Origin of the sequence: Sphaerospermopsis kisseleviana CS-549, from assembly GCF_028329225.1 — a bacterium.
Lineage (GTDB): Bacteria > Cyanobacteriota > Cyanobacteriia > Cyanobacteriales > Nostocaceae > Sphaerospermopsis > Sphaerospermopsis kisseleviana.
Window position 1 is genome coordinate 1 of the sequence record NZ_JAQMTI010000255.1, and the last position, 46,883, is coordinate 46,883.

The 46,883-nt window shown below is 36.8% G+C and carries 52 protein-coding genes and 3 pseudogenes; 28 read left to right on the forward strand and 27 right to left on the reverse strand.

Annotated elements, in window-relative coordinates; genetic code table 11:
- Positions 1 to 109 precede the first annotated feature (109 nt).
- The 3 genes from PN497_RS19650 to PN497_RS19660 all read left to right on the forward strand — a co-directional run bounded on the left by PN497_RS19650 (position 110) and on the right by PN497_RS19660 (position 1,725).
- On the forward strand, positions 110 to 463 hold the full coding sequence (locus PN497_RS19650) for a Rieske (2Fe-2S) protein (RefSeq protein WP_096572705.1): 354 nt from the start codon (positions 110 to 112) through the stop codon (positions 461 to 463).
- Positions 464 to 787: 324 nt separating this feature from the next.
- Positions 788 to 1,201 (forward strand): thiol-disulfide oxidoreductase DCC family protein, encoded by a 414-nt coding sequence (locus PN497_RS19655; protein WP_096568648.1) that lies wholly within the window; start codon positions 788 to 790, stop codon positions 1,199 to 1,201.
- A gap of 176 nt (positions 1,202 to 1,377) precedes the next feature.
- Positions 1,378 to 1,725 carry a hypothetical protein gene (locus PN497_RS19660; protein ID WP_096568646.1) on the forward strand — a complete coding sequence of 116 codons (348 nt, stop codon included), beginning with the start codon at positions 1,378 to 1,380 and terminating at the stop codon, positions 1,723 to 1,725.
- A gap of 445 nt (positions 1,726 to 2,170) precedes the next feature.
- On the opposite strand, the gene PN497_RS19665 is transcribed toward PN497_RS19660, so the two are convergent.
- From PN497_RS19665 to cysE, 9 genes are all read right to left on the reverse strand, one after another.
- Positions 2,171 to 2,770: a hypothetical protein gene (locus PN497_RS19665; RefSeq protein WP_096568643.1), complete on the reverse strand. Its 600-nt coding sequence runs from the start codon at positions 2,768 to 2,770 to the stop codon at positions 2,171 to 2,173.
- A 47-nt stretch (positions 2,771 to 2,817) separates the two neighbouring features.
- Positions 2,818 to 3,975: a hypothetical protein gene (locus tag PN497_RS19670; protein WP_272110775.1), complete on the reverse strand. Its 1,158-nt coding sequence runs from the start codon at positions 3,973 to 3,975 to the stop codon at positions 2,818 to 2,820.
- Between the two features lie 901 nt (positions 3,976 to 4,876).
- Positions 4,877 to 5,416, reverse strand: coding sequence for a (2Fe-2S) ferredoxin domain-containing protein (locus PN497_RS19675; protein WP_096572704.1), 540 nt, complete (start codon positions 5,414 to 5,416; stop codon positions 4,877 to 4,879).
- Between the two features lie 225 nt (positions 5,417 to 5,641).
- A complete protein-coding gene (gene nifT / locus PN497_RS19680; protein WP_096568637.1) occupies positions 5,642 to 5,845 on the reverse strand; it encodes a putative nitrogen fixation protein NifT in 204 nt (67 codons plus the stop codon).
- Entirely contained in the window at positions 5,820 to 6,110 is a 291-nt protein-coding gene (locus PN497_RS19685; RefSeq protein WP_096568634.1) for a nitrogen fixation protein NifZ, read from the reverse strand. The genes nifT and PN497_RS19685 overlap by 26 nt, the downstream gene beginning before the upstream one ends.
- Positions 6,097 to 7,230: a homocitrate synthase gene (gene nifV / locus PN497_RS19690; RefSeq protein ID WP_096572703.1), complete on the reverse strand. Its 1,134-nt coding sequence runs from the start codon at positions 7,228 to 7,230 to the stop codon at positions 6,097 to 6,099. The genes PN497_RS19685 and nifV overlap by 14 nt, the downstream gene beginning before the upstream one ends.
- 541 nt (positions 7,231 to 7,771) lie before the next feature.
- On the reverse strand, positions 7,772 to 7,969 hold the full coding sequence (locus PN497_RS19695; protein ID WP_096568631.1) for a DUF2949 domain-containing protein: 198 nt from the start codon (positions 7,967 to 7,969) through the stop codon (positions 7,772 to 7,774).
- A gap of 286 nt (positions 7,970 to 8,255) precedes the next feature.
- Complete coding sequence (locus tag PN497_RS19700) at positions 8,256 to 8,513, reverse strand: Asr1405/Asl0597 family protein (RefSeq protein WP_096568628.1); 258 nt, start codon at positions 8,511 to 8,513, stop codon at positions 8,256 to 8,258.
- Between the two features lie 126 nt (positions 8,514 to 8,639).
- Entirely contained in the window at positions 8,640 to 9,368 is a 729-nt protein-coding gene (gene cysE / locus PN497_RS19705) for a serine O-acetyltransferase (protein WP_096568625.1), read from the reverse strand.
- A gap of 678 nt (positions 9,369 to 10,046) precedes the next feature.
- On the opposite strand from cysE, the gene PN497_RS19710 reads away from it, so the two are divergent.
- The 3 genes from PN497_RS19710 to PN497_RS19720 all read left to right on the forward strand — a co-directional run bounded on the left by PN497_RS19710 (position 10,047) and on the right by PN497_RS19720 (position 11,223).
- A complete protein-coding gene (locus PN497_RS19710) occupies positions 10,047 to 10,583 on the forward strand; it encodes a Uma2 family endonuclease (RefSeq protein ID WP_096568622.1) in 537 nt (178 codons plus the stop codon).
- A gap of 63 nt (positions 10,584 to 10,646) precedes the next feature.
- Positions 10,647 to 10,910, forward strand: a complete 264-nt coding sequence (locus tag PN497_RS19715) for a hypothetical protein (protein WP_096572702.1) — start codon at positions 10,647 to 10,649, stop codon at positions 10,908 to 10,910.
- Positions 10,894 to 11,223 carry a type II toxin-antitoxin system RelE/ParE family toxin gene (locus tag PN497_RS19720; RefSeq protein WP_096568620.1) on the forward strand — a complete coding sequence of 110 codons (330 nt, stop codon included), beginning with the start codon at positions 10,894 to 10,896 and terminating at the stop codon, positions 11,221 to 11,223. Before PN497_RS19715 ends, PN497_RS19720 begins: the two co-directional genes overlap by 17 nt.
- A gap of 23 nt (positions 11,224 to 11,246) precedes the next feature.
- Here PN497_RS19720 and PN497_RS19725 read toward each other — a convergent pair whose 3' ends face one another.
- The gene (locus tag PN497_RS19725) at positions 11,247 to 11,750 is read right to left on the reverse strand and encodes a hypothetical protein (RefSeq protein WP_096568618.1); all 504 of its coding nucleotides are present in this window, start codon (positions 11,748 to 11,750) and stop codon (positions 11,247 to 11,249) included.
- Positions 11,751 to 12,041: 291 nt separating this feature from the next.
- On the opposite strand from PN497_RS19725, the gene PN497_RS19730 reads away from it, so the two are divergent.
- The 5 genes from PN497_RS19730 to PN497_RS19750 all read left to right on the forward strand — a co-directional run bounded on the left by PN497_RS19730 (position 12,042) and on the right by PN497_RS19750 (position 14,886).
- The gene (locus tag PN497_RS19730) at positions 12,042 to 12,881 is read left to right on the forward strand and encodes a DEAD/DEAH box helicase (RefSeq protein WP_272110776.1); all 840 of its coding nucleotides are present in this window, start codon (positions 12,042 to 12,044) and stop codon (positions 12,879 to 12,881) included.
- The gene (locus tag PN497_RS19735) at positions 12,790 to 13,455 is read left to right on the forward strand and encodes an ATP-binding domain-containing protein (RefSeq protein ID WP_272110777.1); all 666 of its coding nucleotides are present in this window, start codon (positions 12,790 to 12,792) and stop codon (positions 13,453 to 13,455) included. Before PN497_RS19730 ends, PN497_RS19735 begins: the two co-directional genes overlap by 92 nt.
- 210 nt (positions 13,456 to 13,665) lie before the next feature.
- Positions 13,666 to 14,091 carry a hypothetical protein gene (locus PN497_RS19740; RefSeq protein ID WP_272110778.1) on the forward strand — a complete coding sequence of 142 codons (426 nt, stop codon included), beginning with the start codon at positions 13,666 to 13,668 and terminating at the stop codon, positions 14,089 to 14,091.
- 152 nt (positions 14,092 to 14,243) lie between these two features.
- Positions 14,244 to 14,567 carry a DUF433 domain-containing protein gene (locus PN497_RS19745; protein ID WP_096568612.1) on the forward strand — a complete coding sequence of 108 codons (324 nt, stop codon included), beginning with the start codon at positions 14,244 to 14,246 and terminating at the stop codon, positions 14,565 to 14,567.
- Positions 14,551 to 14,886: a DUF5615 family PIN-like protein gene (locus PN497_RS19750; protein WP_096568609.1), complete on the forward strand. Its 336-nt coding sequence runs from the start codon at positions 14,551 to 14,553 to the stop codon at positions 14,884 to 14,886. The genes PN497_RS19745 and PN497_RS19750 overlap by 17 nt, the downstream gene beginning before the upstream one ends.
- Before the next feature lie 3 nt (positions 14,887 to 14,889).
- Here PN497_RS19750 and PN497_RS19755 read toward each other — a convergent pair whose 3' ends face one another.
- From PN497_RS19755 to PN497_RS19775, 5 genes are all read right to left on the reverse strand, one after another.
- Entirely contained in the window at positions 14,890 to 15,210 is a 321-nt protein-coding gene (locus PN497_RS19755) for a transcriptional regulator (protein ID WP_096568606.1), read from the reverse strand.
- Positions 15,211 to 15,214: 4 nt separating this feature from the next.
- Complete coding sequence (locus PN497_RS19760; RefSeq protein WP_096568603.1) at positions 15,215 to 15,589, reverse strand: type II toxin-antitoxin system RelE/ParE family toxin; 375 nt, start codon at positions 15,587 to 15,589, stop codon at positions 15,215 to 15,217.
- A gap of 163 nt (positions 15,590 to 15,752) precedes the next feature.
- Positions 15,753 to 16,157, reverse strand: coding sequence for a type II toxin-antitoxin system VapC family toxin (locus PN497_RS19765; protein WP_096568600.1), 405 nt, complete (start codon positions 16,155 to 16,157; stop codon positions 15,753 to 15,755).
- Positions 16,154 to 16,399 (reverse strand): type II toxin-antitoxin system Phd/YefM family antitoxin, encoded by a 246-nt coding sequence (locus PN497_RS19770; protein ID WP_096568597.1) that lies wholly within the window; start codon positions 16,397 to 16,399, stop codon positions 16,154 to 16,156. Before PN497_RS19770 ends, PN497_RS19765 begins: the two co-directional genes overlap by 4 nt.
- Positions 16,400 to 16,506: 107 nt before the next feature.
- Entirely contained in the window at positions 16,507 to 17,451 is a 945-nt protein-coding gene (locus PN497_RS19775; RefSeq protein ID WP_096572701.1) for an NAD(P)-dependent alcohol dehydrogenase, read from the reverse strand.
- Positions 17,452 to 18,935: 1,484 nt separating this feature from the next.
- Between PN497_RS19775 and nifB the strand changes: the two genes are divergently transcribed.
- From nifB to PN497_RS19810, 7 genes and pseudogenes are all read left to right on the forward strand, one after another.
- A complete protein-coding gene (gene nifB / locus PN497_RS19780) occupies positions 18,936 to 20,369 on the forward strand; it encodes a nitrogenase cofactor biosynthesis protein NifB (protein WP_096568594.1) in 1,434 nt (477 codons plus the stop codon).
- Between the two features lie 164 nt (positions 20,370 to 20,533).
- Complete coding sequence (locus PN497_RS19785; RefSeq protein ID WP_096568592.1) at positions 20,534 to 20,872, forward strand: 4Fe-4S binding protein; 339 nt, start codon at positions 20,534 to 20,536, stop codon at positions 20,870 to 20,872.
- Between the two features lie 139 nt (positions 20,873 to 21,011).
- Positions 21,012 to 22,223: a cysteine desulfurase NifS gene (gene nifS, locus PN497_RS19790; RefSeq protein ID WP_096572700.1), complete on the forward strand. Its 1,212-nt coding sequence runs from the start codon at positions 21,012 to 21,014 to the stop codon at positions 22,221 to 22,223.
- Positions 22,224 to 22,361: 138 nt separating this feature from the next.
- Positions 22,362 to 23,264: a Fe-S cluster assembly protein NifU gene (gene nifU, locus PN497_RS19795; RefSeq protein WP_096572699.1), complete on the forward strand. Its 903-nt coding sequence runs from the start codon at positions 22,362 to 22,364 to the stop codon at positions 23,262 to 23,264.
- A gap of 218 nt (positions 23,265 to 23,482) precedes the next feature.
- A pseudogene (locus tag PN497_RS19800) lies at positions 23,483 to 23,920 on the forward strand (AAA family ATPase); the annotation flags it as partial.
- Positions 23,921 to 24,298: 378 nt separating this feature from the next.
- Positions 24,299 to 27,160, forward strand: a complete 2,862-nt coding sequence (locus PN497_RS19805; protein WP_096572698.1) for a class I SAM-dependent DNA methyltransferase — start codon at positions 24,299 to 24,301, stop codon at positions 27,158 to 27,160.
- Positions 27,161 to 27,282: 122 nt separating this feature from the next.
- Entirely contained in the window at positions 27,283 to 29,025 is a 1,743-nt protein-coding gene (locus PN497_RS19810; RefSeq protein ID WP_096568589.1) for an Eco57I restriction-modification methylase domain-containing protein, read from the forward strand.
- On the opposite strand, the gene PN497_RS19815 is transcribed toward PN497_RS19810, so the two are convergent.
- Together PN497_RS19815 and PN497_RS19820 are read right to left on the reverse strand one after the other, a co-directional pair.
- Positions 28,999 to 30,054: a hypothetical protein gene (locus tag PN497_RS19815; RefSeq protein WP_272110779.1), complete on the reverse strand. Its 1,056-nt coding sequence runs from the start codon at positions 30,052 to 30,054 to the stop codon at positions 28,999 to 29,001. The two genes, PN497_RS19810 and PN497_RS19815, sit on opposite strands and share 27 nt — an antisense overlap.
- A gap of 134 nt (positions 30,055 to 30,188) precedes the next feature.
- Positions 30,189 to 30,362, reverse strand: a complete 174-nt coding sequence (locus PN497_RS19820; protein ID WP_272110780.1) for a hypothetical protein — start codon at positions 30,360 to 30,362, stop codon at positions 30,189 to 30,191.
- Between the two features lie 23 nt (positions 30,363 to 30,385).
- Here PN497_RS19820 and PN497_RS25960 point away from each other — a divergent pair.
- Both PN497_RS25960 and PN497_RS25965 read left to right on the forward strand, forming a co-directional pair.
- Positions 30,386 to 31,375, forward strand: a pseudogene (locus PN497_RS25960) (DNA-methyltransferase); the annotation flags it as partial.
- A gap of 1,152 nt (positions 31,376 to 32,527) precedes the next feature.
- A complete protein-coding gene (locus PN497_RS25965; RefSeq protein ID WP_228051702.1) occupies positions 32,528 to 33,001 on the forward strand; it encodes a restriction endonuclease in 474 nt (157 codons plus the stop codon).
- A gap of 143 nt (positions 33,002 to 33,144) precedes the next feature.
- Here PN497_RS25965 and PN497_RS19835 read toward each other — a convergent pair whose 3' ends face one another.
- Positions 33,145 to 33,750 carry a hypothetical protein gene (locus tag PN497_RS19835; protein ID WP_096572696.1) on the reverse strand — a complete coding sequence of 202 codons (606 nt, stop codon included), beginning with the start codon at positions 33,748 to 33,750 and terminating at the stop codon, positions 33,145 to 33,147.
- Between the two features lie 68 nt (positions 33,751 to 33,818).
- The gene (locus PN497_RS19840; protein ID WP_096568583.1) at positions 33,819 to 35,246 is read right to left on the reverse strand and encodes an integrase; all 1,428 of its coding nucleotides are present in this window, start codon (positions 35,244 to 35,246) and stop codon (positions 33,819 to 33,821) included.
- Between the two features lie 110 nt (positions 35,247 to 35,356).
- Between PN497_RS19840 and nifH the strand changes: the two are divergent.
- Together nifH and nifD are read left to right on the forward strand one after the other, a co-directional pair.
- A pseudogene (gene nifH / locus PN497_RS19845) lies at positions 35,357 to 35,818 on the forward strand (nitrogenase reductase); the annotation flags it as partial.
- 131 nt (positions 35,819 to 35,949) lie between these two features.
- The gene (nifD, locus tag PN497_RS19850; RefSeq protein WP_096568580.1) at positions 35,950 to 37,332 is read left to right on the forward strand and encodes a nitrogenase molybdenum-iron protein alpha chain; all 1,383 of its coding nucleotides are present in this window, start codon (positions 35,950 to 35,952) and stop codon (positions 37,330 to 37,332) included.
- 424 nt (positions 37,333 to 37,756) lie between these two features.
- Here nifD and PN497_RS19855 read toward each other — a convergent pair whose 3' ends face one another.
- Both PN497_RS19855 and PN497_RS19860 read right to left on the reverse strand, forming a co-directional pair.
- Complete coding sequence (locus PN497_RS19855; protein WP_096568577.1) at positions 37,757 to 38,383, reverse strand: hypothetical protein; 627 nt, start codon at positions 38,381 to 38,383, stop codon at positions 37,757 to 37,759.
- 403 nt (positions 38,384 to 38,786) lie between these two features.
- Complete coding sequence (locus PN497_RS19860; protein ID WP_268932455.1) at positions 38,787 to 38,918, reverse strand: hypothetical protein; 132 nt, start codon at positions 38,916 to 38,918, stop codon at positions 38,787 to 38,789.
- Positions 38,919 to 39,393: 475 nt separating this feature from the next.
- Between PN497_RS19860 and PN497_RS19865 the strand changes: the two genes are divergently transcribed.
- Positions 39,394 to 39,969 carry a Uma2 family endonuclease gene (locus PN497_RS19865; protein WP_096568573.1) on the forward strand — a complete coding sequence of 192 codons (576 nt, stop codon included), beginning with the start codon at positions 39,394 to 39,396 and terminating at the stop codon, positions 39,967 to 39,969.
- 227 nt (positions 39,970 to 40,196) lie between these two features.
- On the opposite strand, the gene PN497_RS19870 is transcribed toward PN497_RS19865, so the two are convergent.
- The 3 genes from PN497_RS19870 to PN497_RS19880 form a co-directional block, all read right to left on the reverse strand.
- Positions 40,197 to 40,775: a hypothetical protein gene (locus PN497_RS19870; RefSeq protein WP_096568570.1), complete on the reverse strand. Its 579-nt coding sequence runs from the start codon at positions 40,773 to 40,775 to the stop codon at positions 40,197 to 40,199.
- A 42-nt stretch (positions 40,776 to 40,817) separates the two neighbouring features.
- Positions 40,818 to 41,402 (reverse strand): Uma2 family endonuclease, encoded by a 585-nt coding sequence (locus tag PN497_RS19875; protein WP_096568567.1) that lies wholly within the window; start codon positions 41,400 to 41,402, stop codon positions 40,818 to 40,820.
- A 976-nt stretch (positions 41,403 to 42,378) separates the two neighbouring features.
- Positions 42,379 to 42,981, reverse strand: coding sequence for a hypothetical protein (locus tag PN497_RS19880; RefSeq protein ID WP_272110781.1), 603 nt, complete (start codon positions 42,979 to 42,981; stop codon positions 42,379 to 42,381).
- Between the two features lie 413 nt (positions 42,982 to 43,394).
- Between PN497_RS19880 and PN497_RS19885 the strand changes: the two genes are divergently transcribed.
- The 5 genes from PN497_RS19885 to PN497_RS19905 all read left to right on the forward strand — a co-directional run bounded on the left by PN497_RS19885 (position 43,395) and on the right by PN497_RS19905 (position 45,406).
- A complete protein-coding gene (locus PN497_RS19885) occupies positions 43,395 to 43,685 on the forward strand; it encodes a hypothetical protein (protein ID WP_096568564.1) in 291 nt (96 codons plus the stop codon).
- Positions 43,686 to 43,758: 73 nt separating this feature from the next.
- On the forward strand, positions 43,759 to 44,034 hold the full coding sequence (locus PN497_RS19890; protein WP_096568561.1) for a bluetail domain-containing putative surface protein: 276 nt from the start codon (positions 43,759 to 43,761) through the stop codon (positions 44,032 to 44,034).
- A gap of 425 nt (positions 44,035 to 44,459) precedes the next feature.
- A complete protein-coding gene (locus PN497_RS19895; protein ID WP_027404290.1) occupies positions 44,460 to 44,684 on the forward strand; it encodes a DUF433 domain-containing protein in 225 nt (74 codons plus the stop codon).
- Positions 44,681 to 45,022 carry a DUF5615 family PIN-like protein gene (locus tag PN497_RS19900; protein WP_190648120.1) on the forward strand — a complete coding sequence of 114 codons (342 nt, stop codon included), beginning with the start codon at positions 44,681 to 44,683 and terminating at the stop codon, positions 45,020 to 45,022. Before PN497_RS19895 ends, PN497_RS19900 begins: the two co-directional genes overlap by 4 nt.
- Before the next feature lie 39 nt (positions 45,023 to 45,061).
- Positions 45,062 to 45,406 carry a toxin-antitoxin system TumE family protein gene (locus PN497_RS19905; protein ID WP_096568558.1) on the forward strand — a complete coding sequence of 115 codons (345 nt, stop codon included), beginning with the start codon at positions 45,062 to 45,064 and terminating at the stop codon, positions 45,404 to 45,406.
- Between the two features lie 17 nt (positions 45,407 to 45,423).
- Here PN497_RS19905 and PN497_RS19910 read toward each other — a convergent pair whose 3' ends face one another.
- From PN497_RS19910 to PN497_RS19920, 3 genes are all read right to left on the reverse strand, one after another.
- A complete protein-coding gene (locus PN497_RS19910; RefSeq protein WP_096572694.1) occupies positions 45,424 to 45,639 on the reverse strand; it encodes a hypothetical protein in 216 nt (71 codons plus the stop codon).
- Positions 45,640 to 45,798: 159 nt separating this feature from the next.
- Positions 45,799 to 46,251, reverse strand: coding sequence for an HNH endonuclease (locus PN497_RS19915; protein WP_096568553.1), 453 nt, complete (start codon positions 46,249 to 46,251; stop codon positions 45,799 to 45,801).
- The gene (locus PN497_RS19920; RefSeq protein ID WP_096568550.1) at positions 46,238 to 46,486 is read right to left on the reverse strand and encodes a hypothetical protein; all 249 of its coding nucleotides are present in this window, start codon (positions 46,484 to 46,486) and stop codon (positions 46,238 to 46,240) included. The genes PN497_RS19915 and PN497_RS19920 overlap by 14 nt, the downstream gene beginning before the upstream one ends.
- Positions 46,487 to 46,883: the final 397 nt, after the last annotated feature.

Genomic DNA, 46,883 nt, shown 5'->3' on the forward strand with positions numbered 1-46,883 from the left:
CCCCAGTCCCCAGTCCCCAGTCACCAGTCCCCTATGATGGCGATCGCAAATGGCACAATTGCGAGAAACTAAAAACAGCTATCGAAAAAGAAAAAAAACGGAGAACACAATGGCCTGGACAAAAATTCTCGAAGTTAACGCCCTATCCCCTGGGGCGCGAGAAGTGGTAAAAGTAGGAAACAGAAATATTTTAGTGTTAAACCACGAAAATCAGCTTTATGCCGTGGAAAATAGCTGTCCTCACCTCAAATTACCTATGAAATCCGGTAAAATTCAAGACGGAGCTATTGTTTGTTCTTTCCATCGTAGTGCCTTTGACCTAAATACTGGAGAAGTAAAAACTTGGTGTCCTTGGCCACCCGGAGTTGGTAAATTACTATCAATGGTATCCGCAGCCAAAACCCTGCCAGTATTTCCTCTCCGTGTGGAAGATGGCAATATTTTGATTGACTTACCAGAATAAAATCGTAGGGGCGAAGCATTCGGGCAACAAATTATCAATTTTATGAATAGTCTATTTTCCTGTAAGGGCGAAGCATTCGGGCAACTAATTATCAATTTTTATCACAGGTTATTTTCCGAATGCTTCGCCCCTACTTCGCCCGTACAGGAGTCAGGAGTCAGAATTAATTTTTCTCCCTATCTCCCCACCTCCTGACCTCCCCAGTTGTAGGGGCGAAGCTTATGGGCGATAATTTGACGGAAAAATCAGACATCTAGATATCCCATAAGCTTCGACCAGCCCCCATAAATAAGTTCCATAATTTCTTTTCTGGACAAGTCTAATATGAATTACTACGTGATTTATGATGGCAATTGCAATCTCTGTGTTACTTTAGTGCAATTATTAGAAAATCTAGACCAAGGAAAGCTGTTTCGCTACATCCCCATGCAAGATGAAAAGGTATTATCCCAATGGGGAATTACTGCCCAAGATTGTGAACAGGGTATGATTTTAATAGATGCTCAAAGTCCATCAAAACGTTGGCAAGGTAGCAATGCAGCGGAAGAAATTGGGCGACTATTACCGCTAGGTAGTGTATTTGTGGAAGCTTATCGCGCCTTACCGGGTATGAAATGGGCAGGAGATAGATTTTATGAACAAATCAGAGATAATCGCTATACCGTGTTTGGTAAACGTGCGAATACTTATCAATCAGCGTATTGCATAGATGATGATTGCAGAATAGGTAATGGGTAATTAGACCTAGCAGTGAAAATTATCGTAGGGACAATTCATGAATTGTCCCTACATTAAACAACTGCCTCCTGGGGCAACCACGGGGGGTTTGCCCCTACCCCTTAGCCCTGAGATTTTGATAACTGGCAACTTAAATTATTATAAGATGGACAGATTGTTACCAAAATGGGGCTATTATGGCTCGCTATACCTGTTCTTTTCTTGTTTCTGTTGCCAGCGACTATCTACAACCATTGCTGATAGAGCTACTACAGTATTGTGATTTGGAAATTCAATACTACACACCAGATTACATTATGGCTCGTGAAATTCCCGGAAATGTATCATTTTCCAGGTTAGTGACAGTGGAAGTATTGATTGATAAATCCACTGCTACGGACGAGGAAACCCGCATGAATATTGTGATCAAAAATGAGGAACTACCACTTAAATTGGACAATCATTGCCGACAAGTCTTTGATTTTGTCCGACAGCAGATTGAACATAGTCGCAATTGGCACTTAATAGAAAGTATATCTGGTTAACCGTCTCCCGACTGTAAAAACAAGCAATAGCGAAATTTTTATTAAAAGTCGGGAGATATTTATATTGTAAATATGCCATAATTTTATGAATTAATTAGGCTTTGCTGAAAAAGTTATCTGTGAAAGCTAGGTGACAGGTGACAGGTGACAGGTCAGCAAACCCTAATTACAGCAGTTTCCGTTATTATGAGGTACAGATATTAATGATAAACTCCTTAATCTTCACGAAAGGACTTTTTCAGCAAGCCCTAAATAGACATCTCCGGTCATATATATAGAGACGTTGCTTGCAACGTCTCTACAAGGGTGATGCACAACTTATATTGAGGAGTTCTAGGAGTCAAGAGTTCAATGAGTCAGGAGATCATTATTGCCAGCTTTCTATGACAATCTTTTAGATTTTGATTGTGTAGATACTGGGTTTCATTTCTGACTAATTGCTTCTTTAATTTAAAGAGCCTCTAAGGGTTTCGAGAGCATTACGAATTTCTCTGAAATTTGGATCTTGTGATAATGCTTGGAGATCATTTGGAGCAGTACCCAGGACAAGATTATTGTAGGCTGTAATAGCTGTCTCTAAATTATTGATATCTACACTGATGACCGCACCACTTGAATCTCGAACAATGAGATTATTCACGGCAGAGATTAATGCAGAGGCCAATGGTGCAGGAACTCCGGAAACATTAACAGTAGGTAGATTATCAGTAGTGACACCTGAGAATAAGCTAACAATAGCTTGAGACTCAGGTGTGGTGCTTGTAGAGATTACTGCAGCGGCAGCAGCAATCAAGTTATTCTGAATTTGGGGGTCATTAATAATAATGACATTACCACCATCAGCAGAAGTAACAGAAATACCTGTTATTGTTGGTGTTCCTCCTTGCAAAATTTGAAGAACTGCCTGAGTATCCCCAATCAGAGCGGGTATATCATTTCCTGGAGGTGGTGCCTGCCCAGCTAATGCTGGTTTGGAGGAAGCAGCCAAAGCACCTAATAGTATAGAGATTAAACCCAAGGTGAGGGTCAATTTTTGTTTAATCATGGTTTTGCCCTTTTTAGGTGAAATTGCCGTAGTGGAAAAAACAAATTTTAGAACTGAAGACTATAACCTGCACTTAAACTAAATCCAGAACTATTAAGGTTGTCAGTGACATCGGTAAAGATAGCATTGATCACCATAGGACTTTGTTTGAAGGGAACAAAAGAAGCACCTAAGTTAAGACCACTTCCAGTCCAACTACTAACGAGGGATGCTTGTGGTGTGACTCTATAACCTATGCTGGCAAATAAGTTAGGATCATTCTCACCGGCATTTCTAGCACCTTTGGATCTGAAGCTGCCACTACCAACACCCAAAGAAACAGAGAGTGCGTCAAATCTCTGGCTAACTACACCATAAATAGTCTCTTGGGGAATATCTGCTTCTCCCCATTTAATGGCATTTGACCAACCAACGGCTACGGCTGTATCCCTGGACAGGATTCTGTGTAGTTTTAAGCCTACGGTGCCACTATCAGCAAAGTCTCCAAAGAAGTTATTTTGACCACCGAGACTGATAATATTGAAGGCGACTTCTAGACCTGCTGATTTGACTGGGTTTCCTAAACCAAAACCGACAGACATAGAACCATCTACTTTGCCATCAAAAGGAAAGAATAGTCCACCACCAATAAAAGCTTGTCCCCAACCTGCACCATAGGCAGTGGGTGTACCGGCACTGGAACCAGGAGCAGCTTTGAGGGGTTCAGCGATTTGGATAATGGGATCAATCAGTAGTTCCTGGCGTAGTCTATTTGCTTCTGAAAAAGTATCACCTACAGTTGTACCAGCAGAGGGATCTACTTGAGCGATGGTTTGAGGTGGTTTGGGCTGAAGAGAAGACTTTTTAACAGAAGAGTTTTGATTTGCTGGTTGAAAGGTATCACCGAGGCTGGTAGAGAAATCTAGCTGTGAGATAGTTTCGGGTGCTGGGGAAAACTTCAGCGGTTGATTGTTTTCAATAACTGTATCTTGAGATTTTGTATCTTGAGATTTTGTATCTTGAGATTCTTGGCTGAAATTTTGGCTGGATACTTTTTCTAGCTGGGTTTCTAGTTCGTTGCTGACAGTAGCAGGAACTGAGTTATCAACCGCAGACGCGGGTTTTATGCCGGCAGATGTAGATAGTAAAAGGCATCCTAATAGATTGATGCTTAAAAACTGCATCCATTTGGCTGAGATGATGTTGGCGAATTTGCGTGTAGTCAAAGTTGTACTCCTCACACTTTTATACATTTGTTTCGTGTCACTGTTATAGCATTTTTTTGCTAAAAACCAAACTTTTACCAGTGCTGATATTTTTAAATTTACTCAGGCTGAGTGAGGATCAATATTTTTAACAAGTTAATTACTATTTTGTTTATAGTGCTATTTTGGTAAGATAATAGTCAGGATTTACGAGATATCTTTTTTATCAAAGATTTATTGGGATAAAATACATATTTTTTGCTTGTAAATCTGCTATTTTGTTATATTTACTTTGTTTATCAGTTTTTTTTTAGGTTTTCTGTCAACTGCCTGAAGATTAAAAACTCTTAACTTTTGAACAGAAAAATGTAATTAAAAGTTACAATATTAACAAGGATTAATAAGAATTAATACGTTGTTAGGAAATTTGTTAATTTATCATTAGATAAGCTGTTACACAGCTAAATTGTCAGGACTTACGCAAAAGGGAACGAAAGTAGGGGTAATTCATGAATTACCCCTACGCAAGAATAAGGTTTTTAGTCACATCTTGCGTAAGTCCTAATTGTATAATTCTAATATTCTGAACTCTTGTTTAACAGGCAAGATGCCTGTTCCACTTATACAAATTAAATGCACAACAGCTTATCTCACATATCTCCGAAAATTAAATAAGCATAACCTGAAACCTTTGGTAGGGACAATTCATGAATTGTCCCTACATTCATTACCACCAGATGCCTATTAGACATCTCCAGAAAAGAAATTATGGAACTTATTTATGGGGGCAGGTCTAAGCTTATGGGATATCTAGATGTCTGATTTTTCCGTTAAATTATCGCCCATAAGCTTCGCCCCTACAACTTATGACAACTTATGACAAATTATGACAAATTAATACATTCTATTTTGGAGAGGTCTATTAAGTTAAATGATTTTCTAGCAAAGATGCGATCGCCTCTGGATGAATTTTATTATATTGTTTTTTACCCAACATTAAAACACAATTAGGGGCGCTACTACAACGTTTTTGACAGTCGGTGTGTTCAATTTTGACTTTATGCAGTAAACCGCGATCGCACAAAGTTTTTTCTAATTCTGACAATAAACCTTTACCACCTCGTTTCACACAGCCTGATTTTTGACAAACCATAATTTTAGCTGTATTTTCTGATAGTTGATGATGAATAGGACAAAAACCAACTTGTTGAACTCGATAAGCAATAAGTTTAAGTTTACTGGTACGTGGATTTAATTTACTAATAGCATGAATGATAACTTGTTCACCAGGTACTAAATTAGCAACCAAGGAACAAAGTAAATCTTGGGGAATTTTAATTTTTAAAGTTCCCCCAGGAATAGCTAAACGCAAATGTTTATATTTTTCGGGTTTGTTACCAACAAAACCTAAAAACTGTCCTTCCAGATTCATTTCAGATAATGTGAGATATTTTTCACCCATATTGATAACCATGACGAGAGAAAATGACAGAAAATAATATTAGCTATCAACATTCAGCGAAGAACAGCAATAGGGAAAATTCAGAAGTATGAATTGTGAGAAAATTACATATTCTTCTTCATTAATTCTGATTCTTTGTGTTTCAGCTTTTAAGTATTAGCTGATAACTGAATGCTGATAGCTAAATTCTGAGATAAAATCCTGAGATAAAATCCTGAGATAACTTTAGGACAGACGTTTAGCTTCTAAAGTTTGAGGTAAACTTTCTTGAGTAGGAATTTCACTAAATTCTAATTCCCAACCATTAGCTAAAGTGAGAACTTTACCTGCATCACTGTCTGTTTGTTTCACAACTTCTTCTTCTAAGTCTTTCTTAGCGACATAGACAACCAAAGTTCCAGCATCATTCGTCCGTAGCATGACTTTCATGTGATTTTTCCTCAGCAGATTCTAGTTCTCTTTTGCGACAACCGATGATGTACCCTGTATCTAAAAAATGTACTGCATAAATATAGTAAGCTTGTAAAAAAGTTCCTATACTTGCCACATAACCAACATCTCCAATTTTGGCTAAAACTTCCCCAATTTCTCGCCCTGGAAAAGTACCATCATTTTTGATGAGTTTCTTAACTCGGACTTTTTCACCAATTTCAAACACTGGTGGATCATTTAGTTCTATCTCATCTCGCTGCATGAAAATACCTCTGTTCTTGTACTAAATTCAACAATTCTTCTGGAGAAAGATTGCGTTTTTTGATGGTTGATTCATGGCGGACTGCATTTAAAACAGCTTGGGTTTCTTCGTCATTCAAAAATATCCCATGCTGTGCTAATAAGTTAGATAATAAATGCCTTCCAGAATGTTTACCGATGACTAAACGACGTTCCCAACCTACTGCTTCTGGTGCAAATGGTTCATAGGTTTCTGGGTTTTTGATGACACCATCAGCATGAATTCCTGACTCGTGAGCAAAGGTATTTTCACCGACAATTGCTTTCCAAGGTGGCACGTTTGCACCGGCAGCATTAGCAACTAATTGAGATAGTTTTAAGAAATTTTTTGTATCAATTCCCAAGTCAACATTGTAGATATGTTTTAAAGCCATAACAACTTCTTCTAAAGCTGCATTTCCTGCTCTTTCTCCTAAACCATTCACGGTGGTATTGACAGAAAGTGCGCCGGCTCTAATTCCCGCAATAGCATTAGCAGTTGCTAAACCAAAATCATTATGGGTGTGAATTTCTACGGGAATTGATAAAGTAGATACTAATCGTTTAACTTTGAGGTGAGTTTTAAAAGGTTCAAGGATTCCCACTGTATCACAAAAACGAAATCTAGATGCACCCCATTCTTGAGCATATAAAGCTACATCTTCGAGAAAATTTTCATCTGCTCTGGAAGAATCTTCTCCCCCTACTGCTACCCATAAATCATGATCTAGAGCAAAGTTAATACAGTCTTTTAGTCTTTGTAAACTAACTCGCCATTGACCATGAAATTTGGCGGCAATTTGAATACCAGAAACGGGAATAGCAATATGTATTCTTTTGATTCCACAGGCAATAGAGGCTTTTATATCTGAGATAACTGCACGATTCCAAGCTAGTAATTTAGTATCTAAATTTAACTCAGAAATTGCTTTGATAGCAAGAATTTCTTCCTCTCCCATTGCGGGTATACCTACTTCTAATTCTGGTACACCAATGGCATCGAGAAATTTGGCGATCGCTACTTTTTCTTCTAAGTTAAAAGCAACTCCTGCCGCTTGTTCCCCGTCACGTAACGTAGTATCATTAATACTAATTTGACTCATCTCAAACATTCCTCTAGCCAAGTTTTTACTGTAAACGTTCAGCTATTAGTGGTCAGATTTTTGACGTTTACGCCATAAAAAACTATTTGATCATCTAAGTATTGATCAAATATTCTGACTCCTGAATCCTGAATTCTTAGTTTTTACTAATGTCCTTTAATGCTACAATGGCCATTCCACATAGATATAAAGCAAATATTAATTTTTGTAGATAACTGCTAAAAATAACAGGAGTTATTCCAAACAGTTGATAATATTTAATTATTGCTCAATAACTCACACCACATCTGTATGTTAGGAAACTAAATTTCGGTATCATTTAGGAAGATTTATTTTGCTCATGTTTGGGATGTTCTACAAATAGCCAGTAGCTAATATAGCTATTAGTAAGTCCTGTCAGTAACAAAATACTCAGTCCAGCAATTAAACTCGTAATCATAATATTTACCTCATAATTAAGAAGTCAGGAGTCAGGAGTCAGAATATATATTTCTGGAAGATCCTGATATTGTTTAATTGTCAATTGTCAATTTTCAATTGTTTAACCTTGTTCGACTAACCAATCAAAAATCTTTTCTAACTGTTGTAAATCTATCAAACCATATTGCCAAAGCAGCATGGGAATGGGACCTTGATCAAATTCACGATGTCGCAAAGCAACAGCAATATCAGCTTTTGAAAGTGACAGTTCGCTATGTAGAAATTGCAATAATTTCTTATCGCTGTTACGGTTTACCATAAGTTGACGTTCAAAATATCAAAATAGACACAGATTTACCTGCTAATTTCACTCCATTACAGAAGAAAATATGTCAGAGAAATTGGAGATTTAGCAGATGGGAAAAAATAAGTGAAACCTAAGCTTAGGTTAATTGTCTTGATTATGCAAGCGAAATTGTGAGTGAACAATAACTTTGACTATGACAGAAGATAAATTAGAGTTGCATCTTGAATTTACTTCTGATATTGTGGTGATTAAACCTAAGATAAGTCGTGAATTGTATCACTCACATCGGTTTTGAGAATTAGCCATTATAACCGCAGTACCAACAACTTTCTAACCATTCCACTAATTCCTCACGAGAAGCTAAAAATTGCATAATGGTATTTTGCACAATCACTGCTTCTTTGAAGCTATTAATTTGCACTCTTAAAGAACCATCTGGTTCACAAGCACAGACAATCATTAACTCTTGCAAGCGGTGAAAAATTTCCGAGCGATCGCTCAAAGGAACTTCCAAAAATTGTTCACCTAAAGCCAAAAAGTTACCATTCAAGGACATAAATTACTGCTCGTTGATAGGCAAAGTTTACAGTTTACTTATATAGCAGGAGTCAGGAGTCAGGAGGAAAACCCTTTTTTCGAGAAAACTCCATCATCAATTTGTGAACTACCGATATTTCCATTGCTATACATCATCTTGTTGATGATTTTTGAGAGTTTTTACTTGTTGTTCAAGTTGTTCAATGCGGGAAAGTAAAGAACGAATTATTCCTGCTTCCACATCGGGTAATTTTCCATGTTCTAAAGGAGAAATGCGTTTTTTCTGTTTTTGGGAAATAATGCGCCCAGGAATACCAACGACGGTAGAATCAGGAGGAACATCACGTAAAACGATAGAACCTGCACCGATCCGCACGCGATCGCTAATTTGAATATTTCCCAAAACTTTCGCACCTGCACCCACAACGACGTTATTACCTAAAGTGGGATGACGTTTACCGCTTTCTTTCCCAGTTCCACCGAGAGTTACACCTTGATAAATGAGTGTATAATCGCCGACTATGGCAGTTTCACCAATTACCACACCCATACCATGATCGATAAATACACCTTTACCAATTTTTGCCCCTGGATGAATTTCAATACCTGTAAAAAATCGTCCCCAATGAGAAATTAAACGGGGAATAAAACCCACTTTACGAATGTGTAACCAATGAGCGAGACGATGTAAACAAAGAGCATGAAAACCAGGATAACAAAAGATCACCTCTAAGCAATTTCGTGCGGCTGGATCACGCTCAAAAATGATGCGAAAATCACTCATTAATGGCTCTAAAAAATCGCCAGAGAGTAGATTTTTCCGCGAGTCTGTATTTGCAGTTTGGGTTTTGAGACTGTCTAGAGACTGTTGCATCGGTACTGTCTGGTTAAAAGAGCCATGTTGTGTTTTTCTGCTTATATCAGGTGACTTGAAAGCAGAGAAAATCCCAGCTACCGATTAGATTTATTGAATTTATTAAGATTGTACTCAATAGGTTTAAACCCCTATTTAACAGATATTTAACACAAATTTACATTCTTTCTTGGGGTAGGGGTACTAGATTTTTATTACAGGGGTACGGGTATTTATGGGATAGGGTTTGAGGTTTTTTGTACTCAATTAAATCTATTTGCCTGTGAGAGTTAGAGCGATTTAGGCAAGATATTTTGAGATATATTAAGTTGTACTCAGTTGATGTGAAAAGTTGTGTTAATGACAGGAAATTAAGGTTTTATGTATTTGCTGTTACTATTATTAGTGTAGAGTTTTGGTAGTCAAAAGACCGATTTCTTTATTTTGTTTTAGGATTTTATTTTCTGTAGGGGGGAATACAAAATAGCAATAGGTAGGAAGAAAAATTTAGCGATTATAGAATTTTACCTAGCTTGGGTTTTTATATTGTGTTATAATCAAGACTTACGAATTCGCCTAATTTTTATGTAAATAGTAGTTATTAGCCCTATGACATTAGCAGCACCGCAAACCAAACAATATATTGAACAGATAAATGAATGACATTACCAAAAATGTGAACAATAAATAACAGCAACTATGAAATTTTCAACCCTCACCAATTCATTAGACAATTTTCTTCAACAACCCAATATTGAAGCCTCTCCTGCTTGGGAGTTTATCCAGGGAAAAGCCCAGCAAAAACCCATGCCAACGCTGTTTCATTCTCGCCTCCAGCGCAACCTTGTTAACGCTATCAATAGCCAAACTACAGCTTACGAAGCTATTCAAGAATTGCGGTGTATTGTTCCTCCCATGTCTTTTGTACCTGATATTGCGGTTGTAAAAAGTGAACGTTTTACAGATGAAGATGGACCCCTACAAGGTTCACCAGACTGGTTAATTGAAATTCGTTCTCCTGATCAAAGTACATTAGATATACAACAAAAAATCCTGCATTGCTTGAGTAATGAAACAGAACTTGCTTGGTTAATTGACATTCAAAGAAAGCAAATTTGGGTATGGGAAAATCAAGAATTACCGCTTATTTATGCCGATAATGATACACTTCCCACCCTGGGTAATATTTTAGAATTGACTGTTGCAAATGTGATGGCAATGACTCAGCAAAGATAATTTATTAGCAGATGTATTAATAATCTTGGTATAATTAAAAAAATGATTAACACCACAAGACTTATGCTAAAAACAGTCGCAGGTATTTATCGAGACGGACAGATTGAATTTACCGAAATTCCCGAAAATGTCAATAATAGTACCCAGGTTCTCATTACTTTTCTCGATCCTGGTAAAATTGATCCTAGCAAGATACGCCAATTAATTGAGCATTTGGAAACTATTGCTGGTATTCAGCAGGGTTTTGAAGAACTCAACAGTGGCCAAGCTCGTCCTCTTGCAGATTTTATTCAGGAAATGCAACAGAAATATGACATTTCAAGTTGAAATTACTCCAATTGCTGAAAAACAGATTGAGCAAGCATATCGTTGGTATCGAAAACGTAATCCTGAATTTGCTGATACCTGGTTTCGAGGATTTATGAATGCTATTGCTACATTACAAGATAAACCCCAGCGTTGTGCTTTGGCAGTTGAACATGAGATTTTTACAGAAGAAGTTCGTCAATTGCTTTATGGTAAATCTAAAAATATTTACAGAGTGATGTTTACAATTAGAGAAAATATAGTATCTGTTTTATATGTTCGCCATGCTTCTCAAGCACCTATGACTGTGGATGATTTAGAAGATTTAATTTAATTTTGTTCTAATTAAATAATGTTCTATTCCACCTGCTTGACAAGCTCTAAAGGTAAATCTAGCACTTCTGCAATTTGTTCATCATTTAAACCAAAATACCTTAACTTGTCAATTTTTTCTGACTGAGTTTTATTATTTTTACGCTGTTTTAATTTAGGATAAATAGAATTATTTTTATCTGATTTATTTTTAGGATTTGTAGAACTAATATTTATACAGCCAATTAAACTATGATTAATTTTACTCTTTTCACCGAAAGAAATATTTACATTTCCCTGTCGTTCCAGAACAGATTTAAGATTTTTTTTATCCACTGGTTCATCAAAAATATCAGATAACAATTGTAAAAGTTCATAACCTACATCCTTTGCATGACCCGCGCTACAACCACAGTTTTCAGCAATATCAGCATACTTGTGATGATTGAGCGAACCTTCAATAACTGCGCGTTGTATGTCGTTCAGATGCTCACCTGTGTTGAGATAAACAGCGTCATCCACTAATTGTAGTAGTTCGTGAATCTGCATATTTAGAAATGTAACACGACATAGGTAATTTTAGCATACTTTATCCGTACTTATCAGTCTTTTTCCGTCCTTTTTTGTAAATTTTTTTGCGATCCGCTTTTTTCCGCTTTTCAGGGTTGGTTAGGTGGTGTAGCGTGGGTAAAAAGTAGAACTTACGCAAGTTTCACATTAAATATTTATTGTAGGGTGCATCAAATATCACAAATCTGTTGATTGAAATTATTTATGCGCTTTTACGTAAAATAGCTATGACTAAATTGGGTAAGTTCTCAAAATAAAGGAGATGTAATCATGACTGACAATGAACGCAAATTTATCACCAGTGAAGCTATATCCAATGACAAACATGATACTCATGAGAAAATTTGGAAAACCACTAAAGACAGTTTTTCTAGTCGAGATTGTATAGGATATTGGCGTTATCCCTTATTCTCTAAAGTAGGAGAAGTCAGAAAAGAACCAGACATTCTGATTGTTGATCGAGAATTGGGATTAATTTCTATAGAAATAGAAAATATTAGCATTGATCAAGTTGTAGCTGTTAATGGTGATCAATGGGAATTTACACATGATAGTACAGTGCTTTCCAATCCTGCACAACGTTCTAATCGTTCATTACAAACATTATTAGGATATTGTGATCGAGAAGATACTATTTTTCGCAAAATTACAGGACGTGCTTTAGTTGCTTTACCAAAAATTACCATAGAAGAGTGGCAACAAAAAGGTTTTGATCAATTACCTAATTGTCCTCCTATTATATTTAAAAATAATTTGGGTAAAACAGCTTTTTTTGAAAGAATTTACCAATCACAACCAATGGTTACAGGAGATCATATCAATGATGAACAATGGAAAGTATTGCGTGCTGTTATTAGTGGGACTCCTGTACTTCGTAAACCTTCTATAGCTACTTTTTCTCATACTAAAAATAGATCAGCTATTCTTTCAATTCTTGGTGAGTGGCTTTATGAAACTGACTTACAACAAGAACATATTGGTAAAGAAATTCCTCCAGGAGCGCAAAGAATACGGGGAATTGCAGGTTCAGGTAAGACTGTTTTATTGTGCCAAAAAGCAAAAAATTGTTTTACATCGTCCTCCAGAAAATTCGCCGAATCCTATTCCTAAACTATGGGAAAAGCCAGTTCTTGAATTTGAAACCTATGAATCTCGAACTCAAGAATTAGAAGCTTTAGCCGCAAGAATTAAATATAATCTTGAGCAAGATGGATTAAAATCTAGTAGAGATATTTTAATAGTCGTTTTAGGTTCAGTGAAAGATGCAGGTCAGTTGGAAACAGAAGTAGGAAAGTTCTTGATGAAAGAAGGAATTAATATTTACATTGCGGCTGCAAAAACACTGAATCAGTTAAATCCAAATTTTCAAGCTGGGACATTAAATCAAGATAAATTTTGGTGTGAAGGAGGTGTAACAATTTCTCGTATTCATCGAGCAAAAGGAAATGAGGCTAATATGGTTTATGTTGTTGGAATTGATAAAATTGCAGAAAATGAAAATGATCCTAATTTACGAAATCAGCTATTTGTTGCATTAACAAGATCGAGAGGTTGGGCTTGTATGAGTGGAATTGGTGACTATCCTTTTTATAGTGAAATTAACCAAGTGATTAAAAGTGGAGATACTTTTACTTTCACCTATAAGAAACCGCCAAAAGTCAATACAGGAGAAGAAACAGAATAATCGTAGGGTGGGTTAGGCACCTGAGCTAATCAAGTAGTAAAATACAATAGACATCTCCACAATAGAATGTATTAATTTGTCATAAATTGTAGGGGCGAAGCATTTGGGCGATAATTTAACGGAAAAATCAGACATCTAGATATCCCAAATGCTTCGCCCTGCCCCCATAAATAAGTTCCATAATTTCTTTTCTGGAGATGTCTAATAATATTGACGCACAGTAACCCACCATTTACCATCAATGATCCTATGTTATCAGATTTTCTCGATAATTTAAAAAGTGCTGACTTAGTTGGTATTTCCTTAAATCCTCAAACCCTGGGATTACGTCTTGACTTTACCTTCGGTCCTGAAGCTGATGATGTCGCAATTGAACTTTACCACATTATTCACCTGGTTTTTTCCCAACCTCTAAATACACAAGATGAGGATATTTGTTTTTGGGTAGGAGAAGTCGAACTCAAAAAAATTGAAGATGATATTCAGAAATATTTATCTAAATACTATCCATTTATCAATCAAAATCAAGTAGATAACACCAATTTAAAATCACTAATTTATTTTCATTTGCAAGGCGATATTTGTTTAGAGGTTGTTTGTAAAAATTATAAAACTTTTCAACAAGTAAGAAATTAAATAATTTTCTAAATCACATTCATTTAAATTGCTGAAATGATACAAATGGACGGGTAGGGGTTTAGCAATGCTAAACCCCTACGATAAATATAATAGACATCTCCACTAAAATAGTGATATAATCGGCTTACATAATTCTCTAAATCATAGATATGTCCCTTAACATAATCAAAGAACATATAGAAATCACTCCTGGTATTTGTGGAGGAAAACCCCGGATAGCTGGACATCGGATTCGAGTTCAAGATATTGTGATTTGGCATGAACAAATGGGAATGTCACCTGATGAAATTCTCTACCACTATCCTAGTATTACTTTATCCGATGTCTATGCAGCGTTAGCATATTATCATGATCATCGAGAAGAAATTAGGCAACAAATATCAGAATCAGAAGCTTTCATCCAAGAAATCCAAGCACAAACTCCTTCGATTTTGCAACAAAAACTGAAACAGCGCAATGACAGAAAAAATTAAGTTCCATTTAGATGAAAGTGTTAGTAATGCCATTGCGTTAGGTTTACGTCGTCGAGGAATTAATGTGACTACAACTTCAGAAGCAGGATTAATTGGTGTGTCAGATAGAGAACAAATTACTTTTGCTTTATCTGAAAACCGGATCTTGATAACTCATGATGATGATTTTGTCATGCTTCATCGTAGTGGTATAAATCATGCAGGAATTACATATTGTGATCAAAAACGTCGTTCAATTGGTGAAATATTAAATACTTTAATTCTAATTTGGGAAACACTTGCATCAGAAGATATGAAGAATCAACTTGAGTTTTTATGAAAATTAACTCGCTTTTGATTCCAATTCTTCAATTTCCGAGATATCTAATATATTAATAGGTGGATGGTTTGGAAATTCAACAACAAGACGCAACTCACCACCCATCTCAGTAATATACTTTCGCAAAATTGCAAGCATTAAATCAGTACGATTTTCCATTTGAGAAACAGTTACTTCTGACATTTGTTCCTGAGTGAGTTTAAGTGCTAATCTCAATTGTTGTCGTGCCATTTCTTCAGCAATTAGCAACTTAGATTCTTCTTCAATTTTTTGTCGTCTTTCTGGTGATAACTGTTCTAATTTTTCCTTGAAAGTTTTCCCCATTGTTTTATCCTTTCTTTTCTTCTGATTGTTTTTTTAGTTGAGCTAAATGTGCATCAAATCTAGCATCAACAGTTTTGATCAGTTGCTTATAAAAACGACTTTCACTTCCACCTGATTTATCACCTGCAACTAATAATATAGCATTCCGTCTGGGGTCGAATGCAAAGGCCACACGCCAAACACCATCTGCTGCTTTAAACCTTAATTCTTTCATATTGCTATGGCGCGAACCATTGAGAGTATCAACATGAGGCCGCCCTAATTCAAAACCAAAAGTTTCTAGTAAACTAACACGGGCAAATAACTTATTTTGCACATCCTCTGGTAAAGCATCAAATTCAGGTTCAAAATCTTCATGAAATTCGACAGTACAACTCATTAATTCTACACTCAAAGACGGAAATATTCAATATTATAATTGCTCATGCCTTCCTTTTTTGAATAATCTAGTTACTAGCTTTTACTTCAGGTTCAAGATATAACTCTATAGCTTCATTAATTGTTAACTCAATAATGGTACTAGATATAATTTTCTAACTTTCCTAACTTTTATTACCAGCCCAAAGAATAGTAGTATCTTGATATTCTTTAAACATTGGATCAGCCGTAATAATTGTCGTGTCCTCCATTTGTGCCTGAGCTATTAACATTCGATCAAAAGGATCTCGATGATGTAAGGGTAAAATAGCTGTTCTAAGTGCATGAGAAGCTGTAATTTCCAGATATTTCGCACCTAACCGCACCATGCGACTAGAAATGTAACCGTCTAGTGGTTCTGGTAATGGTAACTTACCAATTGCCACTTTTATCCCCATTTCCCACACACTAGCAACAGAAAGCCATAGTTCGTTGTTTTCATTAGCTATCTGTGCGATCGCCTCTTCATTTAAACGCTCTGGTTGGGCAAACCACCATAACCAACATTGAGTATCCAATAAAAATTTCACTCTTCACTACCCTCAAATGCTGCCAAAATATCATCTGGTAAGGGTGCATTAAAGTCTTCTGGTACTACAAAAAGTCCTTTATCTTGCCCTAAACTGTCACGTCTATTAGATGACACACTAAAAGGAACTAACTTGGCCACAGGAACACCCCGGTTAGAGATGATAATTTCCTCACCCAGTTCTACACGGGATAACAGACGTGAAAGATTTGTTTTAGCTTGATGGATATTTACAGTTTCCACGGTTTTTTAGCTTAGTTTATAAACTAAGTTTAGTGCAATTTTCTCATTGACGCAAGATAAACTAACTTTGCGCCTTTGCTCCTTAGCGCCTCTGCGCGAAACTTGACTCAATGTGTAATTACAATGGCAATTTTCCCCACAGTCCTTTCACCCTCACTATACCGATGAGCTTCTGTTAATTCTTGTAACGGATATGTGCGATCAATCACTGTCCGTAACTTCCCAGCCTCAATTAATTCCTTCAAATAACCCAAATCCTGACTATTCGGCTTTTCCAAAACAATTTTCGCCTTTTGACCAGGAAGAAACGCTGTTAAAACACTCTGTAAAATGACCTCCGGTATAGGCAAAGTAGATACATAAACCCCATTTGGCGTTAACACCTTTCTGCAATTAGAAAACGAACTTTTAGCAACCGCATCAAAAATAATATCGTACTGCACATTACCTTTTGTAAAGTCTTGTTGCGTATAGTCAATAACTAAATCTGCGTTCAAAGACCTCACCAAATCCAAATTTTTAGCACTGCAAACACCAGTCACCTCAGCACCCAAAGCCTTAGCAATTTGCACCGCAAACACCCCTACACCGCCCGAAGCACCATTAATCAATACCTTTTGACCTGATTTGATATTTCCCAAGTCTCGCAGAGATTGGAGAGCCGTTAACGCTGCTAATGGGACGGTGGCTGCTTCTTGATAACTCATGTTGGTGGGTTTGGCAACTGCTAAATTTTCCGGGATGGCAGCGAACTCTGCATAAGCACCCCCTGGAAAGCTGGTACTGCCATAAATAGCGTCACCTCCTTTAAAGCGCGTCACCTGTGAACCAACTGCCACCACTTCCCCAGCGACATCAAAACCAAGAATCAGGGGAAATTTGTTTCCAGTCAAAATGCTTATCATCCCTTTGCGGGTTTTCCAGTCAATGGGGTTAACACTACTAGCGTGAACCTTCACCAATAGCTGATCAGGTTTGATTTTTGGTTGTTCTACCTCTTCATATTGCAAGACTTCAGGAGAACCATAACGACGTATCACCATAGCTTTCATAAAAATTCCCATCCTTATATATATATTTGTTTGCCATAATTACAGTTTAGTCATTGCCAAAAGTTCAGCAAGACTTATTTATTTTTACCATTGCCTGTCAACTGTCACCTAACTTGAGATTATTTTTCATTCCCTATTCCCTATTCCCTATTCATCAGCATTCAGCTATCAGCAAAAATCATAAAAAACACAAATATTAGTCTGTAAATTTCCCTGTTAAAAAGCTGTGAAACCTAGACAAATTATGAAAAACTTTCAAAAAGTATAATTTCAGCAACCTGTATATTTAAATCTGAAAGTTGATTACTGATTACTGATAAATGATTACTTATTTCTATTCCCTCCCTTAAACAAAATAAGATTACTTGCAAATTATCTGCATTAAGACTATAGTATTATTAAACGATGACAGCCTTTAGCTAAAATCGGGAGCATCCAATGTGTAAGTTTATTTTGATCTCACGGAAAAAATGATCTAAGGGACTGATATGATTGAACCGCAAAGGACGCAAAGGACGCAAAGGACACAAAGGTAAGAGAGTTTAAGAGATTTTTTGGTGTTGCTACGGTTATTTTTTCAAAATTGGGATGCTCTCACTAAAATCAAACGACTCGCTGAAAGCTGATGACTGATAGCTGAATACTTACCGAAAAATTAAAAAAATATAAACTGCATTTTTATCTGAAAAAAAATGCTATTCTGGATACAGAATACAATAGGCATCCTTCCGACTTAGTAAAACTTTAGTAACACGGCTGTAAATGGAGCTTAAATCCTGGAATCCCTTATATATTAAGACTTTCAGAAGAAATAGATCAGGATTTGAGTACATTGTAAATGTAAACAGAACATAACCAAAATATTGCCAAATCCCTGACAGAGAATGGGTTTTGAATGAGTACAAAGAAATCCTGAACCCCACTTCATAAATACTCGTACCCCAACTAAAAAATACTAGCACCCATACCCGAAAAAATATTATTTAATTATTGTAATCCTTGCAGAGATGAGGATTTATATTTTTGAGTACAAACATAATAAATCCAATAAATCCTATCCTAGAGATAGCAAAAAGCCTTATGAAAAGTGCTGCTATAAATCATTTATCGCCAATCACTTAACGCTCCTTAACAAATCAGCAGCGAAAAGTGAGTGGAGGGATGAGATAGCACCATGCCTGAAGTGAAAGGAAGTCGCGGCTGTACCCGTCTACCCAAAACCCAAAGTTAACACACACCAGCCAAACTTCAAGGATTAATTGCCTGATCAATTTTGGATTTTAGATTTTAGATTTTAGATTTGGGATTTTGAATTAAATGTCACCAAAATTTAGAATCTATCATAAATTACCAAAATTGATATTATTGCCAAATTAACCCTTGGGGCAAAGAGAGTATAAACGCGACTTCAGTTCATAGGCATTGGAAGGAGCAACGGCATCTCCCACAGTGGCCATCTAGTCCACCGACGTTTGCGAAATTCAATGACACTACCGGCTACAGGACTCCTCACCTCCTCCGAACAGGAACCCAATTTCAAAGCCAAATCTGGTGGTTGCGGTTGTGATAGCAACACAGCGCCAGAAATGGACGAAAAACTCAAAGCACGCATCGCCAACCATCCCTGTTACAGCGAAGAAGCGCATCACCATTATGCACGGATGCACGTTGCTGTTGCTCCTGCTTGCAATATTCAATGTAACTATTGTAACCGCAAGTATGACTGCGCTAACGAAAGCCGTCCGGGAGTAGTTAGCGAACTACTAACACCAGAAGAAGCTGCACATAAAGTATTAGTTGTAGCGAGTAAAATTCCCCAAATGACAGTTTTGGGAATTGCTGGACCTGGTGATCCTTTAGCAAACCCCGAAAAAACATTTCGTACCTTTGAGTTGATTGCAGATAAAGCACCAGATATTAAGCTTTGTTTATCAACCAACGGTTTGATGCTACCAGAATACATCGATCGCATCAAACAATTAAATATAGATCACGTTACCATCACCCTTAACACCATTGACCCAGAAATAGGCGCACAAATTTATTCTTGGGTTCACTATAAACGCAAACGTTATAGAGGTGTAGAAGGTGCGAAAATTCTGCTAGAAAAGCAGATGGAAGGATTGCAAGCTTTAAAAGAAGCTGACATTTTGTGTAAAGTTAATTCTGTGATGATTCCCGGAATTAATGATCAACACTTGGTAGAAGTTAACAAAATGATTCGTGAGAATGGTGCATTCCTGCACAATATCATGCCGCTAATTTCTGCCCCAGAACATGGTACACATTTTGGTTTAACTGGTCAACGTGGACCAACAAACAAAGAACTGAAAGAAGTACAGGATCAATGTTCTGGTAACATGAAAATGATGCGTCACTGTCGCCAGTGTCGTGCCGATGCGGTAGGATTATTAGGAGAAGACCGCAGCCAGGAATTTACTAAAGAGAAATTCTTGGAAATGTCCCCAGAATATGACTTAGAAAAACGTCAAGAAGTACAGGAAGGAATTGAGAAATTTAGAGCAGAAATTAAACTAGCGAAAGAGAAAGTTAAGGCTGAAAAACAAACAGCTACTAAGGAAAAAATTCTCGTTGCAGTTGCCACTAAAGGCGGTGGTTTAGTTAACCAACACTTCGGACACGCGAAGGAATTTCAAGTTTACGAAGTTGATGGAAATGAAGTTCGTTATGCAGGACATCGGCGAATTGATCAATATTGTCAAGGTGGATACGGTGAAGAAGCAACCGCAGACCATATAATGAAAGCAATTGCTGATTGCAAAGCGGTTTTAGTTTCCAAAATTGGCAACTGTCCTAAAGAGAAACTGCACGCAGCCGGCATACAGACTGTTGAAGCTTACGATGTAATCGAAAAAGTTGCTTTAGAGTTTTACGAGCAGTATGTAAAGGCGAAATAGTAATGAATATTTAGGAAGTCAAAAGGAGCCAGTGCGTTGGGCGGCTCTGCCGACTTGAAGCAACTGGCGTTCAAAAGTTTGAAGAATACTGTTCTTTTTACTTCTCACTTTTGCCTTCTCTATTTACCCATTACTACAGCCCAAAACCTCAAAGGAGAATAATCATGGCTTACACAATTACTAGCCAGTGTATTTCCTGTAATCTTTGTGTGTCTGTATGTCCTAATAGTGCAATTCAAGAAGTTGAAGGTAAGCACGTAATTGATTCTGAAAAGTGTACAAACTGCGCCAATACTATTTACACAGTTCCTCAATGTAAAGCAGTTTGTCCTACAGCTAGTGGTTGTGTAGAAGAATCAAAAGATTATTGGGAAATGTGGTTTGCTACTTATAACCGCGTGATTGCAAAATTAACCAATAAACAAGATTATTGGGAACGCTGGTATAACACTTATTCCCAAAAGTTAGCGGAACAATTGAAAAAACAACAAGCAGCGATTTAGGTGACAGGTGACAGGTGACAGGTGACAGGTGACAGTAAAGAAGTTTTTAGCAATTACCAATTACCAATTACCAATTACCTATCACCAATTACCCAAATCCAATAAGTAATAAATCATAACTAAGTAAATAGTGAGTGAAATGTTAAAGAATTGCATCTATCTCGATAATAATGCAACCACAAAAGTAGATCCTCAAGTTGTCGAGGCGATGCTACCTTACTTGACGGACTACTATGCCAACCCTTCTAGTATGCACACTTTTGGCGGTCAATTAGCTAAAGATGTGAAAGTAGCTAGAGAAAATGTTGCAGCTTTATTGGGAGCAGAAGATTCATCGGAAATTGTCTTTACAAGTTGTGGTACTGAAGGTGATAATGCAGCTATTAGAGCAGCGTTATTAGCTCAACCAGATAAACGCCACATCATCACTTCCCAGGTAGAACATCCGGCTGTTTTAAATGTCTGCAAACAGTTAGAAACTCAAGGTTATCAAGTTACTTATTTGTCTGTTAATAATAAGGGACAAATAGACTTGAATGAGTTGGAAGCTTCCCTCACTGGCAACACTGCTTTAGTAACAGTAATGTATGCCAATAATGAAACTGGCACAATTTTTCCAATTGAAGAAATTGGTGCTAGAGTTAAAGAATATGGAGCTATCTTTCACGTTGATGCAGTACAAGCTGTAGGTAAAGTACCCTTGAATATGAAGACCAGTACAATTGATATGTTAACCATATCTGGTCATAAAATTCACGCTCCCAAGGGTATTGGTGCTTTATATGTAAAACGTGGTGTGAGATTCCGTCCTTTCTTAATCGGTGGACATCAAGAAAGAGGACGTAGAGCAGGTACAGAAAATGTTCCCGGAATTATCGCTTTAGGCAAAGCTGCGGAACTGGAACTGTTACACTTAGAAGAGGCGACAAAGAGAGAAAGAAAATTGCGCGATCGCCTCGAACAAAGTTTACTTGCTAAGATTCCTGATTGTCAAGTAAACGGTGATGTAAATAATAGATTGCCTAACACTTCTAATATCGGTTTCAAGTATATTGAAGGTGAAGCAATTCTGTTACTTTTGAATAAGCATGGTATTTGTGCTTCCTCTGGTTCTGCTTGTACTTCGGGTTCTCTTGAACCATCTCACGTTTTACGAGCAATGGGTTTACCCTACACTACTTTACATGGTTCAATTCGTTTCAGTCTTTGTCGCTACACCACTGAGGAAGAAATTGATCAAGTAATTGCAGTCATGCCAGAAATTGTTGAAAAACTACGTGCATTATCTCCCTTCAAAAATGATGATGCAAGTTGGTTACAACAACATGAGCAAACTTTAGTAAATAGGTAATGGGTAATAGGTAATGGGTAATGGGTAATAGCAAATATATTGTTTCAATTACCAATTACCAATTACCAATTACCAATCACCAATTACCAATCATCAATCCAAAATCTAAAATCCAAAATCCAAAATCCAAAATTAACTATGTGGGACTACACTGATAAGGTATTAGAATTATTTTACGAACCCAAAAACCAAGGCGCAATTGAAGATAATCATGAACCTGGTGTAAAGGTTTCTGTGGGTGATGTAGGAAGTATTGCTTGTGGTGATGCTTTAAGATTACATTTGAAAATTGAAGAAGCAACCGATAAAATTCTTGATGCTCGTTTTCAAACCTTTGGTTGTACCAGTGCGATCGCTTCTTCTAGTGCTTTAACTGAAATGGTTAAAGGTCTAACTTTAGATGCAGCTTTGCAGGTAACAAATAAGGAAATCGCTGCATATTTGGGCGGTTTACCTGAAGCGAAAATGCACTGTTCTGTTATGGGTCAGGAAGCTTTAGAAGCTGCGATTTATAACTATCGTGGTATTCCTTTAGCGGCACATGATGACGATGATGAAGGTGTCCTAATCTGTAGTTGTTTTGGAATAACTGATGCTAAGATCAAGAAAGCAGTAAGACAGAATAACCTCTTCAGTGCAGAACAGGTAACAAATTATGTAAAAGCTGGTGGCGGATGCGGTTCTTGTTTAGCGAAGATTGATGATATAATAAAAGAAGTTAAGCAAGAGTATGAGAAAGAAATCGCCAGTAAAAATAGCGCAACAGCTAACAAAGAAATTTCCACAGTAGGGCAACAAAAACCATTAACTAATGTGCAAAAAATCGCCCTAATTCAAAAAGTATTAGATGAAGAAGTCCGACCTGTTTTAATCGCCGATGGGGGAGATGTTGAACTTTACGATATTGAAGGCGATAAGGTAAAAGTAATTCTGAAAGGTGCTTGTGGTTCATGTCCAAGTAGCACTGCAACTTTGAAGATTGCGATTGAATCGAGATTGCGCGATCGCGTTAACAAAAACATCATTGTTGAAGAAGTTTAGTCACAATTGACAATTGAGAATTGACAATTGACAACTAACAAAACAGTAATTCTTACAACCCAATAAACACTATGAACACAACACAAAATCTATGTTTGGTAGAGCGATCGCCTCCATAACCTGCGACGTTCTATTACACGCTCACTGCCGTAGATACAAGGCGTGAGAAACCAACAAACAAAAGACCAGTAAACCACTAATACTAGGAACTAGGAACAATGAGCGACGAAAAAATTAGACAGATAGCATTCTACGGCAAGGGCGGTATCGGTAAATCTACCACCTCTCAAAACACCCTCGCAGCTATGGCTGAAATGGGTCAACGCATTCTCATCGTAGGTTGTGACCCTAAAGCTGACTCTACCCGTTTGATGCTTCACTCTAAGGCTCAAACCACAGTATTACACTTGGCTGCTGAAAGAGGTGCTGTAGAAGACCTCGAACTCCATGAAGTAATGTTGACCGGTTTCCGTGGTGTTAAGTGCGTTGAATCTGGTGGTCCAGAACCCGGTGTAGGTTGTGCAGGTCGTGGTATTATCACCGCTATTAACTTCTTGGAAGAAAACGGTGCTTACACAGACTTAGACTTCGTTTCCTACGACGTATTAGGTGACGTTGTATGTGGTGGTTTCGCTATGCCTATCCGTGAAGGTAAAGGGGGGTTGTTTAGGGTTTTTGTTGGTGCAATTGTTTGAGGACTTTTGTTTTTTTGTTCCCTATTTTTGCCCTGGGATTTTTTGGGGAAATGGGGTTTTTGTTTGGGTTTTATGGTTTTGTTTACCCTATTTTTTACCTTGTGTCAAGGGGGATACATGATTTTTGCTAAATTGGTTACTGGTTACTCATTGGTTATTTTACAGTGATATTTGATTGTGAATAAACCATCAGAAATACAGCAAAATAAAACAAAAATAAAACATTTATTACATTTTGTTAAAAATGCCGATTCTCCCAGTTATCCTTTATATACATATATAATTATAGTGTATAATATATTCTTGTCTTGTAAATTTTTATTATATTTTGACAGTCAAATGGAAGATACACGCAATAAAATTATCAGTTTTGTTGAATATGCTCGCCAGTTGAAGGGTGATGAAAAAGGAGAAGCACAGGTATTTTGCGATCGCCTATTTCAAGCATTCAACCATCAAGGTTATAAAGAAGCAGGAGCAGAATTAGAATATCGCGTAAAAGTTAAAGGAAAGTCTACCAAATTTGCTGATTTACTTTGGCGACCTCGGTTACTAATGGAAATGAAAAAACGGGGTGAAAAACTAGAAAGACACTATCAACAAGCCTTTGAATATTGGCTGGAATTAGTTCCCCATCGTCCACAATATGTAATTCTTTGTAACTTTGATGAATTTTGGATTTATGACTTTGATATTCAATTACAAGAACCATTAGATAAAGTCACATTAGAAGATTTACCAAATCGTTATACCGTCTTAAACTTCCTATTTCCTGAAAATCGTAAACCGCTATTCAATAACAACTTAGTTGACGTTACACGCAAAGCAGCAGATAACGTTGCTCAAGTTTTTAATCGCTTAGTGGAAAGAAGAGAAAAAAAAGACATTGCCCAAAAATTTATTCTTCAGTGCGTTGTTGCCTTATTTGCAGAAGATATTGATTTGTTACCTAGAGGATTATTTAGTGAATTTTTAGATGATTGTCGTACTAATAAAATCAGTTCTTATGATTTAATTGGTGGACTTTTTAATCAAATGGGAAGTGACCGTCCTGCACCTCAAGATAGCCGTTATCGAAATGTTCCTTATTTTAATGCTGGTTTATTCTCTAAAGTTGAACCAATTTCACTGACAAGAGGCGAAATTGATTTATTAGCATCAGCAGCATCAGAAAGATGGTCAAAAGTAGAACCTGCTATTTTTGGAACATTATTTGAATCTAGCATGGGCAAAGAAGAACGTCATGCTTTAGGCGCACATTATACCAGTCCCGCAGACATTCAAAAAGTAGTTTTACCCACAATTGTTAGACCCTGGCAACAAAGAATTGATGCAGCCAATAAGCTAAATGAATTACTAGCACTCAGACAGGAATTAATTAATTTCAAAGTCCTTGATCCAGCCTGTGGTAGTGGTAATTTCCTTTATGTTGCCTATAGAGAAATCAAGAGATTAGAAGCCAGTTTATTAAACAAAATCCATGATAATTTCAGTCTGCGAACTACATCTAGTATAGGTACAATATCTTTAGTAAAAACAAACCAATTTTATGGATTAGATATTAAACCATTTGCTGTAGAACTAGCAAAAGTAACTTTAATGATTGCTAAAAAATTAGCATTAGATGAAGAAAATCAACTACTTAATGTAGCACAAACCAGTTTATCTTTAGAAATGGATCGCGCCCTTCCTCTGGATAATTTGGATCAAAATATTCGCTGTGATGATGCTTTATTTTGTGATTGGGTAAAAGCAAATGCAATTATTGGCAACCCACCCTATCAATCAAAAAACAAAATGCAGCAAGAATATGGAGAAGATTATGTTAGTCAAGTAAGAGAAAAATATCCAGAAGTACCAGGAAGAGCAGATTATTGTGTTTATTGGTTTCGTCGTACTCATGATGAATTAAGCACAGGTGGACGCGCTGGACTGGTTGGTACAAATACCATCCGTCAAAACTACTCCCGTGAAGGCGGTTTAGATTATATAGTCAATAATGGTGGAACAATTACCGAAGCAGTTTCTACTCAAGTTTGGTCAGGTAGTGCAGTTGTTCATGTTTCAATTGTTAATTGGATCAAAGGTGAAGAATCAGGTCAAAAGAAATTATATACTCAAGTTGGAGATGATGTAGATAGTCCTTGGGAAGTTGTAGAACTTGAGAAAATTAACTCTTCTTTATCTGCAAAACTTGATGTTACTCAAGCAAAAAAACTTTTAGTTAATATCAACTCAGGAGCTTGTTATCAAGGACAAACTCACGGACATAAAGGATTTTTACTCACTGCACAACAAGCGAAAATAATTGCTAAAGATGAATCTTCTCAATCTGTAATTCATCCTTACTTAATAGGTAATAGTCTATTAGGGAATTATAAAAGTCTTACATCTCGCTACTGTATTGATATGAATCATTGTCAAGATTCTGTTTCAGCTATGAAACATAGCCTAGCATTTGAACATATTCAGAAAAATGTTTTTCCAACCATAGAAAAGAATGCTAATGATGAGAGAAAACAAACTGGTAAAGAGAATGGTCCACGTCAATCACACTTTCGTCATTGGTGGAGATTTTGGAGAGGAAGGCCGGAAATGTTGGAGAAAATTTCTCTCATTCCGAGATATGTTGCTTGTGCAAGAGTAACTAAACGTCCAATTTTTGAGTTTGTTAGTTCTTCAATACATCCTAATGATGCTCTGCAAGTATTCCCGTTATCAGATGATTATTCTTTCGGAATTTTACAATCTGATATTCATTGGCAATGGTTTAATGAAAGATGCTCAACTTTAAAAAGAGATTTTCGCTATACTTCTGATACTGTTTTTGATTCTTTTCCTTTTCCTCAAAATCCCAAATTATCACAGGTGAAGAAAGTAGCCGCAGCAGCAGTTAAATTACGAGAGTTAAGACAACAAATTATGACAGAAAATAAATGGAGTTTACGCGAACTTTATCGCACCCTAGAAATACCAGGAAAAAACCGTCTTCGCACAGCACATGAAGAACTTGACAAAGCAGTTCGTGAGGCTTATGGTATGGAAAAAACAAAAGATATATTAAAGTTTTTGCTGGAATTAAATTTTGAAGTCGCAGATAGAGAAGCAAAAAATTTACCTGTAATAGCTCCTGGTTTACCTCCCTGTGTAACTGATGCTAGTGAGTTTATTACAGATGATTGTGTGAAAATGCCAGATTGAAATTTAATGTTTTACATAAGGGATCGCTTTTCTGGTGTGTAGGTTGTGGAGAGCGATCGCATTATTTTAATTTTCATACTATAATTACACAATATTGATAATTAAATAAAAAATTTAAAAATATGAATTACTTGCCAAACTCAATTCATAAAAGATATCAAAATGTTTCCCAAGACAAATTAGATGGTGCTACTTACACCCCAAAAATTTTAGCGGATTTTGTAGCAGAAAAAATAGTTGATATCGTTAAAAATAAAAATTTTATATCCCCTATAAAAATTCTTGATCCCGCAGTAGGTGATGGACAACTATTAGTCAGTTTACTAAAATATTTAAGATTACACAAAATTTCAAATTTAGAAGTATGTGCTTTTGATACTAACCCTGAAGCTCTAGAAAATGCAAAAAACAATATAAGAATTGAATTTCCCAAAATAAATTGTAAATTTTGGAATAAAAACTTCTTAGATTATGCTGCTTTGCAACGAGAAAAATATCAAACTCCTAGCTTATTTGAGCCTGTTTTGTATCAAAACTATGATGTAATTATAGCGAACCCTCCTTATGTTCGCACACAAATTATAGGAGGAACACAAGCTCAAAAAATAGCCAAACAGTTTGGTTTATCAGGGCGCATAGATATTTACTATGCTTTTATTCTAGGTATTGCTTCAGTTCTAGATCCTCAAGGTGTAACTGGAATAATTACTTCTAACAGATTTATGACTGTGAAATCAGGATTTGCAGTTAGACAAGCTATTTTAAATAACTTTAATATTCATCATGTATGGGATTTGGGAGATACAAAGCTATTTCCAGCCGCAGTTTTACCTGCTATACTTTTATTGGAGGGTAAAAATACACGAAAAGAAAATTTTACAGCTTTTACATCTATTTATGAAACTAAAGATACTGCTCAAGAATTTGCTGATAATCCCATTGCAGCTTTATCTAAAGAAGGAAATATAAAAATCAGTGATGGTAGATGTTTTTTAGTAAAACATGGTCAACTCAATAGTAACATCAATAATTCGGGAATTTGGTCTATAACCACAACAACAATTGACAGTTGGTTGAAAACCGTTGAGTCTCATACTTGGGGAACTTTCCGCGATATCGGAGATATTCGAGTTGGAGTAAAAACTTGTGCTGATAAAGTGTTTATTCGATCTGATTGGCAGAAAATACCTGAAGTAGAAAGACCAGAACTTTTAAAATTAGTAACTACTCATCATATTGCCAGAAGATTTAAAGTTATTGAGCTAGATCACCCTAAGCAAATTCTCTATCCCCATGCAGTAGTAGAAGGTCGTAGGGAAGCAGTTGATATTTCTTTATATCCTCGCAGTCAAGCATATTTAGAACTTTACCGCACTCAGCTTGAAAACCGCAAATATGTTATTAATGCAGGAAGGAAATGGTATGAAATTTGGGTTTCCCAAGACCCATTAGCTTGGCAATATCCTAAATTAGTATTCCGTGATATTTCTGAAAAGCCTACTTTTTGGATTGATTTGAGTGGTTCTGTAATTAATGGGGATTGTTATTGGTTGATGAGCAAAAATCCCCAGGATATAGAATTATTATGGTTAGCTGTAGCTGTTGCTAACTCTACTTTTATTGAACATTTCTATGACCACCGTTTTCATAACAAACTTTATGCTGGAAGAAGACGTTTTATGACTCAATATGTCGAACATTTTCCTATCCCTAATCCTCATAGTCATATAGGAAGAGAGATTATTAAAAAATCTCAAGATATATACAACCTAATCCCCTCCTTGGAAGCAGATATGCTTTGGAGAGAATTAGATTCTATGATTTGGGAATCATTTGGATTAGCTGTCGAAGAAATTAGTCGGTAACGGTATTTGCAGTTTCTTATTTAGGACTTTTCCTTGAAATTGGGGAAATCTGCTGAAAAATCTTTCACCTGTTGTCAAATAAAAATTTGTGATGGTAAGATTATCGCCATTTCTGACAGCATAAAAAATTCCATACCTAACATCACAATGACGAATTTGACAATCACCTATCTTTGGTACATCAAGAGGATTGTTACTATCTGGACAAACTAATCCAAGATCAATTGTTGGTGAAGTTTGAAGTTTTACTTCTAGTAATTGGTGGCGTATATCAGGAAATCGCCCATCATCTTGATAATTTTGATAGCCTAATTGTTGACATATAAGCCTATGCAATATTGCTCCACGATTGCGTTCTTGGTCATATCCAATATCAACTATAGACTGTCCAATTAACGGGACTAAGCGATTAAAAATTTCGCTAATTGGCAAAATTTCACCCATTTTAGGGTAATTTATAGGACTAGTAATTAATCGCAAATCAAAGTTTGTATTAAGAAAAGGTAAAAGCAAATTTGAATCTTGATTAGTGACTAATTCCGCATCAACTTGTCCAGTTAATAGTTTTGCCTGATACTTTTGAGTCAAAGTTCCTGTAGTGTCAAGCTTTGCTAGGGTGTCTCCTGTTACAGCTTTAACTTTAGTGATTAAATCATCACTATTCACTTTGATTAATACATATCTTCTTGTTACTTCAGGCTCATCATTCCAAATCTGCAAATTATTAGACTTTTGAATGTAAGTGTCGAAAAACTGGCCGGGAAAGCGAGGTTTAGTTTTCTTGAATGAATTAGGTATGGGATATCCAAGAGCTTGACATATAAGTTCTTTCACAAACTTAGAGCGAGTTCTTAGGGGTAAACCTTGCAGCGAAATTCCCCTTAGAGCTACATCAATTAATATTTCTAAATCCGGTGTTGGTATCCAAAGCTTGCGATCTCCAACCTCAATATCATCATATACGGATAGTCCACTTTCGCGGATTTCCTGTACATATTGCTCCAATCTAGATTCGTGACTTGACATCATTTAACTCTCTTTCACTCAAAATTTCAGAAATACTGATTCCTAAAATAGCAACCACTTATCTGTGATGTGCTGAGTTTTATCTGTGAACGATGTCTATAACTGTCTATAGCCAGGCTTTTCGGTATAGTAGGAAGCTATGACTGTGTTGGGTTGTGGGTGCGATCGCTTTTCCGCTTTTCCGGTGTGTGGGTTGTGGAGGTGCGATCGCTTTTCTGGTGTGTAGGTTGTGGAGAGCGATCGCTTTTCTGATATTTTGCTACTCTATCTATATTTACAGAACTTGCTATAGGAAAATAAAACTGTGCCAACCCTGTCAACCCTAGATAATTCAATAAAAATTGATAGTCAACCATATTACACTACTAACTTAGGTGCTGCCTACTTAGGAAACAGCCTAGAACTGATGGCAGAACTACCTGATGAGAGTATTGATTTAATTTGTACCTCTCCACCCTTTGCGCTAGTGCGTAAAAAAGAATACGGTAACGTAGATGCTCATGAATATATTGAATGGTTTAAAACCTTTGCTCGTCAATTCTACCGCATTCTGAAACCACAAGGATCATTAGTAATAGATATTGGTGGTACTTGGCATAAAGGTGTCCCAGTGCGATCGCTATATCATTTTGAATTAGTTATAGAACTATGCAAACCCAAGTCAAAAGGAGGACTAGGTTTTTATCTCGCACAAGAGCTTTTTTGGTATAACCCAGCAAAACTTCCTACCCCTGCGGAATGGGTGACAGTGCGTAGAGAGCGGGTAAAAGATGCTGTAAATACTGTTTGGTGGTTATCGAAAGATCCCCATCCAAAAGCAAGTAATAAGCGAGTTTTACGCCCTTATAGTGATGCCATGAAAAACCTGTTGAAAAATGGGTATGAAGCAAAACTGCGTCCATCTGGCCATGATATTTCTACTAAATTTAAAAATGATCGCGGTGGTGCAATTCCTCCAAATATTATTTCTGATTCCGAATTTGGTTCATCTACATTAATTGGTAAACCAATATTAGCTGAATTTAATTGGATTTTAGAAAATGATATGGGACAACCTGTAAATGTCATTTCTGCTTCTAATACTGCCTCCAATGATTATTATCAAAGACGCTGTAAAGAAGAAGGAATTAAACCTCATCCTGCTCGCTTTCCTCAAGCTTTACCTGAATTTGTAATTGGACTTTGTACAGAACCAGGTGATTTAGTTTTAGATCCATTTGCTGGATCAAATACTACAGGGCGCGTTGCGGAAACACTAGAGCGACGTTGGTTAGCATTTGAATTAGATGAAAATTATATTCAAGCATCAAAATTTCGATTTGAAAATGATGCCCCATTAGTTGTTACTCCACTGAGAGATAGAGAATCACTAAAAACAAAAGCTTTAAATTTAGCTCCTGAATTTAATAAAGTTTCCCCAGAAACTGATCAAAATACTCCGTATCAACTAGACCTATTTCAATCAACTAATAATAACATGACAGAGCAGAAATTAAAATTTACCTATGGGCATCAGTTTGAACCCAAAACCATGAAATTAACTGATTTGGTAGAACTGTGTATATATTATCAACCAGATCGTCGTGCTTTACAGGATGCTATTGCCAAAAAATATTATTCCCAGCACTCAACACAAAATGCTTCACAGAAAGAAGATAATCGTAGTAAATTGGCTATGAATACATTTCTTTCTCTCCGTGCTTACAAGTTGGTTGAATCCATAGAAAATGATGATTGGCAGTATCAAGTATCTACCCTTGGTAATGAGCTTTTAGAACATAAAAATGATCCCCAAGAAGTAGCTATCATTTTTGCCCGTCATATCCTGACAAACTTAACAGGAATGCACCTTTTAAAAGCGATAGAAGCAATAAATAGTAGAGGTGATCAACCAAAACTAGATTTAATTGGTTATGAATTACAAGAAATGGGCTATTCGATATCTCCCAATGCCATATATGTCAGCACTATGCGGCAATGGTTACAAGAAGCTGGAGTATTTGAAAAACAATATCAAATTAACTGGGATCAAGTATACGATATCTTAGAACTTGATAAGGATTATATTGATGAACTTTATACACTCACTTCAGAGCAAAAATATTTCTTGTTGGCAATGCTTCAGATGAGCATTACAGAATTAACAAAATGGAATGATATTGTTAAATATGCCATCAGCGTTTATAAAGTAAGATTTCCCTCCAAATCATTTGTTAAAGATATTATTCAACCTTTAGTAAATGCAGGATTAATTGAAACCGAAAAAACTACTGGTGGTAGAGGTGCTAAACCCAACCTTGTGAAGCTGACAGAAAAAACACAAAAAGAATTACTGTCTAAACTGCTAGAATCTATTGCAGACATGACAGAAATATCCCAAACTGAGCTAAATCGTAGTTTTGAAGATGTTGTTAAAGATTTAGATCATCCTGATAAACATATTAAGGGTAAAGCATTAGAATTACTGGCAATTTGGATGATTCGTTTAACTAGCTTACGGTTTACAAAATGGCGTAAACGAGATTATGAAACAGGCCAAGGTGAAGTAGATGTATTAGCAGCTTCAGATCGCTTTGTTTATCACCGTTGGCAAATTCAATGTAAAAATACCAAACGGGTAGATGTGGAAGTATTAGCTAAAGAAGTCGGGATGACTTTTGTAACTGGTGCTGATGTAGTGATGATTGTAACTACTGGAGAATTTACTAGAGATGCTTTTCAATATGCTTATAGAATGATGGAAGTTTCTCGTTACTATATGGTATTGATTCAAAAAGAAGATATTGAGGCAATTAAGGAAGATAAAACCAACATCATTAAAATTTTAGATCAAAGGGCGCGGCGTGTATTTGCAAAGAAAGAACTAGGAATGATAGATCAGGAAATTGATGAAATTGAAGCAGAAGAAGCTTCACTGACTGATTTTGATGGTGAATTTAATGAAGATTAAATTTTTTTTGCTAACTGTATGTAGGTGATACCTGCGGTTAGCTACGCTAACGCATTTCCGGTGTGTGGGTTGTGAGGTGCGTTAATTTTAGTTAATACAATTAATGGTGAACTATTCCTGAACTGTAGGAAATTATTAATTGACTATCCATCATTTTCCATCATCCAAACTAACATCCCTAAAATTTCATCTACAGGAGGTAAAGGATAATCAGCTAAATCAATAGTTACAATATCACCCTCTAACTTTAAAAATCGCCATTGTGTACCGCTACTAATTGCACCATAAACAATACTAAGAGGATTATGTTTAGCAAGATTAAATCTCTGTGCAGCTACCATCTCTGCAATACACTGTCCAAACCCAGTTCTTAAATCTGCTTTTTTGGCTTCTACAATCACAATTACAGGTGCTTCAATTTCCAACACTTCAGGAGAACGACTTAACAGAAAGTCACATATTCCATTTAATCCCACCGACTCATCAACTGTAAAATCTTCACCAGAAAATAAACTAATTTGCCGATTTAAAATTCTTCTTACTTCTAACAAAACTGGATAAATAATCCCTTCAGAACGTGCTTTTTCACTAGCAGAAGCAGCAAGGGGTAAACTTTCTGCTAAATATGCTGTTAACGTCGTAGAAGGTTCAATTTTGGCAACTTCAGGAATAAAACGCCCACCTTCCTGAGTTTTTAACCCAAAAGCTTCTTTAACCTTACCTATAGATGTAAATTGACTATAAGACATATCTTGTAACATTCCTAGTTTTATAAAATTATTTTTGCGCCTCAGTGTCTGTGAGTGAGGCTAATATCTTATCTTAACTCAATTTTCATCAAACTGTGTCCCATCTGCAATTTCAATCTTTCATTCTCAATTCTTAACCTCTCATTTTCCTGTTCCAACATTATTACCATCTCTTGCAATTCTTCAACTTTCGATTTTTTCTTAATTGCTTCCTCAATTGCAACCTTCCGATTTTCCAAACTAAACCACTTCTGATAAATGGATGTGTGCATATTCACAGAATGACCCAAATTATCAGCCGCCGCTTTAATAGGAATCCCCATTAAATGCGCTCGAATTGCCCAAGCGTGACGTAAATCATAAGGTTGAAAATTCACACCGACAAATCTAAACCATCTATCTGTACCATGTCGCGCAGCGTTGATTTCTTTACTCGTTATTTTATCTTGAATTTTCAATTTCAATAATTCAATTGCTTCTAAATCTGTTTTTAAATTAAACTCTTCTACCCAACGAGGATATAATGGTAAAGCTTCCCTTTCTCCGGTTTTACATTCTTCATTAACTCGCCATGTATTCATGGTATTATCGGCAGATAACCACCAATCTAAATCCGGTTTCACAAAAATTTCAATAGGTCTTAAACCATAAGTTGCTAACATTCCATAAACCCATTTCCACAATTTCCAATTATTTCTATCTTCTCTAGTTGTTAACTTACTTGGTCGGTTAATGGCGTAATTTTCAAACTTCAAATATTCTTTTTCAATTTCCACATCAGTGGGTATATCGCGTTTACGTTTTGCAGTAGGTTTAATTTTTAAATTGCTTAATTCAGGAACTTCTAAACCAGAACATTTACACAAAACCCGAATTACTTTAATCAATTCATTTTTCACACTATCAGAAGATTGGCAATTTTGCACAGCTTCGATAAAATTAGCATCTATCGCTAGTTTATCCTTGGGTAAATGCTTTTGAGCAATATAAAAATAACTGCTAAAAGTATTTTCACTTTTTAAAGTTTTTTTCCGAGTTTGGAAATAACTTTTCTCAAAATCTGCAATTAAATCACCAATGGTTTTTAAATTAGCTTTAATCCGAGTTTTCCCTAAATATTTATCAGTCCATTGAAATTGTTTTCTAGCAATTAACTTTCCTAATTCATAAGCCTCTTCTTCCGCAGTATTCAACCCATCAAAATTAAAAGGAATACCCAAAGAAATATCATATTGTTTTGTACCGCTACCGTTTTTATCAATATCCCCTGGTTTAATAGGTAAGGTGCATCTCAACTGTAAAGAATTGCCAGATTTGCGGATATAAACACCAACATTAGCCGCTTTTAATCTACCATTAATTGCTTTTAATTCTGTAGTTAATTTTGCCGTTAGATGATTTTCTTGTTCATTTACTGCTTGCATTCTACCTAAATATCCCCCATCGGTAATAGCTGTTTGGTGAAAATCGGCAAATGCTTCCTGTGTTCTGTCCATACCCTAGATTTACCCTAATAAAAAAACCGTTCACTCTAGACAATGATTACCGCAAACATAGTCTAAAATGAACATTCTACAGCTATTTTTATGAGATAAATAATCTTTGCCGTGAAGGTAAAGCACAAGAAATCTACATCGTTACCTCTGGTGAAATGATGGCGATGTACGCTGCAAACAACATCGCTCGTGGTATTTTGAAATATGCACACTCCGGTGGTGTACGTTTAGGTGGTTTGATCTGTAACAGCCGTAAAACTGACCGGGAACACGAACTCATCGAAACCTTGGCTAAACGTTTGAACACCCAAATGATTCACTTCGTACCTCGTGACAACATCGTTCAACACGCAGAATTGCGTCGTATGACCGTTAACGAGTACGCTCCTGACAGCAACCAAGCTAACGAATACCGTGCATTAGCTAAGAAGATCATCGAAAACAAGAACCTCACCATTCCTACCCCAATAGAAATGGATGAATTAGAAGCTCTGTTGATCGAATACGGTATTCTTGACGATGATTCCAAGCACGCTGAAATCATCGGCAAGCCCGCTTCTGCAACCAAGTAGTATTCAGTAATTGAGGAATAGGAAAAAGGAAAACTCTACATCACTTCCTTTTTACCTTCCTCCCCAAGCGTGGGGATTAACTTCCCCTTCTCTACCTAAACAATATCTAAAAGAGCTAATAGAGGCCAGACATGACTCCTCCAGACAACAAGAAGATTGTTGAAGAAAGAAAAGAACTGATTAAAGACGTTCTTAAAGCTTATCCCGAAAAGGCTGCTAAGAAGCGCGAAAAGCACCTGAATGTACACGAAGAAGGTAAAACAGATTGTGGTGTTAAATCTAACATCAAATCCTTACCTGGTGTAATGACCGCTCGTGGTTGTGCTTATGCAGGTTCTAAGGGTGTGGTTTGGGGTCCTATTAAGGACATGATCCACATCAGCCATGGTCCTGTAGGTTGCGGTTACTGGTCTTGGTCTGGTCGTCGTAACTACTACTTAGGTACAACTGGTGTTGATACCTTCGGTACTATGCACTTCACTTCTGACTTCCAAGAACGCGACATCGTGTTCGGTGGAGACAAGAAGTTATTGAAACTGATCGAAGAATTAGAAGAATTATTCCCCTTAAACCGTGGTGTTTCCGTTCAATCTGAATGTCCCATCGGTCTAATTGGGGATGACATCGAAGCGGTTTCTAAGACAGCTGCTAAAAAACTCGGTAAACCCGTTATTCCTGTACGTTGCGAAGGTTTCCGTGGTGTGTCTCAGTCCTTGGGTCACCACATCGCTAACGACCAAATCCGTGACTGGGTATTCCCCAGAGCAGACAAAGCTAAGAAAGACGGTACTCTCAAGTTTGAAGGTACTCCTTACGACGTAGCAATCATCGGTGACTATAACATCGGTGGTGACGCTTGGGCAAGCCGTATCCTGTTAGAAGAAATTGGTTTGCGTGTTGTTGCTCAGTGGTCTGGTGACGGTACTATCAATGAGATGTTGTTGACTCCTAATGTGAAGATCAACCTCATCCACTGCTATCGTTCTATGAACTATATCAGCCGTCACATGGAAGAAGCTTATGGTATTCCCTGGATGGAATATAACTTCTTTGGTCCTACCAAGATTGCTGAATCTTTAAGAGCGATCGCTGCTAAATTTGATTCTAAGATCCAAGAAAACGCTGAGAAAGTTATTGCTAAATATCAGCCTTCTATGGATGCGATCGTTGCTAAGTACCGTCCTCGTTTGGAAGGTAAGACAGTTGCAATGATGGTTGGTGGTTTACGTCCCCGTCACGTTGTACCCGCTTTCCAAGATTTGGGTATGAAGTTGGTAGGTACTGGTTATGAGTTCGCTCATAATGACGACTATAAACGTACTACTCACTACATTGAAAACGGTACTATCGTTTATGACGACGTAACCGCTTTTGAATTTGAAGAGTTTGTTAAAGCTCTGAAGCCAGACTTAATTGCTTCTGGTGTGAAAGAGAAGTATGTATTCCAAAAGATGGGTCTTCCTTTCCGTCAAATGCACTCTTGGGATTACTCCGAACTTGATGATGTTTCTTGAAAGGTGCGGTAATTTTAGGTTTTTTAGTTGGGCAATTTTGAGATTTTAATTTTTAGATTAAATTGATTTTATTATGTTATATAATAACATTGTTTATAGATAACTGCAAGTGGTAAATCTATGATTTGATCAGTGGTTGAGGGAGTTGTTAATTTTCGATGTTTGGGAAATTTGTTATATAGAACAACTTTCTTCAAGTGGATTTTTTAGACTAACTAGACTATGTTTAGGCAAAAAATTTTTTAGGCAAAAAATTAGTAATTTTTATAAAAATCACCTCCCCGAACTTGCTTTCTTGCTTGTTACTAAACATCTCTTTCAAAGAGGATTAGGGAGAGGTAAGATAGGAGTTTGGAGAGGGGTTTTAGGTTTAATTAATTGATGATGGGGATAACCTGCTATTTCTCTGATGCAACAGGTGATTTTAATTGTTGTAGGGCAGGGAGGAATGGTGTACTACAATCCGCAGTTTACCATTGTTGTCCTTGATGAACTTCCAGGTCTTGTCCACTGTGGTTACTTTACCAGTCTTGTCAGTAATTAGGACGTTGCCCATTGTTGTAGCTACATTACCATCAATGAAAATTCCAGCGTTGCGAATTTCCACCTTTCGCCATCCTTTTAGGGCAAAGCCTTTATCATCAGGAAAAGAGGGATTGTCGCCCACGAAATAAGCCAATGCACCTTCCCGTGTTGTGCGGAAAGTCTGTGGTGCTTTTGTCAGAGTTGGCTTGAATAGCACTGCTCCCATCTGGTAAGCATAGGCTTCATCGATAACTTTTTCGGCTAATGCTTTGGCTGCGTCTTTTCCCTTCTCATCGTAGGTGGTGGAGATGGCAACTAATGCGTCTCCCCAGGCTTTTTGGGCTGCCAAGACTTCAGATTCAGTGATCGCCAGATTAACGACTGAAGTCTTGGGGGTTGATGAGGTTGTACTATTTATGGTGTTATTAACTTGAGCTTTGGCTATTGACGGTGCAGCAGCTAACAAGGCTATAGCAGCAGCAGCAGAAAGATTGATTTGCAAATGCTTGAAACAGGTCAGTTGCATACTTAATAAACAGCTATTTTTTATAACACTATAACATTACATTCAACCACATTATGTCAATAAATTACATTGATATTGATATTGGGATATAATTTGGTATATATAAGTTAATCTAATCTTTGGTTTACTTGGTGTCTCATGGTTAATCTAGGTTTTCCAAAGAAAAGTATTGCTTATTGGGGTTTGGGAAGTGCGATCGCTCTCAATTCAATAATTTTCTTCACTCAGATAAAATAATTATACTTAAATTATACTTAAATTATACTTAAATTACACTTAAATTACACTTAAATTACACTTAAATTACGGTTCTATGCAACGAGTGTAGTTGTCATTGGTAAATTATCTTTAGTTTTATTGATTTTATCATTGAGTATTTGGGAAAGTGCGCTTGCACTATAACTCATTCAGATAAAATAATAGTAGCTAATCGTTCCTCAATTTCACAGATATAATCTGTCAAACCTGTATCAACTCCTCTTTCTTGTAAATGTTTTAAACTTGTCTCTTCCCAACATAGTTTTTCCCGTTCCATATCGTAATACAACCATTCATGCTAAACAAAGGTTTGGAATCATAAATGCAGAATTGTTTAGATTTCCTCATGTTCATAAATATATAAAGTTTGGTTGGTATTCGTTTGTTTTCTTGCTTAATAAAACCAATGGATTGAATATGAATTATGAAGATAACTGGTTACAAATATGTCAGTCTATTCATCGTATTCCTGCAAACATATCGGAAGAGGATTTTTGTGATATGAGTATATTGTCAGGAGAAATGTCCAAAAAGCATTATGATTATATAAATCAGAACTTATAGTTTGTTTTAATAAACGAGCGTTGAAAGCACAAAGGATAAAATTTTTAGTCTGTAACTTGGGTTAAGCAACAATACAACCCAACATTATTTAAAAAACAATAAATCACATCCTGTAAATCCTCAAATCCTGGACATCCTGATTCAGACAAATGCTACAATTAACAAATCACCACAAGGAGTAAAAAACTATGCCCATCATGACAATTAAAGATGTGGAAAAACTACAAAGTGCAATCAATGAGGCTGGTTTAGATTATGATCTAGAATTAGAAAACGGGAGCATTTCTATCGTGGGTCCTTCGGATATTGTATCTAGTGAAATAGGTATTCTTTTTAGCCGACTATTAGCTAACTGGGTTTATCCCCGTCGTTTAGGAAGAGTTTTTGATTCTGCGGGTGGTTTTATTTTACCAGATAGCAATTTAACCGCTCCCGATGTTTCTTTTGTGCGTGCTGCAAGGTTGCGTCAAAGTCCCCGTTATTTTGGTGAACTTGTGCCTGATTTAGTAGTAGAAATTAAATCTCAAAGTGATAGAATTAAAACCTTAGAAAAAAAAGTTATCAATTTTATTAATTTGGGTGCAGTGGTGGGAATTTTAATTGATCCTGATGAAGAAACTGTTACAGTTTATCGTTCTCAAGGTGAACCGGTCGTTTTTAACAACAATGATGTTTTAACTATTCCTGAACTTTTACCAGGTTGGGAATTACCTATTTCTGAATTATGGCCTCCTGTTTTTACTGAGGAAGAAATAGAAAGTTAGTTTTAGTTGATTTTTAAATTATGTTTAAGTTGGTAAGGTGTGTAAAACAGATAAGTTAGTAAGAAAATGATTAAATTTATAATCTTTATCATCTGATTATAATCTGACACACCTTTAGGCAAAAGTTAAGAAATAAACGAACCACAGAGAACACAGAGAAATGAGGTTTTAAGAGAGATTTTCATAATTCTTTCTTGGTGGAAATCTTCATATTCTTTTGTTTTCCTTTAATCAGGAAAAGCTAAACCAGTGCGCGGATCACGAATATATAAACCTAGTGTTAAACTCCGCATTACTTCATCCCAAACAGGTGTTAATTGTTCTGCTTGATCCGCCCAATAATCAAAGGTAATTAAACATTGAATATTAGAACCTAAACCTACACAAATTCTAGAATATGCTTCTCTAGGTTCTGCTTGGGTATCAATAAATTTAATTTGTCCCCACATGATTTTTGCTGTTTGGCGTTTAACTTGTATGATTTCCCCTGTTTCAATGACATCACGCTTATCATCTTCTATGATTTTTTTTAAGGTGCGTTTGAGGGGGAATAATGTCCAATCATTGGGGGGTAAATGATTATAGGAAATTTCTAAACAACAATCATCATTAGGTGGTTTTTTATCTGTGAATTTAAAGGATTTTTCTTTTGGTTCAAATACCCAATCTTGGGGAACATTAAACCGCACTGCACCCCTACCAGCGACAAATATTTTATAATCTTCAGGTCCTTCCCAGTGATGGTTTGGATCTAGTTCGAGGGTTTCTTTAATCCATTGCAGGTTGCTTTTTTTACGCTTGGACATAATTTTCATGTTCTCCTTTGTTTCTAGATTTAAGATTCGAGTTTAATTTTCTGTTTCTGTCTCTAATTCTACACCTTCATATAATAATTCAATGGGAAATTCAAATTCAATGCTTGATAATGTAATTATATCTCCAGTCGTGTAGGGATAGTAAAGCCACATTCTCCCTTCTCCTCGACAATAACGCTCAACATATATTCTTTCCGAATCAATTAAAATATATTCTTGTAGGGAGGGAATTGTTAAATAATATCTGAATTTTTCTCCTTTATCTTTATTGGTTGTACTGGGAGAAAGCACCTCTACAATTAATTGCGGATGTTGAATAAATTTGCGAGCGTTGATATCTTCATGGTGACAACTAACAACAAGATCAGGATAGAAGTAGATGCTGTTGGGATTAACTTGTACTTTGACATCTGATACGTTGACTCGACAACCTTGAGGATGGACATGAGAATATAAAGGTCTGTAAAGATTGAGAGCAATATCATTATGGGGAATTGTACCACCAGTCATGGCGAAAACTTCGCCGTTGATGTATTCATAGCGAATATCTTGGTTAAGTTCCCATCTGAGATATTCCTCAAAGGTCATTTTTGGCTGTTTTTGGGGAATGGCTATCATATCAGAATTTTGAGAAGTTTGTTTTGATTATAGCTACAAATTTAATATTTTTTCTTGATTCACTGGCTGGTTATGTTGATGATTGCATTTCTTTAGAAAGATTTAAGATCCAGCAGTATTCTTGTTAATGACACTCCAAAATTATGGCGTTTAAATGCACCTGGTGATTTTAAGGTGATTGATGCTTCTTTGATTTCTTTTGATCCCACAAGTTCTGCACAACCTTTTAAAGTGACTGGACTTTTATCAGGTCAAGTTCCTCCTCAAGTCTGCGATTACAGTAGATAATTAATTGATCAGGCGATCGCTTTTTTTGAATTAATACTTAATTAATTTGATAATTTGGCGATCGCATAACACAATGCAAATGTCACACTTTTTGAGTTGGCAAAGGTGCTAATTTTTACCTATCCTGGTTGACAGTTTTATAGCCGTAGACAGAGCAGTTAGGACATCAATAAATCATGAAACTCTCAACCCAATAGACACCTCCAGAAAAGAAATTATGGAACTTATTTATGGGGGCAGGGCGAAGCATTTGGAATATCTAGATGTCTGATTTTTCCGTTAAATTATCGCCCAAATGCTTCGCCCCTACAACTTATGACAAATTAATACATTCTATTTTGGAGATGTCTAATAGGGTCTTACTCCTGACTTCTGACTCCTGACTCCTGCTATAATAGACACCTCCAGAAAAGAAATTATGGAACTTATTTATGGGGGCAGGGCGAAGCTTATGGAATATCTAGATGTCTGATTTTTCCGTTAAATTATCGCCCAAATGCTTCGCCCCTACAACTTATGACAAATTAATACATTCTATTTTGGAGATGTCTAATAGACATCATAATTGCACAGAATATTGCACAGAATGTAGAGAAGAGAGTTCTTACCTATGGAACATCTCTATATCTCTACAGTGATTTATGTTTAGTTTCACCAACCTGCTATTTTTCTGATGAAACAGGTGATTTTAATCTTTGTAGGGCAGGGAGGAATGGTGTACTACAATACGCAGTTTACCATTGGTATCCTTGATGAACTTCCAGGTTTTGTCCACTGTGGTTACTTTACCAGTCTTGTCAGTAATTAAGACATTGCCCATTGTTGTAGCTACATTACCAACAATGAAGATTCCAGCGTTGCGAATTTCTACCTTTCGCCATCCGTTGAGGGCAAAGCCAGTATCATTAGGGAAAGAAGAATCGTCGCCCACGAAATAAGCCAATGCACCTTGGCGTGTTGTGCGGAAAGTCTGTGGTGCTTTTGTCAAAGTTGGCTTGAACAGCACTGCACCCATCTGATAACCATAGGCTTGATCAATAATCTTCTCGGCTAATGCCTTAGCTGCGGCTTTTCCCTTCTGATCGTAGGTGGTGGAGATGGCGACTAATGCATCTCCCCAGGCTTTTTGGGCTGCCAGAACTTCAGACTCAGTGATGGTCATATTGACTACTGAAGTTGAGGGGGTTGATGAGTTGGAATTAAGGATGATGTTATTAACTTGAGCTTGAGCTATTGACGGAGTAGCAGCTAACAAGGCCATAGCAGCAGCGGTGAGCTCTTTGTAAATCATTGAGATGCTGTCCTTGATGCTCAAAGATTTGGTTATCTGCAATTTCAATTATCTGTTCAATATTTAACACTACTCGATCCCCTTCAAGTCAAGACTTTTTAAAAGTCTATCATGGTTTTAATACATCTTCTAGTGAAACTACACAGACAAAACCCATCTTCGCGGGTTTAGTACAGGATATAAATTTTTGACTAATGGTTGGTGAGAATTTTTACTGGTGACAAGATATTACTTTTAGAGACTTTTTACCGCTTTTACATACTTTTGAGGTCTTGACATCCTCTTTTGGGCGTATTAAAGTCAGTATGTTTTAAAACTATCGTAATTTTATTGTGGGTCGGGTAGTAAATTTCATATTTATCTGCATTTACTCCCAATAAGAATTTGTACGTTATTCAAACGGGGGAATTGACATGAATAAGATCATATCATCTGCGATCGCTGTTTCTGCCATTACTGTATCTACTGTCTTTGGTTTAAGTTTAGTTAATGTCAACTCTTCCAAAGCTGACCTACCGTCTAAGCGTGAGATAGCACAAAGTTTGCGTCAATCGGGACAACTACCACAAACAGTCGTGTTGCAACTAGACACAAAGTCTCTCAACAATTTAACTTGTGAAATTACTACAATTCCTGCAAACCGATCTTCTTATTCCCCAACCAATAGATATGACCGACAGGTTTTTAAGTGTACAAGTAGGTAGTGAAATACCCATGGAGTCTTTCCATTGTACTTCTCTGCAATAGTTTTGGTTTTTGGCGTTGCTGATTTGAGGTATGAAAGAAAATTATGGCGTTGCTACTTTAGCAGATGTTGTGAATAATGTATTCACCGACGCCGATGGAGCGTCAGTCGGAAATCAGGCTCTACGTCTAAATAGTGCAGCCTTAGTCAATGTTACAACTGCTGGCATTGCCGGAACTTACTTGGTGATAAATGATGGTATTCCTGCGTTTCAATCCCATCGTGATTTGGTGGTCAATTTAACCGGATACACGGGTCCATTCCCCGGTTTGGGCGACATTGATAATGTTAATAGCTTTTTTGTCTAGCTTCATTGTTTTGTTGAAGTTGGTTAGTAGTATTCAGATCCCCGACTTCTCTAAGAAGTCGGGGATCTAAGCGATGATAAATTATATCCTGTCAACTATCAGACAAATTCCCACAGCGATCGCTACCAATTAATCACCATCAAATTAGCAACCTCATCCTGTAAATCCTAAAATCCTGGAAATCCTGATTCAGACAACCAGAGCGATCGCCACCAATTAACCACCGAGTCCCTCATCCTGTAAATCCTGAAATCCTGGAAATCCTGATATGGCTTGCGCCACGCTACGCTATCAGACAATTAATCAGCGTCAAATTAGCAACATCATTTACAAACAGATCCCTCATCCTGTAAATCCTCATCTAGCTTGCACCACGCTATCAGACAAATGCTACAATTAATCCGTAACGACAAGAAGTAACCAAAATGGAAAGTAGAATCACTATTCATCCAGACATTTGTAATGGACGACCCATTATTACTAATACTCGAATTTCTGTACAAACAATTATGGAGTTTTTAGGCGCTGGTGATTCAATTGAGGAAATTCTGGAAGAGTACCCCTCTCTACAACGAGAAGATATTTATGCTTGTATTCAATTTGCAGCAAAGTTGATGGGGAATCATTATCAAGTGAGAAAAATCGCATGAATGGGTTTTTATTCGATGAAAATTTACCCGTGAAAATCCAATTTACTCCATCTTTACCCATTGTCCATGTTTCAATCTTAGGTAACAGTCCAAGTGATACCCAAATATGGCAGTATGCGAAAGAAAGAAAATTGGTAATTGTTACCAAAGATGCAGATTTTTCCGATCGCATGATGGTTGATTTACTCCCGCCTAAAGTAGTACATCTACGCTTTGGGAATGTGCGAAAACGTCAATTTCACTTACTTCTGTCTAGAGTTTGGCCAGAAATTGAAATTTTAGTGGCTGATCATCAGTTAATTAATGTTTATTTGGATCAGATTGAAGCTTTTAAATAATTAATGTTTGATACTAGAAAGCGATCGCTTAAATAGAATATGTCACTCAACAATTACCAAGCTGATATTCTTATCGTTATTCAAAAATACCTGAATCAAGGGTGGATTATATCTTTTAATTTTTCCTTAGATGCTAGATCAAACTATGTCGGGCTTATCCAGGGAAATTTAGGCTTTTTACGGGGGAGTCGCTTATTTTTCAAAGAACATATTGATCTACAAGAATCATTAGCAAAGCTCTCTTATTCATTCCATTATCAAGACAATGAAAACAACTTAATATTTCGCTATGATAATGCAAAACACAAACCTGATTTGGGCTACGCAGATCATAAGCATATTAAAGATGAAATTATCCCATCTAAAATTCCAGAGCCTCTGTAAAGGAAAATCTTTGAGGTTTATTCATGTTCCTTTTGTTTATCAGCTTCTAGTAGTTGGGCTAGTTGATGTGCAGCAGCATGAGAATTTAGCGGGGACACAATAGAATAAGTTGCTCCCTGTTCTAATGATGGTTCTTCATCTTTAGCTAATTCTGATACTAGAAACTGCATGACTTTTAGCTTATCTGCACGAGTTAGATTTCGCAGGGTGGGAAATAGTTCTATGGCGTTCATAATTTTCATGGTAGAGAGAATTTTATATTTCTATTTTTCCACAAGTTTCATGATTGTGGGTTAGTGAAGCTCACGGTGCGATCGCATTTGTTATGACTGGATGGTTTTAAGTTGTCTTGATTTTATCATTGGATATTTAGGATGAGGCGATCGCACAAATTACTCTGATTCTTGTGGATCATCTTCAGGAGGATGTAGACCGCTTTCAACCCATCTTTGTCGAGATTTTTGAATAAATTTTTCTCCTCGACGTTCATCATTTAGATCAAGACGTTCACAAGTTGCCCTTCCTGTAGGAGTCGTACCAATAATACACAAACCGTCAGATGTCCAAATAAAATGTTCAGACCAAATTTGCTGACGAGGGTTAAATAAAGGAGTTTCTTTTCCCGTATCAGGATCAATACCTGTAGTGAAGTTGTAGCGTCTTTCGTTGCAACGACGACAGGCCAGAGCAAGATTATCGGGACTATCCGTACCTCCCAGAGATTGGGGTTGCAGATGGTCAATGGAAAGGGGTGCTGTGCTGAGAAGTTCAGGGTAGTGACAGTATTCACAGCGACATTGAGCGCGTTGTCTCACCTGCTCATAAAGAGATTTAGGAATGGGCATTTTCTTGAGCAGCAACAGCAGCGTTAATATAACTGAATATGTCGTCAAGTTCTCCTATGGCTTCTAATTCTATTGCTTCTTCTGGGGTGAGGGTATTCAATTTATTTTTATCAAGGAGTTCTTGCATCCGTTCTCCTAGTTGATCGGTAAATTTGAAGAGGGTGAGGTTATTAATACGCTTGATACAGATTCCTTCTGGTAGGAATTGGGAGGGTTTAACCAGTGTAGCTGTCATTGGTGGATTGTTTTGAGTTTTCTTGATTTTATCATTGGATATTTAGGATGAGGCGATCGCTCTTTAGGGTTTAGGGTTGAGGAGGTGCGAGTACCCATTGTAATCATGGTTGGCGATAATATACAGCACTTTCTGGTGTAATGAGGTACACTATTGGCGGGCAAGATGCCCACCCCACAGGAGTTTCATTATTATGATTTGTACCTCATAGGAATGAAATCTGCTGTATATTATTCTTAGTATATCGTGACTATACTAACCCAAGTTGCTAGTTATGAGGAAGAGCGATAGCTACGCTGCACTTCGTGAACGCCAGGGGGGAATTTGTGAAGTCAGTGGGTCAATAAAGTAATAAAATCCCCTCCAGTCAGAAAAAAGGAGGGGAGTATGTTAAAAG

What these genes read in the sequence shown, in the direction of transcription:
- PN497_RS19650 (WP_096572705.1), top strand. Translation starts at nt 110, where the DNA reads ATGGCCTGGACAAAAATTCTCGAAGTTAACGCCCTATCCCCTGGGGCG.
- PN497_RS19655 (WP_096568648.1), top strand. Translation starts at nt 788, where the DNA reads ATGAATTACTACGTGATTTATGATGGCAATTGCAATCTCTGTGTTACT.
- PN497_RS19660 (WP_096568646.1), top strand. Translation starts at nt 1,378, where the DNA reads ATGGCTCGCTATACCTGTTCTTTTCTTGTTTCTGTTGCCAGCGACTAT.
- PN497_RS19665 (WP_096568643.1), bottom strand. Translation starts at nt 2,770, where the DNA reads ATGATTAAACAAAAATTGACCCTCACCTTGGGTTTAATCTCTATACTA.
- PN497_RS19675 (WP_096572704.1), bottom strand. Translation starts at nt 5,416, where the DNA reads ATGGGTGAAAAATATCTCACATTATCTGAAATGAATCTGGAAGGACAG.
- nifT (WP_096568637.1), bottom strand. Translation starts at nt 5,845, where the DNA reads ATGAAAGTCATGCTACGGACGAATGATGCTGGAACTTTGGTTGTCTAT.
- PN497_RS19685 (WP_096568634.1), bottom strand. Translation starts at nt 6,110, where the DNA reads ATGCAGCGAGATGAGATAGAACTAAATGATCCACCAGTGTTTGAAATT.
- nifV (WP_096572703.1), bottom strand. Translation starts at nt 7,230, where the DNA reads ATGAGTCAAATTAGTATTAATGATACTACGTTACGTGACGGGGAACAA.
- PN497_RS19695 (WP_096568631.1), bottom strand. Translation starts at nt 7,969, where the DNA reads ATGGTAAACCGTAACAGCGATAAGAAATTATTGCAATTTCTACATAGC.
- PN497_RS19700 (WP_096568628.1), bottom strand. Translation starts at nt 8,513, where the DNA reads ATGTCCTTGAATGGTAACTTTTTGGCTTTAGGTGAACAATTTTTGGAA.
- cysE (WP_096568625.1), bottom strand. Translation starts at nt 9,368, where the DNA reads ATGCAACAGTCTCTAGACAGTCTCAAAACCCAAACTGCAAATACAGAC.
- PN497_RS19710 (WP_096568622.1), top strand. Translation starts at nt 10,047, where the DNA reads ATGAAATTTTCAACCCTCACCAATTCATTAGACAATTTTCTTCAACAA.
- PN497_RS19715 (WP_096572702.1), top strand. Translation starts at nt 10,647, where the DNA reads ATGCTAAAAACAGTCGCAGGTATTTATCGAGACGGACAGATTGAATTT.
- PN497_RS19720 (WP_096568620.1), top strand. Translation starts at nt 10,894, where the DNA reads ATGACATTTCAAGTTGAAATTACTCCAATTGCTGAAAAACAGATTGAG.
- PN497_RS19725 (WP_096568618.1), bottom strand. Translation starts at nt 11,750, where the DNA reads ATGCAGATTCACGAACTACTACAATTAGTGGATGACGCTGTTTATCTC.
- PN497_RS19730 (WP_272110776.1), top strand. Translation starts at nt 12,042, where the DNA reads ATGACTGACAATGAACGCAAATTTATCACCAGTGAAGCTATATCCAAT.
- PN497_RS19745 (WP_096568612.1), top strand. Translation starts at nt 14,244, where the DNA reads ATGTCCCTTAACATAATCAAAGAACATATAGAAATCACTCCTGGTATT.
- PN497_RS19750 (WP_096568609.1), top strand. Translation starts at nt 14,551, where the DNA reads ATGACAGAAAAAATTAAGTTCCATTTAGATGAAAGTGTTAGTAATGCC.
- PN497_RS19755 (WP_096568606.1), bottom strand. Translation starts at nt 15,210, where the DNA reads ATGGGGAAAACTTTCAAGGAAAAATTAGAACAGTTATCACCAGAAAGA.
- PN497_RS19760 (WP_096568603.1), bottom strand. Translation starts at nt 15,589, where the DNA reads ATGAGTTGTACTGTCGAATTTCATGAAGATTTTGAACCTGAATTTGAT.
- PN497_RS19775 (WP_096572701.1), bottom strand. Translation starts at nt 17,451, where the DNA reads ATGAAAGCTATGGTGATACGTCGTTATGGTTCTCCTGAAGTCTTGCAA.
- nifB (WP_096568594.1), top strand. Translation starts at nt 18,936, where the DNA reads ATGACACTACCGGCTACAGGACTCCTCACCTCCTCCGAACAGGAACCC.
- PN497_RS19785 (WP_096568592.1), top strand. Translation starts at nt 20,534, where the DNA reads ATGGCTTACACAATTACTAGCCAGTGTATTTCCTGTAATCTTTGTGTG.
- nifS (WP_096572700.1), top strand. Translation starts at nt 21,012, where the DNA reads ATGTTAAAGAATTGCATCTATCTCGATAATAATGCAACCACAAAAGTA.
- nifU (WP_096572699.1), top strand. Translation starts at nt 22,362, where the DNA reads ATGTGGGACTACACTGATAAGGTATTAGAATTATTTTACGAACCCAAA.
- PN497_RS19805 (WP_096572698.1), top strand. Translation starts at nt 24,299, where the DNA reads ATGGAAGATACACGCAATAAAATTATCAGTTTTGTTGAATATGCTCGC.
- PN497_RS19810 (WP_096568589.1), top strand. Translation starts at nt 27,283, where the DNA reads ATGAATTACTTGCCAAACTCAATTCATAAAAGATATCAAAATGTTTCC.
- PN497_RS19815 (WP_272110779.1), bottom strand. Translation starts at nt 30,054, where the DNA reads ATGATGTCAAGTCACGAATCTAGATTGGAGCAATATGTACAGGAAATC.
- PN497_RS25965 (WP_228051702.1), top strand. Translation starts at nt 32,528, where the DNA reads ATGATTCGTTTAACTAGCTTACGGTTTACAAAATGGCGTAAACGAGAT.
- PN497_RS19835 (WP_096572696.1), bottom strand. Translation starts at nt 33,750, where the DNA reads ATGTCTTATAGTCAATTTACATCTATAGGTAAGGTTAAAGAAGCTTTT.
- PN497_RS19840 (WP_096568583.1), bottom strand. Translation starts at nt 35,246, where the DNA reads ATGGACAGAACACAGGAAGCATTTGCCGATTTTCACCAAACAGCTATT.
- nifD (WP_096568580.1), top strand. Translation starts at nt 35,950, where the DNA reads ATGACTCCTCCAGACAACAAGAAGATTGTTGAAGAAAGAAAAGAACTG.
- PN497_RS19855 (WP_096568577.1), bottom strand. Translation starts at nt 38,383, where the DNA reads ATGCAACTGACCTGTTTCAAGCATTTGCAAATCAATCTTTCTGCTGCT.
- PN497_RS19860 (WP_268932455.1), bottom strand. Translation starts at nt 38,918, where the DNA reads ATGGAACGGGAAAAACTATGTTGGGAAGAGACAAGTTTAAAACATTTA.
- PN497_RS19865 (WP_096568573.1), top strand. Translation starts at nt 39,394, where the DNA reads ATGCCCATCATGACAATTAAAGATGTGGAAAAACTACAAAGTGCAATC.
- PN497_RS19870 (WP_096568570.1), bottom strand. Translation starts at nt 40,775, where the DNA reads ATGTCCAAGCGTAAAAAAAGCAACCTGCAATGGATTAAAGAAACCCTC.
- PN497_RS19875 (WP_096568567.1), bottom strand. Translation starts at nt 41,402, where the DNA reads ATGATAGCCATTCCCCAAAAACAGCCAAAAATGACCTTTGAGGAATAT.
- PN497_RS19880 (WP_272110781.1), bottom strand. Translation starts at nt 42,981, where the DNA reads ATGATTTACAAAGAGCTCACCGCTGCTGCTATGGCCTTGTTAGCTGCT.
- PN497_RS19885 (WP_096568564.1), top strand. Translation starts at nt 43,395, where the DNA reads ATGAATAAGATCATATCATCTGCGATCGCTGTTTCTGCCATTACTGTA.
- PN497_RS19890 (WP_096568561.1), top strand. Translation starts at nt 43,759, where the DNA reads ATGAAAGAAAATTATGGCGTTGCTACTTTAGCAGATGTTGTGAATAAT.
- PN497_RS19895 (WP_027404290.1), top strand. Translation starts at nt 44,460, where the DNA reads ATGGAAAGTAGAATCACTATTCATCCAGACATTTGTAATGGACGACCC.
- PN497_RS19900 (WP_190648120.1), top strand. Translation starts at nt 44,681, where the DNA reads ATGAATGGGTTTTTATTCGATGAAAATTTACCCGTGAAAATCCAATTT.
- PN497_RS19905 (WP_096568558.1), top strand. Translation starts at nt 45,062, where the DNA reads ATGTCACTCAACAATTACCAAGCTGATATTCTTATCGTTATTCAAAAA.
- PN497_RS19910 (WP_096572694.1), bottom strand. Translation starts at nt 45,639, where the DNA reads ATGAACGCCATAGAACTATTTCCCACCCTGCGAAATCTAACTCGTGCA.
- PN497_RS19915 (WP_096568553.1), bottom strand. Translation starts at nt 46,251, where the DNA reads ATGCCCATTCCTAAATCTCTTTATGAGCAGGTGAGACAACGCGCTCAA.
- PN497_RS19920 (WP_096568550.1), bottom strand. Translation starts at nt 46,486, where the DNA reads ATGACAGCTACACTGGTTAAACCCTCCCAATTCCTACCAGAAGGAATC.